We start from the raw sequence: 57341 nt of genomic DNA on the forward strand, positions 1-57341 counted from the left end.
CAGTCCGACGGCAAGCGCAAGGAATGGCTGCTGGTGTGGGCCGGTGACGAGAACATCGCCGACACCCTCGTGCCGAAGGTCCGCGACCTGCCCGGGACGATCGAGGACGGCCTCAGTGGCGTCGTGGACTCGCTGCCCGGCCCGGACTTCCTCGCCGTCATCGACGCGACCCCGGGGTCCCCCGGGTACGGGGAGGTCGTCAACACCATCACCGTCGGGCCGCTCGTGGAGAACGAGCCGCACCACATGCAGTACGTGTGGCACAAGGGCGACACGGTCTACGCGGGTGCGCTGTTCCTCGCCGCGACCTACGCCTTCGACGTCAGCGCACTGCCCGAGGTGAAGCTCAAGGGCATCAGCCTGCCGACGCAGACGCTCGGCGGATCGGTGCCCGACGCGTACTGGGTGCTCAAGGACGGCACCGCCTACGGGACCTACATGGGCGGCCCGGTCGTGCCCGGCCCGTACCGCTACGACGACGGCTCGGTGCACGTCGGGAACGGCTTCGCCGGCAGCCCGGGCGAAGTGGTGCGGTTCGACCAGAACGCCAGGGTGCTCTCGCAGTCCCCGGCCGCGACGCCCGGCGGGGACAACGAGAAGCTGTGCGACAACCTGCCGCGGCTCGGCCAGCCGACCTGCGCCAACCCGCACGGCATCCAGGCCCGCGAGGACCTCGACACCCTGGTCACCTCGGACTACGTGGAGCCGCGCAACATCATCCTCGACCCGGTGAAGGCCCCGTCGCCGTACCTGCGGCGGCCGACCGTGCGGACCTGGGACATCTCCGACCGCAACCACCCGAAGCTGAAGTCGGTGTCCTACCTGCCGGACGGCCCGCGCTCCGACCCCGCCGACCCGCTGCACCAGGAGAGCCGCGGGGTCATGGAGACGACGGTCACCAACCTGCCCGGCCACAAGGGCGCGTTCGCGCAGACCATGCAGGGCGGTGCGGTGTACTACACGCCGGACATCACCGCCGAGGAACCGCAGTGGCGGCAGGTGTTCGACGACGGCGCCGCAGCCGCCGCGTTCGACCCGGCCAACGACCGCAACGGCGGGAGCTCCAACGGCGCCTGGATCCAGACCAGCCCGGACGACCGGTTCCTGTACCGGGCGATCCAGGGTCGCCAGCCCGGCACCTTCGGTCCCGACGACCCCGGCACCACCGGCGGCGTCTACGTGCTGGACATCTCGAAGCTGGTCGAGGCGGGCACCGACGTCCAGTGCTCGATCGACACCCTCGAGGAGGCCGAGCACGGCGGGGACGAGGCGGACTGCCCGACCCTGGCCGGGGCGACGCCGATCAACCCGGGGGTGCCCGGTGCCGGACCGCACTGGGGCGCCTACGACAACTTCGTGCTCGGCGAGGACGGGCTCTACGAGGAGACCCAGCAGCCGCAGCGCCTGGCGGTGTCGAACTACTTCGTCGCTCGGTCCGGTCTGGACGGTGACCACAAGGTCAACATCGTGCGCCTCGGGCCGGACGGGAAGGTCGCGGTGGACGAGGACTTCCGCGACGAGGTCACCGGTGAGGTCGGCGTGAACTTCAACCGGAAGAAGTGGCCGCACGGCGAGTTCGGCAACGCCAAACCGCACTCCGAACTGTTCGTGGTCGCCGACGAGGACCTCAAGGGCTGACCGCGGACCCGCCGCGCGACCGGGACGGTCGCGCGGCGGGCTGGTCCCGCGCCGGTGGCACCGTCCCCGCACGCCCGGTGCCACCGGCGCACCACCTGGACAACCGAGAGGGCGGTGGTGCGCGTGCACTCCCACATCGCAGCGTCCGAAGTGGACATCCTGGGTCTGGTGCTGCGAGTCCTGCTGCTGACCAGCACCGCGCTGGTGGCCGGTGTCGGCCTGTTGCGGCCGGTGGTCGCCGTGGCACCGCGCCTGGCCTGGTCGGCCGCCGCGCTCGCTGCCGCGACCAGCGTCGGCTCCGCCGCGGTCCTCGACGTCGACGTCGTCTTCGCCGTCGCGCACGCGGTCCTCGCGATCGCGGTGCCGCTCACGCTGCGCTGGCGCGCGGTCGCCACCTACCTGGGCTTCGCGCTCGCCCTGCTGCTCATCGCCGAAGCCGCGCTGGGGCACTCCTCGTTCGGGTTCCTGCTGGACACGGTCTTCGCCGCGGTCGCGGTCGTCTGGTTCGGCCTCGCCGCGGGGCAGTGGCGGTCCGGCAGCGGGCTGCGACCCGGACCGGTGGCGCTCACCGCCGCGGTCGCGCTGGCGGGGGCCGGGGTGGCGCAGCTGCTGCTCTCCGGCCTGCTCGACCGCAGGCTGGTGGGCACCGCGCGCGGGGTGACGCTGCTCGTCCTCGTCGTCGCGGCGCTCGCGGTGCTGGTGCTCACCGTCGTGCTCCGCGACGTGCGTCGGCGCTACCGCGTCGGCGCGGTGGGGGTCCTGGTGGCGGTCGTGGCGTGGACGGCGCTGCCGGGCCTCCCGCAACCCGCCGACCTGCCCGTGCCGGGGGTGCCGCGCCTGGCCTCCGCTGCGGGCACGCCGGTGCTGGTCAGCCCGCACCGGCCGGGCCGGAACCTGGTGCACTTCCCGGAGAGCGCGGGGCTGGGCCTGGTGGTGGAGACCGCTGCCGGGCCCGTTCGAGCCGTGCCCCGGCCGGGGGCCACCGGGACGTGGGCGGAGGTCGACCTGCCCGCGGGGCGCAGCGACCTCGTCGTGCGCCGCGGCACCGAGGAGTCGTCGGTCGAGCTCGACGTGGGGGAGCTGCCCGCACTGCCGGACGCCACGGGAGCGGACGGCACCGAGTGCGCCAGCGCCGCGCTGGGTGGGCTCCTCGCCGGATCGCCGGCGGTGCTCGACCGCTGCCCGTCCGCGGCACTGTCCCGTGAGGACGGTGGTGCGCTGCGGCAGCTCGTCGGCTACCTCGCCCGGCTCCCGGTGCCGTCGATCACGGTGGTCGGCGACGACTCGCCGCGCGGACGCGCCGCCACCGAGCTGGTGACCGCCGAGGCCCAGCGGCACGGCGTCGCGGTCCGCGAGGACCGGGACGGTGCGCTCGTCGTGGTGTCCGGCTGGTCGCGCGCGGCCGAGGCGCTCGCCGAGGCCAACCGCGGCACGACCTACCTCTACGGCGTGCACCTGGCGCCGTGGCTGCTGCACGGCCCGGTGGTCAACGAGGTCGCCGGTGCCACGCTCCCGCTCCGGTTCGACCCGCGCGAGCAGCGCTCCCTGGCCTACGGCATGACCCTGGCCGCGCGCTTCGGCGGAGAGCCGCCGTCGACGGCCGGGTTCCAGAACTGGCTCGCCGCTCGCGGCGAGCACGTCGTCGGCGCGGTCTCCCTCTACGCGTCCGCGCAGGTCAACGTCATGCAGATGACCGGTCACCAGCACCGCAGCACCGGCACCTGGATCCCGAACGGGACCATCGTCGCCGTCTCCGGCCCGCTCGGGCCCGGCGACGGCTGATCGGACGTGGCCGGCACCTCTCGGAGTCCGGCCTGGAAGGAGGAACTGATGTCCACGACCATCCGCCGCCTCGCCGCGGTCTGGGCCGCCGTGATCACGGCCTGCCTGTTCACCGGCGGGGTCGCCACCGCCGAGCCGATCTGGCTGCTCCCCGGAGTCGACCTGGGGCCGCTGCTCGAGCCGACGGTGCAGCTGCCGACTGAGCTGCTGGCGCCGATCTTCGACATCCTGAACCCCTGACCGCCCGCGCTGTCGTCCACAGCGGACGGCCGGAGGCCCGTGCGGGGTTCACCGCCCGCTGGAAGAAGCACGAGGAGGAACTGCCATGACCAAGCGGAACACCTACCGCGCCGTCGCCGCCGCGGCGCTCGCCGGCGTCGCGGTGCTCGGCGCCGGACCGGCCGCGCTCGCCGACGCGCCGCGCCAGGACGGCGTCGCCATCGTCGGCGAGCCGGACACCAGCGACCTGCACAACAAGTACACCTTCGCGCCGCTGGGCGTGCCGGTCTTCGGACTGCTCGAATCCGTCGCCAACGTGCCGAAGAGGCTGGGACTGCTCTGACCCCGGTCACCGGGCCCGGCGGTGCCGCCGCGGGCAGGTTCTCGGGGCGACCGCTCGACCGCGGACGTCGCCGGGCCCGGTCCTCCCGGTCGGCTGCCGTGGGGCCCTCGCAGCGGCTGGGGCCGTTGTTCCCGTTCCGCGCGGGGGACGCTGGCCAGGGGAGCGACCCGCCCGTCGAGGAGCGCGGGTCACAGCCAGCCGATGATCGCTCCCGGGGCGATCGCCAGCGCGCCGAACCGGACGAAGCGCCCGATGAACCCGGTGACCACGAACGTGGACAACGGGACCTCCGCCCAGCCCGCGACCACCGCGACCGCCGCGAACGGCGGCAGGCTCGCGACAGCGCTCACCAGCAGCACCGCCCCGGTCCAGACGGGCCGCTGCCGGCAGTTCGCGCGGAACCGCTCCAGCCACTGCCGCCACCGCCCGGTGCGTTCCTCGCTCTTGCGCTGGCACAACCGCGGCAACCGGATCACGCCGCGCGCTGCGGAGTAGTGCAGCAGCTTGCCGCCGATCTGGCCGGTCGCGATCACCAGGGCCAGCAGCCACCACGGGATCTCCGGGCCCGTGAGCACCAAGCCGATCGCGAACAGTTCGACGCTGATCAACGGCAGCACGGCGGACGCCACCGACACCCCGAAGGTGGTCGACAGCAGCCCGATGACGGTCAGCACGTGCGCCCCCAGTGCGATCAGACCAGCTGACGGAGGAACAACAGCTCCGGGCCGCCTGCGCAGGAGGTGGTCACGTGAACTGCAGCTCCAGCGGGCCGGACAGCCGCAGCTCCCGCAACGGGCGCCCGCCGGCGTCCAGCGTGCGTACCGTACCGTCCGGAGCCCACCCCACACTGCGGAAAAAGGTCATCGATGCGGTGTCGGCCTCCGGCACCCACGCGATGCCCCGGGTGGCGCCGGTCGCGGTCAGCCGCTCCGCCATCGCACCCAGCAGGCGCCCGCCGTGTCCCCGTCGCCCCCAGCGCGGTTCCACGAGCAGCGCGCTGACCAGCACCACCTCGGCGGCGTCCGGCGGGACGGAACCGTTGGCCGCGGCGACCTCCTGCTCCGGTGCCGGGCCCGCGGCGCAGAACCCCACCACCCAGGACCCTTCGGTGGCCACCAGCACGGTCGCCGGTCCGTCGCGCAGCGCCTCCCGCCACTCCTGCTCGGCGGCGGCGCTGTCCAACCCCTCCAGCACGTCCGCGGGCAGCAGCTCGGTGTAGGCGGTGCGCCAGGTCGTCAACTGGATGCGCGCGATCTCCGCGGCGTCGGACGGCACCGCTTCCCGCACTTCGGCATCAGCCATGCGGCCAATCTAGAGGTTCACGCGGTGGCGCTGCGTGGTGGTTCGACCACGGGGCTGGGGTGGGTGCTGCGCTGCGGGATCGCCGGGCAGCGGTGCCGGACCGGCGCGCGAGGAGTCGTCGACGGTGCGGCGGCGGTCGTCCGCCGCAGCCGGTGGACCGGGCACACGCGGGCATCGAGCGAACGGTGGGTGCGGTGGTCTTCATGTCGACGCGTGCACGCGGGCGTGGCGCGGAACCTCCTCAGGGCCCGCCCCGCAGCGCGGGGCGGTGCGATCACCGCCCCGGAGCCGGGGCTGCGTCGCGGAATCGTCGGGGGGGGCGAACTGGCATGCGCTGAGCCGCCGGACGTGGTGCGGCAGTGGTGTCACGCGGTGGCAGGGGAGCGTGCGCACGCGCGATCGCATGGTGGGTACCGGCCGTCCTCACGTCGACGCGTGCACGCACGGGTACCGGGCGGATCCGGTCGGTGCCCGGTTGTCAGCCCGCGCTGGCACCATCGGACGGGTGCAGACCATGAGCCGCGACACCGCCCGTCGAGCCGCCCTGGCCGCCCAGGGGTTCACCGACCCCGCGCCGCGCGGTGAGGTGACCAGGCGGCACCTCGTGCGGGTGCTGTCCCGGACCAAGCTGCTGCAGCTGGACTCGGTCAACGTCGCGGTCCGGGCCCACTACATGCCGTTGTTCAGCCGCCTCGGTCGCTACGACCCCGCGCTGGTGGACGCGGCGGCCTGGTCGCACCGCGCGCGGCAGCCCCGGCTCCTGGTCGAGTACTGGGCGCACGAGGCGTCGCTCATCCCGATCGAGGACTGGCCTCTGCTGCGGTGGCGCATGCGGGACCACGGCGGCGCGTGGCGTCGGCGCAGCCGTGAACTCCTGGAACGCTCACCCTCGCTCGTCAACGACGTGCTGGCCGCGGTCAAGGACCTGGGGCCGATCAGCGCCGGCGCGCTGGAGCGCGAGCTCGGCGGTGGTGAGCGCCAGGGCCGCGGCCCGTGGTGGAACCGCTCCGACACCAAGAGGGTGTGCGAGCTGCTGTTCGCGATGGGGGAGCTGACCACCGGCACCCGACGTGGTTTCGAGCGCCTCTACGACCTGCCGGAACGCGTGCTGCCGGCGCACGTGCTCGGTCACGAGCCCGAGGACGACGACGCGGTCCGGGCGCTGGTCGAGCGGTCCGCGCAGGCGCTCGGTGTGGCGACCGAGCCCGATCTGCGGGACTACTACCGGCTCTCCCCGGCGCAGTCGCAGCGGGCGGTGGCCGAACTGGTCGAGCAGGGCGTGCTCGAACCGGTCTCCGTGCACGGCTGGAGGCAACCCGCGTACCGACACGCCGGCGCGCGCATCCCGCGCAAGGTCGTCGGTCGGGCGTTGCTGTGCCCGTTCGACCCGTTGATCTGGGAACGCTCCCGTGCCCAGCGGCTGTTCGACTACCACTACCGCATCGAGATCTACGTGCCGGAACCCAAGCGGCAGTACGGCTACTACGTCTTCCCCTTCCTGCTCAACGGTGAACTGGTCGCCCGGGTGGACCTGAAGGCCGACCGGGCCGCGGGTGTGCTGCGCGTGCCCGGTGCGTTCCTCGAACCGGGACGCGATCTCGGCGAGGTGGTCCCGGAGCTGGCGGGCGCGCTGCGCGACATGGCGTCCTGGCTCGGACTCGACGACGTCGTCGTCGGCGACCGCGGAAACCTCGCCGCACCGCTCCGCGCCGTCGTCCGCTGAGCCGCGAGCTGCCCGCCGCGAGTTCCGTGGCTGCGCGGGGCGGACACGAGCCGCGTGCCGAGCGGCGCTTCCCGCGCTCGGGCAGCCGTGTTCGACCTGCGGCGGTACCTCCCCGCTCGTGCCCGGACGTCCCCCGAGATCGAGGCCTACAGCCACCGCCTCAGGTCGACCACAGCCGGTTCCGCGCGCGGCGACACCTCGCTCGCGGACGACGACGTGTTCCTCGATGGCCGAGATCGGGCGCGACCCGCCGGCACCGCGCCGAGTGTGCGGTGTCGGTGTGCCACCACCGCGACCCTGTGACCTGCAGGAGCGGCCCGGTGCGCGGACGACCGGCCCAGAGCGGGACGAGGCTGCCCGGCTGTCGGCGGCCGCCAACACCCGATCGCTACGGCACCACGCTGTCACACCGGTTGACCTCAGCCACCCGCGTCCCGAGGTCGGTCGTCTGTCATGCTCCAGCGACGGCGGTGCCCGGCCTCGCGCCGCCTGTGGCGCGCAAGCGGACATCCCACGGGGCACCGTCCCGGGTGCGTGGGATCTGGCGGCTCGCACGCGAGCCACCAGCCCCGTGGCCGTCCTCGTCTGTCAGGTCGCGGAGGTCAACACGGCATCTCCCGTTCCCGTCCGGCCGAAGATCCGCAGCTTCGGCTCCTCGGCTGGGGCTTCCTCGGACACCACCAGGTCACTGCTCGCGCTGCCGGTGGAGGAGGTGAGGTCCACCTCCGCGGCGGTGCCGCGGTGGATCGAGACCTGCAGCTCGCCGGAGCCGGTGATCAGCTCGACCTGGCCCGCGGTCGCGTCCGCGATGGTCAAGTCACCGCTGCCGGAGCGGGCCAGCACGTCGGCGGACACCGTGCCGAGCCACACGTTCCCGCTGCCGGTCGCCACCGACGACGGTGCCCCGAGCGAGCTGATCTCGACGTCACCGCTGCCGCTGCGGGCGTGCACACCGCCGGCCATCGTGCCGAGGCGGAGCTGACCCGACCCCGAGCGGACGGTGGCCCGGTCCGAGGCCTGCTCGACCGACGTGGTGCCAGAACCGGCCTGGACGTTGACCCGTCCCGCTGGGCCGGACACGCGGACCTCGCCGGAGCTGGTGTGCACCCCGACCTCGGACTCCCGCGGAGCGCGCACCGTCACCGCCAGCGGGACGTTGCGCAGCGGCGAGGCGGCCGGGGTCCGGATGGCGAGCCGGTTCCCGGCCAGGTCGATCCGCGTCCGGCGGACGGCTTCGGCGACCGGCTCCCGCGGGCCGAGGAAGTCGCTCCCGGTGCGGATCCCGGCCTCGCTGAACTGCTCGCTGACCCAGGTGAGCAGCCCGGCGATCCCGCTGCGCCAGTCCGGGCCCGACGCCGCCGGGTCGTGCCGGACCTCGACGTGGGTGACCGCGGTGTCGGCCAGCTCGACGGTGACCGGGCCGAGGCTGTTGGCGATGTCGATGCTGATCGGTCCAGAGGTGTCGAAGTCCTGGCTGCGCACCAGTTCCGACACCTGCTCCTCGGCGGTCGACCGCTCGTCCACGGTTTCGCCGTCCTCGGGACGGCGAGGTTCGTCCGGTTCCAGGGGGTCGTGGTTCGTCATCGTGCGCCTCCTCAGCCCTGGACCCACCCTCGGATGCGGGAGCCGGGCTCACCGCGCCACCGGCCGCGCGGGCCGCCACCGCCGGGCGGTCCCCACTGCCGGCCGCCGCGCCCGTGCCGTGAGTGGTCCCACGGCCCGCGCGGACGTCCGCCGTGCAGCGCACCCTGCACGGCCTGGGCGACCCAGGTGTTCAGGGACACGCCTTGGCTCGCCGCGGCCTGCTCGGCCTGCGTCTTGATCTCTTCGAGCAAGCGGAGCGTGATGCGGCTGATGTCGCCGCTCTCCCCGCTCGGTGGGGGAGGTGGTGGTTCCTCCGCTTCCTCTTCCGCCGGTGATGTCGAGGTGGTGTCGCTGACCACCACGCGGACGTCGCGGCCGTCCAGCCGGATGTCGACGACCGGGCCGTCGAGCTGGGTCGTCACCTCCGCTGCCAGGTCGGACAGGGCGTTCATGATGGCCAGGCGGGCCGCCGGTTCGATCGCGGCGGACAGCACCGCTGCGGTTTGCCGGGTCTGGTCGTCGCCGGCGGACGCCGCAGAGCTCAGGTCTTGGCGAAGCTGGTCGATGTACGGGTTCAGATCCATGACGCCATGGTGACATCGTGCATGGCGTCACACAATGCCTCGATGGTGTCATCAGGGGTCGTGACGGGTCCGCCGGTTAGGCTCGGTGGCGGCGCCGGGGAGCGCGGTGGCCGAGCGCAGTGAGGAAGGGGTCCGTCCGCGGTGACCGAGATCGTGCGGCCGAAGGTGCAGCTGATCGCCAAGACCGAGTTCTTCCCGCCGGAGGACGTGGACTGGTCCACCGACGCCGACGGGGGTGAGGCGCTGGCCGAGTTCGCCGGCCGGGCGTGCTACCAGTCCTGGCACAAGCCGAACCCCGCGACCGCCACCAACGCCGGCTACCTGCGGCACATCCTGGAGGTCGGCCACCTGTCCGTGCTCGAGCACGGCACGGTGTCGTTCTACTTCTCCGGCATCTCGCGCTCGCTGACCCACGAGCTGATCCGCCACCGGCACTTCTCCTACTCGCAGCTGTCCCAGCGCTACGTGCCGGAGCGCGACGCCGCGGTGGTGGAGCCCGACGCCATCGCCGACGACCCCGAGCTGCACGAGGTGTTCGTCCGGGCCACCGAGGCCAGCGCGAAGGCCTACCACGAGCTGCTGACCGCGCTGGAGCAGAAGTTCGCCGACGAACCGAAGGCGACGCTGCGCCGCAAGCAGGCGCGGCAGGCCGCCCGCTCGGTGCTGCCGAACGCCACCGAGACCCGCATCGTGGTCACCGGCAACTTCCGCGCCTGGCGGCACTTCATCGCGATGCGCGCCTCCGAGCACGCCGACGTCGAGATCCGCGCCCTGGCGGTGGAGTGCCTGCGGCAGCTGCAGGACGCGGCGCCGAACGTGTTCAGCGACTTCGAGATCACCGCGCTGCAGGACGGCACCGAGGTCGCCTCCAGCCCGTACGTCACCGAGGGCTGACCCGCGAGACCACCCACCTCCGGCCGGGGCGGGACCCAAGACGGTCCGGCGAAGTCTCGGTGAGCGTCGTCTTCATCTGATTGGATGAACGGCGAGGTCGGGTCGTCGCGCTTCGTGGTCGCGCGGGAGCAGGGGTGGAGGGACGTCACCGTGGTGGAGCAGGTCGGGCCGGGGACGCAGACCAGGCTGATCGGCGGTCGGTACCAGGTGCTCCAGGAGCTCGGCCGCGGTGGCATGGGCGTCGTCTGGCGGGCCTGGGACCAGGTGATCGGCCGCGAGGTCGCGATCAAGGAACTGCACCTGCCCGACGGCGTGCCGCCGGCCGAGCGGGAGGTCTACGAGGCGCGCGTCCTCCGCGAGGCGCGCACGGCCGGACGGCTCAACGACCCCGCCGTGGTCACCGTGCACGACGTGCTCGCCGAGTCCGGCACCACCTACATCGTGATGGAGCTGGTGCAGGCGGTGACGCTGCAGCAGCACGTCGCCCAGCACGGCCCGCTGAGCCCGGAGCAGGCCGCGGAGCTGGCCCGCCAGGTGCTCTCCGCGCTGGAGAGCGCGCACGCGGCCGGGATCGTGCACCGCGACGTCAAGCCGAGCAACATCATGGTCGCCGACGGCCGCGTCAAGCTGACCGACTTCGGCATCGCGCAGGCCCTGGACGACCCGCGGCTGACCAGCAGCGGCGCGATCGTCGGCTCGCCGTCGTTCATGGCACCGGAACGCCTGCAGGGCTCCGACGCCACCCCGGCCAGCGACCTGTGGTCACTGGGCGCGACGCTGTTCTTCGCCGTCGAGGGCTGGATGCCCTTCGAGCGCCCGACCACGGCCGCCACCCTGAACGCGGTGCTGGGCGAGCCCCCGCAGCTCAGCCGCCCGCACGGCGTCGTCGGGTCGGTGATCACCGGTCTGCTGATCAGCGACCCCCGCGCGCGGTTCACGGCTCGGCAGGTCCGCGCGCTGCTGGACAGCGCCCCCGTCGGCGCCGCCCCCGAGCGGACCACGCCGGTGGGCACCCGCGTCGCGTCCTCCCCGCAGGCGGGGCGCGGGCTGCGACCGTGGCTGGTCGGCCTCAGCGCCACCGCGCTGGTGCTGTTCGTCGTCGGCCTGCTGGTCGGGCGGTTCGTGCTGGCCGACGGCGCTCCGGCCGCCCTGGGGCCGACGCTGGCCTTCGGCTCGGGCGGCGACATCGAGCAGTTCGCGCTCGACGGGGACCGGTGCGGTCACGGCGCGGTCGCGGCCGGTGCCCGGCTCACCGAGGGCGTGTCGTGCTCGAAGCCGCACGACTTCGAGGTGGTGGCGAAGACCAGCCCGTTCCGCGCCAGCGACGAGGTGACCTACCCGGGGCGGGACGCGCTGGCCCGCTACGCCGAGAGCTACTGCTCGCTCCACTTCGACTCGGACGAGGTGATCGTCCCCGGCAAGCACGCGGCGCTGCGCCTGGTCACGCTGGTCCCGTCCGAGCGGGCCTGGGCGGAGGGGGCCGAGGGCTCACCGGACGCGGAAGACCCCCAGACCGTCTACTGCGTCGTGCACAGCGCCAACGGCGACGAGCTGCAGACCTCGGTCACCGGATGAGGCCCGCGCCCGACATGCCGGGGCGAGTCGTGATCACCAGACCGGCCGCCGCGCACTAAGGTGGGCCCATGGGTGTGGCCAGCGATGAACGCCAGCAGTTGTGCGATCTGTTCGAACAGCTCGGTCCGGACGCGCCGACGCTGTGCGAGGGGTGGACGACCAAGGACCTCGCGGTGCACCTGGTGGTGCGCGAACGCCGCCCGGACGCGCTCGCGGGCAAGCTGCTGAAGTCGCTCGCCCAGCGGAGCGCGCGGATCGAGGACGAGCTGCGCGCCCTGCCATGGACCGAGCTGGTGGACCAGGTGCGGCAGGGTCCGCCGAAGTGGAACCCGATGGGGCTCTCGGGCGTGGACGAGGCGGTCAACGCCGCCGAGTTCTACGTGCACCACGAGGACGTCCGGCGCGCCCAGCCGAACTGGCAGCCGCGGCCGTCCGACCCGACGCGGGAAGAGGCGCTGTGGAAGTCCCTGAGCCGGGTCGCGCGCGTGTTCTACGGCCGCAGCCCGGTCGGCGTGGTGCTGCGGCGGCCGGACGGCACCGAGATCGCAGCGAAGAGCGGCCCGCGCACGGTCCGCATCAACGGTGAGCCCAGCGAGCTGGTCCTGCACGCGTTCAGCCGACGTGCCGCGAAGGTCACGTTCGACGGCAACGACGCCGACGTGCTCGCCGTCGAGGACCTGCGCCGCACGTTCTGACGCCGCAGCCCGGAAACTCCGCAGCGTCGAGCCTGCCGGACCGGAAGATGCACGGTCGCCGACGGGCTCGGGTGCGGGGTTTCCGGCGCGCTCGGTGACCTCGGTCCGGGGGCTCTGAGCTGGGACGTCACCAGGTAGCGTCAGGGTATGACCACCTGCCCCACTGCGATTCCGGGCCGACCGTTCGGCCGCGTCCTGACCGCGATGGTCACTCCGTTCGACGAGGACGGGAAGCTCGACCTCACGCTCGCCCAGGAACTGGCCACCTACCTGGTGGACAGCGTCGGGAACGACGGGCTGGTCGTCAACGGCACCACCGGCGAGAGCCCGACGACCACCGACCACGAGAAGGAGCAGCTGCTGCGCGCCGTGGTCGAGGCGGTGGGTGACCGGGCGACCGTCGTGGCCGGTGCGGGCACCAACAACACCGAGCACTCCGTCGAGCTCGCCCGGGCCGCGGAGCGGGCCGGCGCCCACGGCCTGCTGGTGGTCACGCCGTACTACTCGCGGCCGCCGCAGGAAGGCCTGTTCCAGCACTTCTGGACCGTCGCCGACGCCACCGAGCTGCCGGTGATGCTCTACGACATCCCGCCGCGCTCGGTCGTGCCCATCCAGGTCGACACCCTCAAGCGGCTCGCCGAGCACCCGCGGATCAAGGCGGTCAAGGACTCCAAGCACGACCTGCTGGCGGGCAGCGAGGTCATGGCCTCCACCGACCTCGCGTACTACTCGGGCGAGGACCCACTAAACCTGCCGTGGCTGTCGGTCGGCGCGGTCGGCTTCGTCAGCGTGATCGGTCACGTGGTGGGCGACCGGCTGCGGTCCATGCTGGACGCCTACGAGTCCGGGGACGTCGCCGGAGCGAGGGAGATCCACAACGGTCTGCTGCCGGTGTACCGGTCGATGAACTTCGTCGGTGGTGTCATCTTCTCCAAGACCGCGCTGCGGCTGTGCGGGTACGAGACGGGGCAGCCGCGGTTGCCGCTGCCGGCGGCCACCGAGGAGCAGGTTCGATTGATCACCAGCGACCTGTGGGATGCTGGCCTGGTATTGGTCAACCCAGACGCCGCACAGAGGTGACACAGCGTTGAGCGCAAAGGCGACAGCCACCGAGCACCACCCGGTGACGCCGATCTCGTCGGCTCCACCGCCCCCGTTGGCCGAGGGTGGGCTGCGCGTCGTTGCGCTCGGCGGCATCGGCGAGGTCGGCCGGAACATGACCGTCTTCGAGTACGACGGTCGGCTGCTGGTCGTCGACTGCGGCGTGCTGTTCCCCGAGGACGACGCACCGGGTGTGGACCTGATCCTGCCGGACTTCGGCGCGATCGAGGACCGCCTCGACGACATCGAGGCGCTGGTGCTCACGCACGGTCACGAGGACCACATCGGCGCGGTGCCGTTCCTGCTGCGCCTGCGACCGGACCTGCCGGTGGTGGGGTCGAAGTTCACCCTCGCGCTGCTGGCGGCGAAGTGCCGCGAGCACCGGCTGAACCCGCAGCTCATCGAGGTCGCCGAGGGGCAGCGCAGCCAGCACGGCGTGTTCGACCTGGAGTTCTTCGCGGTCAACCACTCCATCCCGGACGCGCTGGCGGTCGCCATCCGCACCCCGGCCGGGGTCGCGCTGCACACCGGTGACATCAAGCTGGACCAGCTGCCGCTGGACGGTCGGCTGACCGACCTGGCCGGGTTCTCCCGGCTCGGTGACGAGGGCGTGGACCTGTTCCTGGTCGACTCCACCAACGCCGAGGTGCCCGGGTTCGTCACCCCGGAGCGCGAGATCGGGCCGGTGCTGGACCGGGTGATCGGCAAGGCGACGCAGCGGGTGATCGTGGCCTGCTTCGCCAGCCACGTGCACCGGGTGCAGCAGGTCCTGGAGGTCGCCGAGGCGCACGGCCGCAAGGTGTGCTTCGTCGGGCGGTCGATGGTGCGCAACATGGGCATCGCGGCGGAGCTGGGCATGCTGCAGGTGCCCGACGGGCTGCTGGTCGACCTCGACGAGGCCTTGGAGATGCCCGAGCACGAGGTGGCGTTCGTGTCGACGGGCTCGCAGGGCGAGCCGCTGTCCGCGCTGTCCCGGATGGCGCGCGGCGAGCACAAGCAGATCCGCATCCGCGCCGGGGACACGGTGGTGCTGGCCAGCTCGCTGATCCCCGGCAACGAGACCGCGGTGTTCGGCGTGGTCAACGGCCTGGTGCGGCTGGGGGCGCAGGTGGTGCACCAGGGGCACGCGAAGGTGCACGTGTCCGGGCACGCCTCGGCCGGCGAGCTGCTGTACCTCTACAACGCGGTGCGCCCGAGCAACGTCATGCCGGTGCACGGCGAGTGGCGGCACCTGCGCGCGAACGCCGAGCTCGCGCGGCTGACCGGGGTGCCCGCGGACCGCGTGGTGATCGCCGAGGACGGCGTCGTCGTCGACCTGCTGGACGGGATCGCCAGCATCGCCGGGCGCGTGGAGGTCGGCCACGTCTACGTCGACGGGCTGTCCGTCGGCGACGTGGGGGAGTCGACGCTGTCCGACCGGCTGGTGCTGGGCGAAGGCGGGTTCATCTCGATCACGGTCGCGGTGGAGGCCGCGACGGGCCGCGCGGTGTCCTCGCCGACGATCTCCGGGCGCGGCTTCTCCGACGACCCGAAGGCGCTGGACGACGTGGTGCCGCTGGTGGAGATGGAGCTGGCCCGCACCGAGGCGGAGGGCATCACCGACACCCACCGGATCGCGCAGGCGGTGCGCCGGGTGGTCGGCCGCTGGGTGGCCGAGACCTACCGCCGTCGGCCCATGATCGTGCCCAACGTGCTCCCGGTCGGCTCCTGACGAGCGTCGGGTGGTACGACGGCCGGAACCCGGTCGCGTCGATCGCTCCGCGGAGCGCGAGCCGCCACCGGGTGGTCTGCGGGGAACGGTGCGAGGACACCGCAGGCCGCGCCGACGATCGCTGCCGGTGTGGGTGACGGCGGAGCTCATCTGACGTGGGGCCGATGCGGCCGCGGAGGAACCGCCGAAGCCGAGAGCGGGTCTTCAGGTGCGTCCTTCCGCTCGAGCCATCGGTGCCGCGACCGCGATGGCCGTCGTGCTGGGTTCCCGGCCTTCGCCGGCAGCTGCGCGGGGACCAACCTGCTGATCGGCGACGACACCAGTGCGGTGCTGCGTCAGCGGTTCCGACGTCGTGAGTGCACGAGCCGGTCAGAGCCGGTCTACGCACTCACGAGGCGGCGCTGGCCTGCTGGAGTCGTCATCCTGCGGTGGGTAGGTGCGGCACCACGATCTCGAGTGCGTGCCGTGCTAGGCCGCAGGGGTCGTTGTCCGGGTCGTGCCGACTGGCCATCGATGCCAGGACTTGGTCGTCCTTCGTGGCGAGGAAGATGTCGCAGTCGCCGAGTTCGCCGGGGTCGTTGCGGTTCGCGCGCACTGCTGGGTGGCCGGCGATGGTCAGTTCCTGGAAGTCGGTGTACTGCGTCGTGTTGTCCAGGTAGGACGAGAGGGAGCGGTCGGGGAGTGTGCGCAGGCCCAGGCTGTCACGGCCGTCCTGGGACCTCCACGCGCACGCGCGTCGGGTCGGGTCGGATTCGTCCTGGCCTTCGGGGTCGAACCCGAGGCTCGTGGCGGCTTCGGCGGGGAGGAGGTCGCACGGCGCGAGCGCTGCGGCGTCCCTCGGGTCGGTGATCTGGGGTCCTGAGGGAGCTTGGGCGGTGTGCGGTGTCTGCTCTCCGCCGGGATCCGGCGACTGGCTTCCGCATGCCGCCAAGAGGGAGGTCACGACCAGGCTCGCGCCGACGACGGCACTGCGTTTCACCACGTCACTCCTCGTGTTCGAAGAAGGCGTTCCCGACTGCTGCGGAGTTGGCACTGGGGACGCGTCGGCGAAGGTCACTGGCAGCGTCCGAGACCTCGAAGGCCCGTGGGCGCTCCACAGGTGGTCGGTGGAGCGCCCACGGGCCCGGTGGCTCACACGTGTGCAGCCGGCCTGGTCAAGATCTTGACCATCTCGTCGATGGTGGCGACGAGCTTGCGGGTGTCGGCGGGGGCGAGGGTGTACCACTCGCGCCCGTCGCGGCCGGGCTTGCGCTGCGCCTGGTAGCAGCCCGCTTCGGTGGCGAAGAACTGCAGGTTGAACGGCAGCGTGTGCATCCGGCGCACCTTCTGGTCGTACGCGCGGACGGTGAACACGCCTTCCAGGGTGCGCTTGGCCGAGAGCGCCTGTGCCAGCGCCTTGGCGTCGTTGCCGCGGATCCCGTTCGCGGCCAGCGCGGAGCCCAGGTTGGTCTCGCCCGAGCTCATGCGCTTGCCCGCCCGGTCGAGCTGCTCGTACGGCACGGACACCGACGGACCGCTGGCGGCGGTGACGCGACCGATCAGGTTCACCGCGTTGCCCGCCGGCCCACCGTGGTCGTGGCGCCGGATGCGGATCTCCCGCAGTTGGTCCTGCGGTTCCCCGTCGGGCTGGTAGGCCTGGATCGTGTCGCGCCCGTGCTCCACCAGGACGGCGTTGAAGCTCTCGCCGTCTCGGGAGTGGACCGCCAGCCCGACCGCCAACGGCGGCCGGGCCAGCAGGTGGATGGCGTCCTCGAGGAACGGGTGCAGCTCGTCGCCGTCGAGCAGACCTTGCTGCCGCAGTTCCTGCTGCCCGCGCTCCGCTGCTGCGCGCCGGTCCTGGTCGGTCGCTTCGACCGGCAGCCAGCCGACCCGCAGCAGCGGGTGCAGCTGCAGGTCGAACCGGGTGCAGAGGTAGCTCGCCGCGGTGGGGGACAGACTGAGTTCACGCCCCGCCACGATCACCGTCCCCCGTTGGACCAGTCACCGAAGACCGGGGGCGCGACCTTCTCCATGTCGTTGGTGAAGACGTCGTCGTCCTCGGTCAACCAGCCGGGACGCTGGTGCTCCTGGTCCTCCTCGCCCTGCTTGCCGCGGCCGGCGGCACCCGCGCCGCCCATGCCGCCCGCAGCACCGCGACCAGCGGCACCCGCAGCGCCGGAACCGCTGGCACCAGTACCGGAGCCCACGCCACCACCGAGGCCGCCGGCACCCGCGCGACCACCGGCACCGAGCTGCCCGCCGGGACCGCCCGCGCGGCCCGCGGCACCCATGCCGCCGCGAGCACCGCCGGGGCCGCCGTTCGGCGACGGAGCCCACCGGCCGTTGTAGGGGTTCTGCCGCTCCCACGCGCCGGTCTGCGGGTTCTGCCGGTACAGCGTCCCGTCCGGTCCGCGCACGACACCGGGCGGGAGCCCCTGGTTCTGCCCGGGGAACGCCGGAGTGGCCCACACCGGGTTGGTCGCGGCCGGTGGAGCGGACGGAGCCGGCGGCGGGGTGTACGACGGGGTCGGCGCCGAAGCCCACGACGACGAGGTCGTAGCCGGCGTCGACGGCGTCCCGGTGCTGCCCGTGTACCCGGACGGGGTGCCCGTCGAGGTGGGCGTGCTCGGGTACGGCGTCGACTCCTTCGGCTGCGGAGGCGGCGGCTGGTCAGCCGGCTGGAACTCCGGCATTCGAGCGATGTTGGCTTCGGTCTGCGCCTTGTACCGCTCCATGGCCTGGTTGGCCTGCTGGTTGGTGTCGATGAACGCCTGCTGGCGCTCTTCGTAGTCGCTCATCCACCCCGTGATCGGGTTGGAGTCCAGACCCCATTCCTCGACCCATCCCTTCTGAGGCGGGTCGAGGATGGCTTCCTGTCCGCTGGGCAGGGTGTCGCCCTTCGCCGGCAGCGACTGGAACGCTTCGCGCTGGCAGGTGGCCTGTTCCTGCAGCGCGGCCTTCACACCGCGCGAGGTGTTGGCCGCAGCTTCGACGATCGGCGTGATCTCGGCGATCGAGGAGTTCGCGGCGTCGGCAGCCCGACCTTCGTGAGCGGCCTCAGCGGCACGGAGCGCGTCCTCGAGCTCGTGCACCATGTCGTCGAAGGAGGTTGCGACACCCTCCCACTTCGCCACGCCCTCGTCGGTGGGGGGCGGGAGACTGACGGCGTCGGCAGACCCGCCCATCTGTTCGCGATATGTCTTGGCGCTACTCGCGTAGCACATGTCAAGCATGTCGATCTGTCCCCCAAATTCCGATCACTTCGCGGCGGGCAGAGTGGGCACCGACGCTTCGAGGGCCTTCTGTGCCAGATCGCAAGGGTCGGTCTGGCCGTCGGAGATCATGGCCGTTTGGGACGCCAGGACCTGTCCGTCCTTGGTACCGAGGAAGATGTTGCAGAAGCCGTCCTTCATGCGGTCGCCTTCGTTGGCGCGGACGGCGGGGTGGCCGGCGATCTCGAGCTCCTGGAAGTCCACGTACATGGACTTGTGGTCGTAGTACTCCTGCAGTGAGCGGTCGCTGAGGGGAGTCAGCATCACGCTGGTGCCGTCTTCGGTGCGCCAGTCGCAGCCAGGCGGGGCCTCGGCGTCGATCATGTTCTCCACGAGCTCGCCCTCTGGTTTGAGGCCGATCGCGGTAGCGCCTTCAGCCGGGAGCAGGTTGCAGACGTCCACCGCCGCCGCGTCCTTGGGAGCGTCGATCTTCGGGCCGCTCGCCTGGGTCTCGGTGGGGGCGTTCGGTGGTTGGGTGGCATCGCCCGGCGAGGCCCCTCCCGAGCAAGCTGCCACGAGGCCGGTCAGCACCAGGCCGGTTCCGATGATCGCACTCCGCTTCAACATGTTCGTCTTCATATCAGCTGCTCAAGCCTGGGCGTTGATTCGATTCACAGCCACTGCAGATGCTTCGTCCAAATCGCGGTACTCGCGGAGCGTCTCGTTGTAAGCGTTGATCTTCTCTTCGAGCTTCTTCATGAGCTCCTGGGAGACCACGCGCAGCGAACCGTGTTCGCCGGTCGCGCGTTCCTGGATGGCCATGCGAGCCTGGTTCGTGTAGTTGTCGTTGGCCGTCAACTCCCCAGGCTTGACCTGCGCAGCTTGTCGAACCAGCCTCTCCGCTCGATTGCGGAGCTCCTCGAGCTTCTTGATGGCGCTCTCCAGCGCACCAGGATCTACCCGGTACCCTGCCATGACTGCTTCCCCCCTTGTCGTGACACCGCGAGTGATGCCGAACCATTCTCGGTGATCACCGCGCGTGACTACAGCAGGTTCCGATCAGCTGACACTATGGCGCTGATCACCCTAGCGCGGCTCCCATCGGGTCTCGGGGTTCACCTGGATGTCGCAGTGTGTTTGTGGTGACAGCTTCTGCCGCCCCCCAATCACCGCGCCCGGTGAGCCGCAGAGACCTCGCCGACGCGTAGCGATCGACCTTCGAGCGACGGATCAACGTGGTCACTGCCGCCGGACCGAACGCAGGCCGTCCGGCGACGACGCGGAACCGGAAGCACGACCAAGTGAGCGCGAGGAAGCTTTCCTAGGCACCGGTTCGCGCTGGACGACGGCCAGGAGGCGTCGCGACCTTCATCGGACCGAGGGGTGCCGCCTCAGCTGCCGACACCCCCCGGCCGGGGAACGAAGCGGGGCCGCTCATCGCGGGTGCGGTCGCTGCAGGGCTCGCGGTCGTCCTCGGCGGTGGGTTCTGCTGTGTGCTCGGACCCGATGCCGTGGAGGGCGATGAGGACACGGTGCCTGTCAGGAGCCTCGCCCATCTGGATTCGCCGCGCTGAGGTGGCACGGTGCCGTGCTCAGGCTCGGCCCGGTCGTCCTCAGTGCCCGATGCAGTCACCTCGCGACGGGGAGAGCGGGAACGACCGCTTCTAGTGCCTGCTGCGCGAGGCTGCACGGGTCCTTGGTCTTGTCGAAGAAGTCCACCTGTGAACTCAGGACCTGGTCGTCCTTCGTGGCGAGGAAGATGGCGCAACCGCCCGTCTTCTTCGGGTCGTTCCGGTTCGCGCGGACGGCCGGGTGGCCTGCGATGGTCAGCTCGGCGAAGTCCGCGAACTGCGAGCGGTTGTCCAGGTAGGAGGAAAGGGAGCGGTTCGGGATCGCCGACAGGCCGAGGCGGTCGCGGTCGTCCGGCGAGCTCCACGAGCAGATCCGGTTGGAAGAGTCTTCCACCTCACGCCCCGCGGGCTTGACCCCGAGGTTCGTCGCGGCATCTGCTGAGAGGAAGTCGCAGGGCTGGATGGCGGTGGCGTCCTTCGGGTCGTTGACCTGCGGACCGGACGACGCTCGAGTGGTCTGTGGCGCCCCCTCGTCGGAATCCGGTGCTTGGTTCCCGCATGCCGCTAGCACGGCGGTCAGGGTTGCGCCGAGAACGGCACTGCGCTTCACCACGTCACTCCTCGATCAACAAGAGCTCGTACGCCTGCGTTGGTCGACGCCGGCAGCCGCGTCCAAACGCGCCGTACTCCCTGAGCGTGGTCGGCGACCACAAGTTGCGTGATGCCGACCCATTCTCTGTGATCACCGCGCGTGGTCCCGGCAATCCGATCTGCTAGCACCATGGTGCTGATCACGAGCGCGGCTTCTGTGAAGCTGGGTACACCGGGATGTCGCGATGCGTCAGGAACTGAGGTCTGCCGTGCCGCTCAGCCAGCGTGTCCGGCGATGCGCAGCACCTCACCGCCGCTGGCGACCATGATGATCTGGCGTTCGGAAGTCGATCACTTCGCGGCGGGCAGCGTCGGGACCGAGGCTTCGAGGGCCTTCTGTGCCAGATCGCAAGGGTCGGTCTGGCCGTCGGAGATCATGGCCGTTTGGGACGCCAGGACCTGTCCGTCCTTGGTGCCGAGGAAGATGTTGCAGAAGCCGTCCTTCATGCGGTCGCCTTCGTTGGCGCGGACGGCGGGGTGGCCGGCGATCTCGAGCTCCTGGAAGTCGACGTACATGGACTTGTGGTCGTGGTACTCCTGCAGCGAGCGGTCGCTGAGCGGAGTCAGCACCACGCTGGTGCCATCGCCATCGCGCCACGTGCACCCGTCGGGCGCGTCCGGGTCGATCATGTTCTCGGTGAGATCGCCTTCGGGCTTGAGTCCCGACGCGGTCGCCGCCTCGGCCGGGAGCAGGCTGCACACATCCACCGCGGCAGCGTCCTTGGGAGTGGCGATGTGGGGACCGCTCGCCGTGGTTTCCGCAGCACCGTTCGGTGCCGGTGAGTCACTGCTCGGGGCGGGCTTCCCGGCACACCCCACCAGCAAGCCCGTCAAGACCAGGCCGGTTCCGACGATCGCACTCCGCTTGACCATGTTCGTCCTCACATCAGCTGCTCATGACCGGCCGTTGGTCCGATCGACGTCGTGACGTCAGGTGCACCGCTCGTCTGGGGTGCGGTACGACCGGTGGCATTCAGGTAGCCCGGATCCTCGATGAAGCTGGCGTGGTCACTCCGCGGCAGGAAGCCGAGGAACGGCTGCCTCCAGGGCCCGCTGGGCGAGACCGCACGCGTCCTTCGACTTGTCGGAGACCCGCACCAGGGACGACAGGACCTGGTCGTCCTTCGTGGCGAGGAAGATCGAGCAGGTTCCCAGTTGCTTCGGGTCGTTCCGGTTGGCCCGGACGGCTGGGTGGCCCGCGATCGTCAGCTCGGCGAAGTCCGCGAACTGCGCGCGGTTGTCCAGGTAGGACGCGAGGGTGCGGTTGGGGATCGCGGTGAGGGCCAGCCGGTCTGTCTCGTCAGGCGAGTACCACCCGCAGGAGTTCTCGTCGGACCCCGAGACCGACCCGCTCCCGGGGTCGAGGCCGAGGCTCGACGCGTCCTCGGGCGGGAGCAGGTCGCAAGGCGGGACCGTTGCGGCGTCCTTGGGGGCGTTGATCGTCGGGCCGGACTCGGCTCGGGGCTGCGTCTCGCCACCGTCGGGTGGCTGGCTCCCGCACGCCGCCACGAGGGAGGCCAGGACCAGGCTCGCGCCGAGAACGGCGCCGCGTTCCACCACGTCACTCCTCGCGGTCGTCGAAGCGTCCATGCGGGTCGGCCCGGGCGGTGCTCGCGGCCCGCGACTTCCGCCGTCACGCGGCCCCCGGCATTGCCGACCCATTCTCTGGGATCACCGCGCGTGACGGCGGCAGGATCGATCGACTCGCCCTATGGCGCTGATCACGTGCGTCGGGTCGGCCGCCGCTCAGCCTCCGTGCTCGGTGAGCTGTTGGGTGGCGATCACGGAGAGCAGGTCCAGCTTCCCGGCGCTGTCGGTGCCGACCGCGGGGGTGAACCAGAGCAGCCGCTGGCGGCCGTCTTCGCTGAGCAGGCTGAGGCAGTTCACCTCGAGCAGACCGAGGGTCGGGTGGACGATGCGTTTGCGGTCGTTGCGGCGGACGGCCACCTCGTGCTCGGCCCAGAGCTCGGCGAACTCGGGTGAGCGGTCGAGCAGGTCGGCGATCATGGAGCTCGCCTCTGAGTCCCCGGGCGTCCCGGCGCGCGGCCGCGGCCCGCAGGTCGGCGGTGAAGGCGCGGGAGTGCTCGGCGTGGTCCTCCTCGGGGTAGATCCGCCGCGCCTCCGGATCGGTGAACCACCGGTGGAGGAAGCTCGCCTCCCGGCCCTGGTGGTGGGACTGGTCGCCGAGCAGGGCGACGGCGAGCGGGTTCTGCACGAGGGTGGCGTGCAGGTCGGTGATGACCTGGGCGGGCGCCGAGGCCAGCCGGGTGAGCAGGTCGAGCATGCCGGGGTGGACGTGCGAGCAGAGCCCGCCCTGCGCCGGGACGGGACGGCCCGCGAGGTGGTGGAGGTGGTCGCGCTCGTCGGCGGTGAGCCGCAGCGCCCGCGCGAGGGCCGCGAGCACCTGCTCGGACGGTTGCGAGCCGGCGCCCCGCTCCAGCTCGTTGTAGTGGTCCACCGAGGCGCCCGCGAGCTGGGCCACCTCGTCGCGGCGCAGCCCGGGCACGCGGCGGCGCGGCCCGGGGACGAGCCCGACGTCCTCGGGACGGACCCGCTCGCGCCGGGAGCGGAGGAACGCGCCCAGCTCGGTGTGCTTCGCTGATGCCACGACGACCAGTCCGGAGGAAGGCGGGGAGCCTGCACAGGGGATGACATCCCCTGGCGAGCGCCGCGAGCGCCGCGCACCGTGGGGTCATGACAGACACGGACACCACCAGGGCGATCGGACGGGTCGCCGTCGTCACCGGGGGCTCGCGCGGCATCGGCCGGGCCGTGGCCCACCGGCTCGGCTCCGGCGGTGCGGCCGTCGTCGTCGGCTACGTCGCCGGTGCCGCGGCTGCCGAGGAGGCGGTTTCCGCGATCACCGCCGCCGGCGGCCGGGCGATCGCGGTCCAGGCCGACATCACCGACGAGGACGCCGTCGCAGCGTTGTTCGACCAGGCCGAGGAGACCTTCGGGGGTGTGGACGTCGTCGTGAACGCGGCGGGCCGCATGGCGCTGTCCCCCATCGCCGACCTGGACCTGGCCGTCCTCGACCAGTTGCACCGGACCAACGTCCGCGGGACGTTCGTCGTCGCCCAGCAGGCCGCCCGGCGGCTGCGCGCGGGAGGGTCCTTCGTGGGCTTCTCCAGTTCCGTCGTCGGCACCCAGTTCCCCGAGTACGGCGCGTACGCCGCCAGCAAGGGCGCCGTCGAGGCGATGACCATGGTGCTGGCGCGCGAGCTGCGCGGACGCGACGTCACCGTGAACACCGTCGCCCCGGGCCCGACCGCCACCGACCTCTTCCTCGAGGGCAAGACCGAGGAGCAGGTCGAGGCGCTGGCCATGGCGCCACCGCTGCAGCGCCTGGGCACCCCGGAGGACATCGCCGAGGTCGTCGCGTTCCTGACCAGCCCCGAGGGGCACTGGGTCAACGGCCAGGTGCTGCGCGCCAACGGCGGGATGATCTGACACCCGGGGGTGGCTGCGGCTGAGGACATCGGCGGTGCTCCACTGAGCCGCGACCCGTGTCCTCCCCGGTGAAGCGTTTCGCGTCGCAAGCGGAACTCGGCCGTGGGGTGGAGATCATCTCGTTCAGATCGTCGAGGCGTTGCGGACGTCCCTGCTTCCGAGACCGCGCGGTCCCGGCGAGCAGCAGATGCTCTGTGACCTCGGTGGTCGGTCCGACCGGAAAGCAGAGACAGGTTCGCCGACGAAGTCGACCGGGTTGGTTGCTCTCCCGGTGTGAACGCTCGTCACGAGGTGATCACGTACAGCCGGCCCGGGTTCCCGGTTCTGCTGAGATGTCAGAACTGCCCTAGCAGAACAGGGTGTTCGGCGGATCTCACGGTGATCGAGAACGACGGGGAACTCCATGCTGTGCTATCGCAGCGTCTTCCAGGTCGAGCGGGGAAACACCGATGTTCTAGCCCTCGTCAAGGAGCAGCTGCATTCGTGGCTGCGGAGCAAGCACTACGACAGTGACGCACTGAAACCGGATGTTCCGGTGGCTCTGGGGCCGAATGCGGATGGCGTGATGCTCGAGGCCTCGGGCAAGGACGGTTCGAGTGCACTCCGGGTACGTGTGACGGAGGAGCAGCCCAGGAACGGAACCTGGACCAGTCAGCTGACTGCGCACGTGCCGGGCAACGGCGCCCCGGCGATGGTGTGGGTCGACATCCTCAATCCCGAGGTGCAGGCTCCGAAGAACGCCGACAAGCCGGGTCGGCGGAGGCGGTGGACGGCAACTCCGCGACTGGTGCGAGACCTGCTGACGGTGCTACCCGCCGCGGACGGTGCTGCGCGGCTGGACGCCCGGCCGCGGCGGATGACGGGTGAGGACGCTGAGGAACTCGTCGACATCGTCCGAGACCCCACCCGCCGAGGCCCCGTCTATGTCGCGGGTAGCGATGGATCATTGCCGTTGAACCCTTGGTTCGACCTGGCTAGCGACCTGCTCGAGGAGACCGTCGGCCTTGGTGCTGGTTATGTGCTGGATCCGGAAGCTACCGAGCTGTTCGCACGCGCAGTCGGCAAGAGCCACGAAGTCAGGCCGGGGACCATGCGGACCTTCCTGCCGGGTGCCGAGCCAGGTGACACCACTGACGCTCTGCGACACCGGGTGCTCAGCAGTCGCCGCATAGAGACGGACGAGCGAGCGAAGCTGCGCAAGATCCTCGGTTGGCGGGCGCGCGACATCGTGATCGATCAGCGATTGCCCACGATCGCGGTTCGGTTGGACCGGCAGTTCGAAACGAAGCTCAACCAGCTGCTGGTCGAAGGTGAGACTCCGCAGACGGCTGTTGCTCAGCGGGTCGGTAGGGCCCGCCGGACGACCGCGAACCGTGACGTGGCGATGGTCCGGTTCTTGCGTGAGGAGCTCGACGAGTCCACGCTCACCGTGGACCGGCTGCGCGAGCTCGTCGCCTTGGCCCAGCGCGGCCAGCAGGAGCAAGTCAAGAGGTTCGCTCTGTTGGCACGGCTCGAGGAGTTGCAGGAGAGCAACGCTGAGCTGCAGCGATCACTCCACGAGGTGCAGGAACAGCTCACAGGAGTGACGTTGGACCTCGCTGTGGCCAACACTGATCTGGCCAAGGAGAAAGCCACCACCAGGCACCTCCGTGGCCTGCTGAAGGCGGAGCGCCGATACGAAGACGCCTTGTCGAACCCCGATCAGGCGGAGTACGAGCTTCCGCCCTTCTTCGACGATCTGCTGGAGAAGATGGAGGATTTGGAACACGTCGAGTTCTCGGGAGACGCCGGACCTGCGCGGGAACTTGATGCACATGACGGCGCAGTCGTGTGGGCAGGCAAGACGTGGGAGGCGTTGCTCGCTCTGGAGGACTACGCGCGAGCTTCTGCGGACGGCCGTTGTCACCGCGGGGTCGACGACTACCTGCGTCACCTGCCGGACGGCTGCCGTGGTTTCTCCGTCAACAAACACGCGCGGGATGAGAGCAACGACGTCCGCAACAACCCTCGCCTCGCACGGCTCAGGACGTTCCCGGTGCCTACCGAGGTCGCTCCCGAAGGCGAGGTCTTCATGGGAGCCCACTTCAAGATCGCGCAATCCGGGATGATCAGTCCCCGGATGCACTACTACGACGCAACCAGCATCAATGGGAAGATCTACGTCGGGTACATCGGTGCTCACCTGCGCAGCAGGATGACCAACTGACGACGAGAGGGCCGGCCTCCGCGGAGACCGGCCCCCTTCGGCGATGTGCGTCAGTGCCAGGTGGCGCGGAGGGCTTCCTGGAGGACCTGCGGCTGCTCGGGTCGCTTGGCCATGGTGCTCACGCCCTCCGGGGTCGGCTGGGGGAGGGGTTCGCACGTGGTGTCCGGACCACGCCCCGGCTTGCGCTCGGGCAGCGCGCCGGTGAGCAGGTAGTCCGCGATCTGGTCGTCCAGGCAGGCGTTGCCGCTCAGCGAACCCGAGTGGGTCGTGCCGCCCGGGAGGCTGATCAGGCTCGCGCCGGGGAAGCGGTCACGGGCTTCCAGGGCGCCGGCGAACGGGGTGGCCGCGTCGAGCTCCTCGCTGATCAGCAGCGCGCTCTCGACTCCGCTGCCGTCGACCTCGACCGGCTTGCCCGGCTTCGCCGGCCAGTACAGGCACGGGGCGTTGTACCAGGCGTTGGCCCAGGTCTCGAACGGCGCCTCGCGGTGGGTCTCCCAGTTGTCCCGGCGCCAGGTCGGCCAGCTCTGCGGCCACTGGACGTCGGTGCACTGCACCGCCAGGTAGACGGCGAAGCCGTTGTCGTCGCCCGGGGTGTTGGACGCGTCGTAGAGCTCCTTCAGCGTCTGCCAGTCGCCGTTGTGCACCCAGTTGGCGAACGCCTTGGCCGTGCTGTCCCACACCGCCTGCGAGTAGCCGGCGGTGAGGAACAGGTCCGTCCACTCGTCGGGGCCGATGACCCCGCCCGCCGGTTGCCGGTCGAGCTCGGCCTGCTGGTCGTAGAACAGCTTCTCGACGGCCTCGCCGGTGGTGCCCAGGTGGTAGGTGTCGTCGTGCTCGGCGACCCAGTCGAAGAAGATGCCGATGTTGCGGTCGAAGGCCACGTCCTGGTTCAGGTTGACCTGGTACCAGACGTCTTCGGCGTTGACCACGCCGTCCATCACCACCCGGCGCAGCCGCTCCGGGTGCAGGGTGCCGTAGACCTGGCCGAGGTAGGTGCCGTAGGAGAAGCCGTAGTAGTTGATCTGCTCGGCGCCCAGCGCCTCGCGGATGCTGTCCATGTCCTCGACGACATCGGTGGTCTTGATGTGGTCGAGCAGCTCGCCGTTGGTGCCGCAGGCACGCGCGTAGCCCTCGGACCGGTCGAGCCAGGTCTGCTCGAGCTCCGGCGTGTCGGGCACGTAGTGCGGGCGGTCGTAGGAGAAGTAGTCCGGGTCGCAGGAGAGCGCGGGCTCGCTGGCCCCGACACCCCGCGGGTCGAAGCCGATCCAGTCGTAGGCCGCCCCGGCGCCCTTCGGGACGTACGCGCCGAGCGTGGACAGGGCCAGCCCCGACCCGCCCGGCCCGCCCGGGTTGACCAGCATGACGCCCTGGTACTCGTCCTCGGGCACGGTGTGCTTGACCCGGGACACCGCGAGCGAGATCTGCTCACCGTCCGGGTCGGAGTGGTCCAGCGGGACCTGCACCGTCCCGCACTCCGCCCCGGCCTTCTGCAGGTTCTCGTCGGAGCACGGACCCCACTCGATCGGTGGCGGCTCGAAACCCGGTGCCGCCGCGTTCGCGGCCACCGGCGCCATGCTCGTGAGGAGCCCGACCGCCATCGCAGCGGTGACGACTTTGCGCACGTTTGCCCCCGTCCGTCCGGTGTGTCCACCCTCTTGCGGTGAGCACTGTGGACAGTAAACGCGATGGGACGGGCCTGAGCCTCGTGATTGGCGAGAAATGGTCTGGGCGGGCGACTTCCGCTCGGCCACTCGGCGTCACCCGACTGCGGAGCGGATGGCTCGACCGCGCTCCGGTCCCATGGCCCCGGCGGTCGGTTCTGGTCCGGCGGTGACCCCGCGCTCACCCCGCGGGAGCAGCATCACCTGCCGGTCGGGGGACGCGAGCCGGTGACGGCGACTGCTGGTGGTCGCGTGGCCGCACGTTCACAAGCCACGTGAGACCGGGGTCGACCAGCGGGATCACCGGGGTGGAGCGCTCGCGTCCTCGCGGGCTGATCTGATCAACCGTTCAGCAGAAGCGGTTCCAGGGCGATCTTCCCTAGCGTGGTCTCGCGGGGTCGTCGTTTTGGGGGTGGCATGAGTTCTTCTCCGATGGTCGCGGTGCGGGGCAAGACCGGCGAGCTGACGGCGTTGTGCCAGGTGTCGCGGGAGGAGGCCCAAGCGGTTCGCATCTGCGTGGACCTCCACAGCGGAGGGTCGAAAGTGCTGGAGACCCTGATCGCGGCTGTCGAGCACCTCCACCACTACGGGCAGAAGCCGTTGCTGGACGTGACCCGGCTCCCCGGTACCGATCGACTCCGCAACATGCCCGGAGGCCCGCTCGACCCGGTGGTGGAGGTCATGACGAGTCCGACCGTGTTCGACCCGGACCCGGAGTTGCCGTTCACGCCGGTCGTGCCATTGGGCCTGGACGATGGTGAGCTGCGCAGGTACGCTTTGCTGCGCGAATCGCACGACGTCACGTTCGGCGTCCGGGTGGCCGCCGACTGCCCGGTGGATGAGGCGGTCCGAGAACTCATCAGCGTGCTGGCCCGCCTCAACGTCGATGCGTCGGAAGTCGAGTTGCTGGTCGATGTGGGCTACGTGCCCCGGCGCGAGGTGGCGTGGGAGGTCTACGAGCCGTTGGTCGCTGAGCTCGGGCAGCGCTTCAGCTTCATGTCGATCACAGTGCTCGGCGGGTCCATCCCACCTCAGCGCACTGGGATCCGTGCAGGTGTGCGCACGCGCCGCGAACTCCAGCTGTGGGAGCGGCTGCAGGCGGTCACGCCCACCCTCCGCTACGGGGACTACGGCGTCGTGAGTCCCGGTCGACCTGCGGACAGGAAGCAGGGTGGTGGGATCAAGCCCAATCCCTACCTCTTCTACACCGGTCGAGGGTGCACCCGGTACGCGTGGCGTGAGTTGGAACGAGGAGCGAACAGGCAACCGGTCGCGGACGAAGACCTCGGCGCCCGCTTCCGGGAGGTGGCGCAGGAACTGGTCGACTCGCCGGAGTACGCGCAGCGCGCGGCAGACTCGTGGGGCGATCGGCAGCTGTGGCACTGCGCGCGCGGGAAGTGGGTGGCGGAGGAACCGCAGGAGTGGATCGCCTACGGCACGTCGCACCACATCGCGCACCTGGCGACCGGGGTCGACTTCGACCGCTCGTGATCAAGGGCGCCAGGGGCTGGGCTTGTCCGTGACCGGGCGGGTGGGGTCGAGGTGGTGCGGGGTGCCGAGTTCGCCCTCGCGCAGCGGGACCAGGCCGTCGGTGATCGCCCGCATGATGCGGTCGCGGGCCCGGGTCGCGTCGCCGACCCGGTCGAGGGAGAGGTCGCTGAGGTCCACCGGCGTGCCGAAGCGCACCCGCAGCCTCGGGCGGCGGCGCACCGCGCGCAGCCACGAGGAGAACAGCACCCACAGGTCGCGGGCGCTCTCCACGCGGACCATGCCGTAGCACATCGCCTCGTGGGCACCCCACTGGCTGATCGGCACCACGGTGGCGCCGGAGGCCAGTGCCATCCGGGCCGCGCCGGTCTTGCCGCGCTCCGGCCACATGTCCGGTTCGAGGGTGATGCGGCCCTCCGGGTACACCAGGACCGGCCGGTGGTCGCTGGTCAGGGCCGTGACGACCCGGCCCATGGCCTCGCCCGCCGTGCTCTTGCCGCGGTCGGCGCGGATGTGGCGGCAGCGGCGCAGCACCCCGCCCAGCACCGGGGTGTCGAACAGGCCGCCCGTGGCCAGGAAGCGGGGCGCCAGCCGGCGCGTGCGGCAGGCCGCGATCAGCACCAGGGCGTCGAGGTTGCCGATGTGGTTGGCGGCCAGCAGCAGCGGCTTGCCGCGCAGCTCGTCCGGCACGTCACCCTCGACCTCCAGCCGGCCGGTGGCGCCGATGATCGCGCGGTCCACGCGCATGAGCACGCGCCACAGCAGCGGCGCGTCGCGGAACAGAGTCTCGCGGTCCGTTCGGCGTGTCGGCTCGTGCGGTCCGGTCGGGAGGGCAACCATGATGGTCGAATATCTCACGCCCGGTACCCCGAACGGGGGCGGAACGCCCGAGAAAGCGTCCGAGCCGCGACCCCAGTGGCTGTTGTGACGGGAGAGGCGGGTGCGGATACCGTGTGGGGCATGGCGAGCCGGACATCGAACGGGGGGCGTGGGTCGGCGCGCAGCAAGAGCGCCACGAAGAGCAACGGCTCCGCGTCGCGCAGTGGTGGTTCCCGGAGCGGGTCCCGCTCGAGCTCGCGCAGCGGCGGCGGGAGCACTGCCAAGCGCGGCTCGACGCACGCCCCGCGGCGGCAACCGGCCAAGCGGCGCACCGGGTCGCGCGGCGGCGGGCTCGCCCGCGGTGTCGGCAGCGTGGTGCGCGCGATGGGCAAGACGCGGGAGCTCGACCCCGCGCACCGGCGGGACGGGCTCGCGCTGGTCTTCCTGGCCTTCGCCGTGATCGCGGCGGCGGGCATCTGGTGGGGGGCCGGTGGCCCGGTGGGCCACGGGCTCGACGTGGCGCTGCGCTCGGTCATCGGCAGCGCCGCGTGGGTCCTGCCGATCGTGCTGCTGGTCGCCGCGGTGGTGCTGATGCGCACCGAGAGCACCGCCGAGGCCCGCCCGCGGGTGGTGATCGGCACGATGCTGCTGATCTTCACCACGCTCGGCGTCCTGCACATCGTGCACGGCGCACCGCTGGAGCCGGAGCAGTGGCCGAACGCCGGTGGTGCGCTCGGTTTCGTCGCCGGTGGGCCGCTCGAGTACGGCCTCACCGGGTGGGTCGCCCTCCCGGTGCTGGTGCTGGTCGGCCTGTTCGGGCTGCTGGTGCTCACCGGCACGTCGGTGCGCGACATCGGGGAGTGGCTGCGCGGCGTCGGCTACGAGGAGGACGTGGCCGAGGAGCTGGCGAAGACCCGGTCGACGAGGTCCCGGTCGAAGGCGGAGCCGAGCGAGGAGGGGGAGACCGAGGTCAAGCTGCGCCGCCCGTCGCGCCGCCGCCAGGCGGCGATGGCCGACCCGCAGCTGTCCCTCGACGACGTGCCTGAGGAACCGGCGCCCGCCAAGCCCGCGGCCGCGGTCCCGGCGAAGGCGCCCGCCCCGGAGAAGCCGAAGAAGAACGACCGGCCGCAGATCAGCCGCAGCGTCGAGGGCGACTACCAGCTGCCGCCGCTGGACGTGCTCACCGACGGGGAACCGCCGAAGAGCCGCAGCCGGGCCAACGACGCGATGATCGAGGCGATCACCGCGGTGCTGGAGCAGTTCAACATCGACGCCCAGGTCACCGGTTTCACCCGCGGGCCGACGGTCACCCGCTACGAGGTCGAGCTCGGGCCCGGCGTGAAGGTCGAGAAGATCACCGCGCTGACCAAGAACATCGCCTACGCCGCGGCCACCGACAACGTGCGGCTGCTGGCGCCCATCCCCGGCAAGTCCGCGGTGGGCATCGAGGTGCCCAACACCGACCGGGAGATGGTGCGGCTCGGCGACGTGCTGCGCTCCGAGGAGGCGGCCAAGGACAGCCACCCGCTGGTGATGGGCCTGGGCAAGGACATCGAAGGCCACATGGTCACCGCGAACCTGGCCAAGATGCCGCACCTGCTGGTGGCCGGCTCCACCGGCTCCGGCAAGTCCAGCTTCGTCAACTCCATGCTGGTGTCGCTGCTGGCGCGGGCGACGCCGCAAGAGGTCAGGATGATCCTGATCGACCCGAAGATGGTGGAGCTGACGCCCTACGAGGGCATCCCGCACCTGATCACGCCCATCATCACCCAGCCGAAGAAGGCCGCCGCCGCGCTGGCCTGGCTGGTGGAGGAGATGGAGCAGCGCTACCAGGACATGCAGGCCAACCGGGTGCGGCACATCGACGACTTCAACCGGAAGGTCAAGTCCGGCGAGATCACCACCCCGCCCGGCAGCGAGCGGGAGTACCGCCCCTACCCGTACATCCTGGCCATCGTCGACGAGCTGGCCGACCTGATGATGACCGCGCCGCGCGACGTCGAGGACGCCATCGTGCGCATCACGCAGAAGGCGCGCGCCGCCGGCATCCACCTGGTGCTGGCCACCCAGCGGCCGTCGGTGGACGTGGTGACCGGCCTGATCAAGACCAACGTGCCGTCCCGGCTGGCCTTCGCCACCTCGTCGCTGACCGACTCGCGGGTCATCCTCGACCAGCCCGGTGCGGAGAAGCTGATCGGCATGGGCGACGCGCTGTACCTGCCGATGGGGGCCTCGCGGCCGACCCGGGTGCAGGGCTCGTTCGTCTCCGACGAGGAGATCCAGCGCATCGTCGCGTTCACCAAGGAACAGGCCGAACCGGAGTACACCGACGGCGTCACCGCGGCCAAGGCCGGTGAGAAGAAGGAGATCGACTCCGACATCGGTGACGACCTGGACCTGGTGCTGCAGGCCGCCGAACTCGTGGTGACCAGCCAGTTCGGCTCCACCTCGATGCTGCAGCGCAAGCTGCGGGTCGGGTTCGCCAAGGCCGGTCGGTTGATGGACCTGCTCGAATCCCGCGGTGTGGTCGGGCCGTCGGAGGGCTCGAAGGCGCGCGAGGTGCTGGTCAAGCCCGACGAGCTGGAGAACGCGCTGTACTCGATCCGCGGTGGCCCGCCCCCGGACGACGAGTGAAACCGTGAGCGGCGGTGGTTCCGGCCACCGCCGCTCACGTTCTTCACACCTTTTCCGCGCTCTTCACAGTCGATTCGCATTGCTCCGTTTGCGAATCGGAAATTGCGCTGAACGGAATGCTGGAACCGGTCGAAATCCAGGATCGCTGAGATAGTCTCCGGCGCGCTGACGGTCTTTGTCCGCCTGCGAAAGTCGTGAGGTCCACGCATGCTCCTCCGGAAGTTGCGCGCTGCCTTCCTGGTCCCGTTGTCGGTGCTGTCGCTGGTCGGTTCCCAGCACGTCGCCACCGGGGACGCCGTTCCGTCTGATGTGGACAGAGGGGAGCTGTTGCGGGTCGGGGGCAGCAGCTACCCCCGGCTGGTGCGCCTGCAGCACTCCGGCGAGGCCAACGGCCGGGTCCTGGTCAGCATGACCACCTACGCCGACCAGACCGGGTTCGCGGTCGTGTACGAGAGCCGGGACGACGGCGCCACCTTCCAGCCCCTGGCCGAGATCCGCGACCCGGAGGGCGCGAACGAGAAGGGCATGTGCTGCTCGACGCTGTACGAGCTGCCGCAGCGGGTCGGCGACATGCCCGCCGGGACGCTGCTGTGGGCGGGGACCGCCGGGGTCGGTGACGACGCGGAGGTGCGGCGCAGCAGCATCCGGCTGTGGCGCAGCAACGACCACGGCCGCACCTGGGAGTTCCTGTCCACCATCGTGCGGGCGCCGCAGGGCCCGGGCGTCTGGGAACCCGAGTTCACCGTCTCCGAGCAGGGCGACCTGGTGGTGTTCTACTCCGACGACGGCGACCCGGAGCACGACCAGAAGCTGGTGCAGGTGCGGTCCCGCGACGGCCGGACCTGGACGGACCTGCGGGACACCGTCAAGAACGACGAGTTCACCGTCCGGCCCGGGATGGCGGGCGTGCGCACGCTCCCGGACGGCACCTACGTGATGGTCTACGAGGTCTGCAACTACGACCCGGTGCACATCTGCACGATCTGGATGCGCACGTCGCAGGACGGCTGGGACTTCGGCGACCCCTACGACCTGGGCACCGAGATCCTGTCCGAGACCGGTGGGCAACCCCTGGGCACGCCGACCATCGCCTGGGCGCCGGGACCGGGCCCGAACGGGCGGCTGCTGCTGGCCTACCAGATGCTGGCCAACGACAACGGCGGGTGGGCGCCGGGCAACGGGCGCACGCTGATGGTCAACGACGACCCGTCCGACCTGGCGCACGGCTGGCGGGAGATCCCGGCACCGGTGCAGATCAGCTACAACCAGGGCAGCGTGTGCCGGAACTTCAGCCCGACGCTGCTGCCGACCCGCGACGGGAAGTCGGTCATCCACGTGACCACGGACTTCGAGAAGTACATCGGCGGCCCTTGCGAGGCCTACCACGCCACGGGCCCGATCGACGGCGCGGGCACGTCCGCGCCGCCGGAGGTCCACCCGGTGGACCCGCGCCCCGGACGCTGAGGACGGGCCCCTGCCGCCGGCCGGTGGCAGGGGCCCGCCCGGTCAGCGGCGCAGCGTCGCGTGCGTGCGGTCCAGCTCGGAGACGGCGCGGACGCCGAGCAGCTGGAGGGTGCGCACCACCTCGCTGCGCAGGATGTCCACCGCCCGCTGCACGCCGCGTTCGCCGCCGGCCATCAGGCCGTACAGGTAGGCGCGGCCGACCAGGCAGGAGTCGGCGCCCAGGGCGATGGCCGCGACGACGTCCGCACCGCTGGTGATGCCGGTGTCCAGCAGGACCTCGGCCCGGTCGCCGACCGCTTCGCGCACCGCCGGGAGCAGCTCGAGCATGGTGGGCGCCCGGTCCAGCTGGCGGCCACCGTGGTTGGACAGGACCACGCCGTCGGCGCCCAGCTCGACCACGCGGCGGGCGTCGTCCGGGTTCTGGATGCCCTTGACCACCAGCGGCCCCTGCCAGAGCTCGCGCAACCACTCCAGGTCGGCGTAGTTCAGCGACGGGTCGAACATCGTGTTGATCAGGTCGTGCGCGGTGCTGGACCAGTGGTGGAAGGACGCGAACGTCAGCGGCTCGGTGGTGAGCAGGTTGAACCACCACGACGGGTGCATCGCGCCGTCGAGGACGGTCCGCAGCGTCAGCTCCGGCGGGATGGTCAGGCCGTTGCGGGCGTCGCGCAGCCGCGCGCCGCCGACGGGCGTGTCCACCGTGAGGACCAGCGCCTCGTAGCCCGCGTCCTGCGCGCGCTGCACCAGCGACCGGCTGGCCTCGCGGTCCTTCCACAGGTAGAGCTGGAACCACTTGCGGGCGCCCGGCGCTTCGGCGGCCAGGTCCTCGATCGACGTGGTGCCCATCGTGGACAGTGCGTAGGGGATGCCGGCGCGCTCGGCGACGCGGGCCACCGCCGCTTCGCCCGCGGTGTGCATCATGCGCGTGAAACCGGTGGGGGCGAAGGAGAACGGCAGGGCCGACGGCCTGCCGAGCACCGTGGTGGTGGTGTCCACGGTGGACACGTCGCGCAGCACGGAGGGGTGGAACTCGACGTTCCGGAACGCCTGGCGAGCGCGGCGCAGGCTGATCTCCGCCTCGGCGGCGCCGTCGGTGTAGTCGAACACGGCGCGGGGCGTGCGCCGGCGGGCGATGGCCCGCAGGTCGGCGATGGAGTGCGCGGCGGACAGCCGGCGCTCGGTGGGGTTGAACTGTGGTGGCTTGACCCGCAGGAGCGGACGCAGTTCGGACCAGCGCGGAAGTTGCCGCTTGACCATTCGAGCTCCCTTCGTCGCCCGGCGACACTACTCCCGCGCACGAGCCCCCGGCCTCGACGCGCAGGCCGGGGGAGCGGACCTCGGGACCGCGGGGCGCGCCCGGGCCGGGCACGCCCCGGGACCGTCAGCCGGCCGCGGTGAGCTGCACGAGCCGGCCCGCGGCGTTGACGAGCTGGAACTTCAGCACGCCGCCGTCCGAGGGCAGCAGCTGGATCTGCGCGTGCTCGACGGCTTCGGCGGTGGAGCCGGTCAGCCCGCCGAACTCCCGCACCGCGAAGTAGTAGACGTTCGCGGTGCCCTTGCACGCCACGTCGTCACCGCAGACCGAGTACATGTCGTCGCGGAAGTTGTCGTCGATGGCCTTGCGCCCGGCCTCGGTGAACCGGTCCTGCTTCGTGTAGTTGCGGTAGCCGAAGTCGTGCCGGTCGCAGCTGGTGCGGAACTGGTAGCCCAGTGGCTCGTCCGGCGACATCGAGCAGCCGTCCGAGGACCAGTCCAGCTGGTCGGCGTGCGGCCGCTCGGCCCGGGTCTGGGTGAAGGCGTCGAGGGAGAGCTCGAAGAGGTACTCGTCGGTGGTGGCCCGCAGCTCGGCCGGGCTGAGGTCGGCGTGCGCGGTGCCGGTGGTCAGCAGCAGCGCTCCGGTGGCGACGGCGGAGGTGAACAGGCCGCGGCGTGCGTGGGATCGGTGCACAGCAGGACTCCTCGGATCCGGTGTGATCACTCCCCGTGTTATAGCCGGAACGCGTGGTGCGGGTGGTGTGGTTGAGCCGGCAAGCACGAGAACGGCGGACGCCGTGGCCCACCGTTCGGGCGGTGTCGCTGCTCGGGACGCGACCGGCGCGCACCGGTCAGGTGAGGTCGAGCAGCATCCGGGTGTTGCCGAGGGTGTTGGGTTTGATGTTGGCCAGGTCCAGGAACTCCGCCACGCCCGCGTCGACCGAGCGGCGCATCTCCTCGTAGACCTCCGGGCTGACCGGCGCGCCGTCGATGGTGCGGAAGCCGTGGCGGCCGAAGAACTCGGTCTCGAAGGTCAGCACGAACAGCCGGGCCAGGCCCAGCTCGCGGGCCAGCTCGACCAGCCGCCGGACCAGGCGGTGGCCGATGCCGTGGCCGCGCACCGTCGGGTCGACCGCGACGGTGCGGATCTCGGCGAGGTCCTCCCACAGCACGTGCAGGGCGCCGCAGCCCACGACGCGGGGCGGCCGGTCCGGCTCGGACAGCTCGGCGACCCAGAACTCCTGGACGTCCTCGTAGAGCGTGACGAGGTTCTTGGCCAGCAGCACCTCGCCGGCGTAGGTGTCGACCAGGGCCTTGATCGACGGGACGTCCGCGACCCGCGCTCGCCGAATCGCTATCGCCGATGGTGCATAGTCATTCATGCGGGCATCCTAGCGCCGCCCACCGGCGGAGCCCGCATCACGCGCCGAGGTGCAGCAGCATCCGCGTGTTGCCGAGGGTGTTCGGCTTGACGTGCGCGAGGTCGAGGAACTGCGCCACCCCCTCGTCCGGCGAGCGCCGGATCTCCTCGTAGACCTCCGGTGGCACCGGGGTGTCCTCGATCGGCACGAAGCCGTGGCGGCCGAAGAACCCGGTCTCGAAGGTCAGCACGAAGATCCGGGCCAGGCCCAGCTCGGTGGCCGTCTCGATCAGCTTCTCGACGATCGCGTGCCCGATGCCGCGCCCCTTGGCCATCGGGTCCACCGCCACGGTGCGGATCTCGGCCAGGTCCTGCCAGAGCACGTGCAGGGCGCCGCAGCCGACGACCTGCCCGTCCGCCTCCGCGACCCAGAACTCCTGGACGTCCTCGTAGAGCGTGACGAGGTCCTTGCCCAGCACCACCTTCCCCGCGTAGTGGTCGATCAGCGCCTTGATGCCGCGGACGTCGCGCACCCTGGCCGGGCGGATCTCCATCCGATCACTCACATTAGGTGAGCCTAACCAAAATCACCCCGAGTGCGGTCTCCGGCGGCCGTGGTGTTGACCACCACCGCAGCCGCCGTGCCGCACACCGACCCCCGTGCGCAGCGCGGACGGGGTCGGGCTCAGGAAGGGTCGCGGTGGCCGGACGTTAGGCTCAGGGCATGCCAGCCGAGCAGAAGCACCGCCGAGTCGCCATGGTCACGCTCGGTTGCGCCCGCAACGAAGTCGACTCCGAAGAACTCGCCGGGACCCTGCACGACCGCGGGTGGGACCTCGTCGACGCCGAGGACGCAGCCGACGTGGTGGTCGTCAACACCTGCGGCTTCGTCGAGTCGGCCAAGAAGGACTCCGTCGACACCCTGCTCGCCGCCTCCGACACCGGCGCGAAGGTCGTCGCCGTGGGGTGCATGGCCGAGCGCTACGGCGCCGAGCTCGCCGAGCACCTGCCGGAGGCGGCCGCGGTGCTCGGCTTCGACCACTACGGCCAGCTCGCCGAGCGCCTCGACGACGTCCTCGCGGGCAAGACCATCCCCGCGCACCAGCCGCGGGACCGCCGGAAGATGCTGCCGATCACCCCCGTCGCCCGTCCCGCCGCGGCCGCCGAGGTGTCGGTGCCCGGGCACGGCTGGGTGCCCGCCGCGCGGTCGGTGGCGCGCCGCCGGCTCGACGACTCGCCCGTCGCCGCGCTGAAGCTGGCCTCCGGTTGCGACCGGCGCTGCTCGTTCTGCGCCATCCCCTCCTTCCGCGGCTCCTTCCTGTCCCGGAAGCCGGAGGAGGTGCTGGGCGAGGCGGTGTGGCTGGCCGAGCACGGCGCCAAGGAGCTGTTCCTGGTCAGCGAGAACTCCACCTCCTACGGCAAGGACCTCGCCGACCCGCGCGCCCTGGAGACGCTGCTGCCGCGGCTGGCCGAGGTCGAGGGTGTCGAGCGCGTCCGCGTCTCCTACCTCCAGCCCGCCGAGACCCGGCCCGGTCTGGTGCGCACCATCGCCACCACCCCGGGCGTCGCGCCCTACTTCGACCTGTCGTTCCAGCACTCCAGCGAGCCGGTGCTGCGGCGGATGCGCCGGTTCGGCTCCACCGAGTCCTTCCTGCAGCTGATCGAGCAGATCCGCGAGCTGGCGCCCGAGGCGGGCATCCGCAGCAACTTCATCGTCGGGTTCCCCGGGGAGACCGAGGAGGACTTCGCCGAGCTGCAGGACTTCCTGACCCGCGCTCGGCTGGACGCCGTCGGCGTCTTCGGCTACTCCGACGAGGACGGCACCGAGGCGGCCGGGTTCGCCGACAAGGTGGACCCGGACACCGTCGACGAGCGCGTCGAGGAGCTGTCCGACCTGGTCGACGAGCTGATCGCGCAGCGTGCCGAGGACCGCGTCGGCACCGAGGTGCGGGTCCTGGTGGAGCGGGTCGACGACGGGGAGGTCGTCGGCCGTGCCGACCACCAGGGGCCGGAGGTGGACGGGGAGTGCATCGTCGCTGATCCTGGAGAGGTCGGCGTGGGTGACGTGCTGCACTGCCGGGTCGAGGCGAGCGAGGGCGTGGACCTCGTCGTGCGGCCGGTGGACGGCACACCCGCGGAAGACCGGTCCGGGGAGCAGCCATGACGGCCGATGGCGCGGCGTCCGATCCGCAGGCGGTGCGGTCCGAGCCGGTACCCCTGGTCAACATCGCCAACATCCTGACCGTGTCCCGGCTGGCGCTGGTGCCGGTGTTCCTGGTCGCGCTGTTCTGGGACGGCGGGCACGACGGGGTGTGGCGCTGGGTGGCGACCGGGGTGTTCGTGGTCGCCTCGATCACCGACCGCATCGACGGTGACCTGGCGCGCCGCCGCGGCCTGGTCACCGACTTCGGCAAGGTCGCCGACCCGATCGCGGACAAGGCGCTCACCGGTGCCGCGCTGATCGGCCTGAGCGTGCTCGGCGACCTCGGCTGGTGGGTCACCTGGGTGATCCTCGGCCGTGAGCTGGCCATCACGCTGCTGCGGTTCTGGGTCATCCGGCACGGGGTGATCGCGGCCAGCTACGGCGGGAAGGTCAAGACGCTGCTGCAGGCGGTCGCGATCGGCCTCTACCTGCTGCCGCTGGGCGCCTGGGCCGAGCTGCCGCGGTGGATCGTGATGGGCGCGGCGGTCGTCGCGACCGTCGGCACCGGGGTCGACTACGTGGTCCGCGTGCTGCGGTTGCGCGCCGCGGCCCGCAACGGGGCAGGGTCATGATCCTCGGGCGGATCGACCTGCCGTTCTCGCAGGTGGCGGGACTGCTCGACACCCTGCGCAGGCGCGGCGAGACGGTCGCCACCGCCGAGTCGCTGACCGCCGGTCTGGTGGCCGCGGCGCTGACCGACGTGCCCGGCGCCAGCGACGTGGTGCGCGGCGGCCTGGTCGTCTACGCCACCGACCTCAAGGCCGAGCTGGCCGGGGTCGACCGGGACCTGCTCGCCGAGCGCGGGGCGGTGGACCCGCGGGTCGCGGAGATGCTCGCCGACGGGGCGCGCGCCCGGTGCCGGGCGGACTGGGGAGTCGGGCTGACCGGGGTGGCCGGGCCGGACCCGCAGGACGGCGTGGCGCCCGGCACGGTGCACCTCGGCTTCGCCGGCCCGAGCGGCGCGACGGTGCACTCGGTGCGCTTGCCGGGCGATCGGCACGCGGTGCGGGCTGCGGCCGTTCGGGTGGCGCTGGAACACTTCGCAGACCTGCTGCGTTGACGCTCCAGGGGTACCGTGCGCTGCCGCAACGCGGTGTCCTCCCGGACTGGGCCGGTCGGTCTCCGGACGTTCGCCCTCGGCGGACTTGTCCACGATCGTTCTCGTTCGGGCCGTCGGGTGAGTAACGTAGGGAGCGTTCACGCGTGCTACACGCGGTAGGCGATGAAGGAAGGGAGGCGCGCGATGACCGTATTGTTGCGGGAGGCGGTCGGTGAACGGCTGCGCCGCGCCCGGACCGCACAGTCTCGGACCTTGCGGGATGTTTCGCGCGCTGCCCGGGTCAGCCTCGGATACCTCTCCGAGGTCGAGCGGGGCCGCAAGGAGGCGTCCAGCGAGCTGCTCGCCTCGATCTGCGACGCCCTCGACCTGCCGCTGCCAGAGCTGCTGGTGACCGTGGCCGGCGATCTGGACAACACGATGGTGGTGCCTTCCGGCGTCGACCGGGCCGCTGAGATGGAGGGCGACCAGCTGGTGCCCAGCCTGATCGGCGCGGAGCTGACCGAGACCGAGCTGGCGCAGCAGCAGTTGTCCGAACCCAGTGCCGACGCGGAGCCGCGCGCCTGCGCGGAGCGCCTCCAGCCGGTGCTCAGCCAGCGCATCAGCGCCCCGGTCCGCAAGCCGGGTGGCGTCGTGGTGGCCGCCTAGCGGCCGCGCCGAGCCGGCCCGCGCGGGGACGGCCCGTGGGCGGGGAGCAGATACAGACACCGAGTCGTGGGTGCTGGGGCCGGGTGGGAGCCCGGTTCCAGCACCCACGACCGTTTTCGGGCACCCGGTGCGCGGGTCGCGAGGGGCAACTGGTTCGATCTTGGGGAGTGACTCCGGGTGAACCCGGAGATTGACCGTGTTTGGTGGAAGCGGACACGACTACCTGACACGATGGAACCAGCCGACACGCGCGGTGCGACGTGTCGGCTGTGGGGCAGCCGAGCAGCAGAAGAAGGCAGGCGGAGGAGATGGCCAATCCGTTCGTGAAGGCGTGGAAGTACTTCATGGCGGCGTTCTCGTCGAAGGTCGACGAGCACGCCGATCCCAAGGTGCAGATCCAGCAGGCCATCGAGGAAGCCCAGCGGCAACACCAGGCTCTCTCCCAGCAGGCTGCCCAGGTGATCGGCAACCAGCGGCAGCTGGAGATGAAGCTGAACCGCCAGCTCGGCGAGGTCGAGAAGCTGCAGGCCTCCGCCAAGCAGGCCCTGGTGATGGCGGACCAGGCGCGGGCCAACGGTGACGAGGCCAGCGCGCAGAAGTACGAGGAGACGGCCACCCAGCTGGCCAGCCAGCTGGTCACCGCGGAGCAGGGCGTCGAGGACCTCAAGACGCTGCACGACCAGTCGCTGCAGGCTGCCGAGCAGGCCAAGCAGGCGGTCGAGCGCAACGCCCAGGTCCTGCAGCAGAAGATCGCCGAGCGGACGAAGCTGCTCAGCCAGCTCGAGCAGGCCAAGATGCAGGAGCAGGTCGCGAACTCGATGCGCCAGATGACCGAGGTCGCGGCGCCGGGCAACACGCCGTCCCTGGACGAGGTGCGCGACAAGATCGAGCGCCGCTACACCACCGCCCTCGGCCAGGCCGAGCTGGCGCAGAACAGCGTGCAGGGCCGCATGATGGAGGTCGAGCAGGCGTCCATCGACGCCGCCGGTGCCAGCCGGCTCGCGCAGCTGCGGGCCTCGATGGGGACCGAGCAGCAGCAGGTCGCGAGTGGCCAGCAGCAGCAGATCGCTGGTGGGGCGCAGACCCCGGCCGAGCCCGCCAGCAACCCGCAGCAGCAGCAGAACCCGCAGGCCGGGCAGGCCTGAGCGAGCCCAGGGTGAGGTCGTCCCGCAAGCAGGAGCTGACGCAGCTGGGCGAGGCCGCTCTCGAACAACTGCGTGGCCCGGTGCTGACCGAGGTGCGTCGGAAGATCGCCCGGTGGCGGGACCCGCGGGCGCGGGCGATCCGGCAGCGCAGGCGGGCCAAGCGGACCGCGACGGGCGGTGCGGCGACCGCCGGTGTGTTCGGCGCCGGGGCGGTGACCTCCGCGTCGGTGCCGCAGCTGTGGGCGTGGGCCGACTCGGCCGGTGTGTTCCTGCAGGACGTGACGACGTTCGGACTCGGTGGCCTCGCCGTGCTCGGCGGGGCCACCGCCGTGCGGGCCGGGGTGAAGTACCGGCGGCTCAAGCGGACACCGCTGCCGGAGGCGCCGCCGGAACCGGTCCCGCTGCCGCCGTCCAGCTCGGCCGCGCGGGCACCGATGCAGCGGCTGCGCGACGCCGAGGCCACCCTGTACCGCGCGCTGGAGCAGCTGAAGGCGGTGGGCGCGGGCAGCGCCGCCGCGGACGCGCGCGTGACCGCGGACAGCACGGCCGCGGAGCTGCGGCGCGGCGCGGACCGGCTGGTCGCCGTGGAGGCGGCGATCCCGCACGCCCCGGCGGCGGACAAGGCCGCGTTGCGCGCGGACGTCGAGCGGCTCCGGGCGGAGCTGGACGAGGGTGTCGACGGGTACGGCGCGCTGGTGGCGGCTGCGGGTCGGGCCGTCGCGGCCAGCGGGGCGCCGGAGCAGAAGCACCTGTTGCAGGACGCGACAGACCGGTTGGCCGGGTTGGCGGACGGGCTGCGGGAGCTGCTCGGACCGGAGGGGCGTCGTTAGCCTCCCGCATCCTCCCGCGACACCGCATCACTGCAGGTAGTGGTGGTTCTCCTGGTGCGCGTCTTGATTGTGCGATGCGAAATAGTAATCTTTCCTCATCATCACAGGCCGTGATTTGAGACCCGCCTGATCGGGTGGTTGGGGGAACGACGTGGCGTTGTGGACCGTGCACGGCAACGGTCGACGCCCGGTGCCCGATGCGGTCGTCGCCTCCGAGGAGCGGTTGAGCTGGCCGCTGACCATCGGCTTCGGTGCGCAGCACCTGCTGGCGATGTTCGGCACCACGACGCTGGTCCCGCTGCTCACCGGCTTCCCCGCGAGCACCACCCTGCTGCTGTCCGGCCTGGGGACCATGCTGTTCCTGCTGGTCACCCGCAACCGCGTGCCCAGCTACCTGGGTGCTTCGGTGGCCTTCGTGGTGCCGCTGAACGCCGCGGCGAACGAGGCCGGCGCGAGCCCGGCCGCGCTGCTCGGCGGCATCGTGGTGGTCGGCGTCGTGGTGTTCAGCGTCGGCGTGGCGGTCAAGGCGCTGGGCGTGCGCCTGCTGGAGTCGGCGATGCCGCCGGTGGTGACCGGGGCGATCATCCTGATGATCGGGTTGAGCCTCGCCCCGCAGTCGGTGTCCTCCTTCGACCAGCAGCGGGTGCCCGCCGCGCTGACCCTGGTCACGGTCGTGCTGCTGGTCGTGGTCAGCCGGGGCATGGCGGCGCGGGTCGCGGTGCTGGTCGGCGTGCTCGTCGGCTGGTGCTACGCGGCGCTGACCGGTCAGCTCGTGCCGGAGCGCCTCGCGGAGCTCGCCGACGCGCCCTGGATCGGCCTGCCACAGCTCATCGCGCCCCAGCTGCACGTCGCGGTGATGCCGTTCGTGCTGCCGCTGGTGATCGTGCTGGTCGCCGAGCACGTGGCGCACCTCAAGGCGGTGGCGGCGATGAGCGGCCGCGACCTCGACCCGCACGTGGGCGACGCGCTGATCGGCGGCGGGCTGGCGACCACGCTGTCCGGCGCGGCGGGCGGGTCGTCGTTGAGCAGCTACGCGCCCAACGTCGGGGTGATGGCGGCGACGCGGGTGTACTCCACGGCGGCGTGCATGGTCGCTGCGGTGGTCGCGGTGGTGCTGTCGTTCTCGCCGAAGCTGACGGCCCTGCTCAACACCATCCCGATGGGGGTGCTCGGCGGGGCGACGCTGGTGCTGTTCGGGATGCTGGCGCTGGTGGGCGTGCGGATCTGGCTGGACGCCCGCACGGACTTCACCGACCCGGTCAACCTGGTGGTGCTGGGCACCGCGGTGATCGCCGGGGTGGGCGACCTGACGCTGCACGTCGGCGACCTGCGGGTGACCGGCATCGTGTGGGGCTCGGTGGGCATCGTCCTGGTCTACCCGCTGCTGCGCTACATCGCCGACGTCCGAGACGGCCGCCGCGAACCCTGACGCCGCCCCCTCCGACTGACGCCGGGGCCACGCCGGACCTCCTCCGCTCGCGGTCCACGGCGCGCCTTCACTGGAGACCAGACGTCCGACTTCCCCCGGAACCGCGCCCGCCCGGCGGGTGGTGGCGCTGGGGCGCGGGGTCAGGGTTGGCAGCGGGGGCAGTGGTAGGTGACGCGGGCTTCGACGTCCTCGCCCTGGTCGGTGCGGCGGATCCGGGTGCCGCAGCGCAGGCACGTCCGGCGGCCGTACACCCAGTGCTCGGAGCCGCGGCGCGTGCTGCCCGTCGTGGACTGCTCCGGGCGCCAGGCGTTGCGCAGCAGCAGGTCCCGGCACAACCGCACCGCGCGGGCCGCGTCCACCTCGGACACCGGCGTCCACGGCGACCGCCCCAGCAGGAAGCACACCTCGACCCGGTACATGTTGCCGACGCCGGCCATCACCCGCTGGTCCAGCAGCGCGAGGCCGATCTCCCGCTCCGGCTCGGCGGTGAGCCGCCGCAGCGCCTCCGCCTCGTGCTCCTCGCCCCAGTCCGGGTCGAGCAGGTCGGGACCGAGGTGGCCGACCACCTCCGACTCCGCCGAGGTCGGCAGCCACCGCAGGTCGTGCAGGTTGAACCCGACCGCGACGCGCTGGTCCGTCGCCAGCACCGCCCGGGCCTGGTGCCCCGGGCGCCGCCACCGCGCGCCGGGGGAGTAGAGGTGCCAGGAGCCGTCCATGCGCAGGTGGTTGTGCAGGGTGTGGCCGTCGTCGAAGCGGACCAGCAGGTGCTTGCCGGCGGGCCGCACCTCCCGCACCCGGCGTCCGGCCAGGTCCAGCGCGGACAGCCGGGGGTGGCGCAGTTCGCCGCGGGTCAGCACCTGCCCGGCCAGCGCCTCGTGCAGCCGGTGGCAGGTGAGGAAGACCGTGTCGCCTTCGGGCACGGTCCGATCATCCCTCGCCCGCGAGCCCGGTGCCGGGGCCGAGCCGGCTCAGGCCTCCTCGTCGACCAGCTCCTCGTCCTCCTCCGCGCGGCGCTGCCGTCCGGCGCGCAGCGTGCGGGCGAGGATCAGGTTGAACGCCAGCGCCACCTCCCGCGCGCCGGGCGTGCCCCACTGGTGGATCGGCATGCACGCCCCCTGGGCCTGCTGCACGGCCAGGCGGTCGGGCAGCGCGACGGGCAGCACCAGCGGGCCGAAGATCTCGCGCAGCTCCTCGATGCGGAACTGGTGCTCGTGCGACCGCGGCCGGACCCGGTTCACGATGACGCCGAGCGGCTGGAGGTCGGGGTTGGTGGACTCCCGCTCGGCCTGCACGGCCTCGAAGGCGCGCTGCACGCCGGACACCGCGAAGATCGTCGGCTCGGTCACCAGCAGGGCGCGGTCGGCCGCGACCAGCGCCGACCGGGTCAGCCGGCCGAGCGAGGGCGGGCAGTCCAGCAGGACCAGCTGGTAGGGCAGCTCGCCCTCGGAGATCAGGCTGTCCAGTTCGGACAGCGCGGTGGTCAGCCGGGACAGGTGCTTCTCGTCGTGGTCGCCGTTGTGGCTCTCGGCGTCCTCGGAGCCGACCAGGACGTCGACCTCCTCGCCCCACGAGCTGCCGGTCACGGACTGCCGCAGCACCTCCGGGCTCGGGTCGGCGAGCACGTCGCTGAGCCCCTTGGTGGTCTGCTCAGGTTCCAGGCACGAGGTCGCGTTGCACTGCGGGTCGAGGTCGACGACCAGGGTCCGGACGCCGCGACGCATGGCGGCCGAGGCGAGACCGAGCACCACGGTCGTCTTGCCCACGCCGCCCTTGAGGCTCAGCACTGCCACGGTCTGCACGCCCGTAGCCTACGGAATTCGGGGCCATCTCAGAACGCATCCCGGGACATCCATCGCTCGAGCCCCTCGCGCGCCGCACCGGCACAGCGGCACCAGCCGTCGCGCGCGGACCGCGCCGAGGTGATCGCCACGTCCGGTGAGAGGCCGTTCCGACCGGCCATTACGCTGCTAGCCATGAGATCCGACGCCGTCCACCAGGTGCTGGAAGCCGAGCTCGCCGACGCCCGACGGCGGCGCGGTGGGGAACCGCCGCGCGTGCTCGACGTCGGCGGGGGCAGCGGTGTGTGGGCGGTGCCGCTGGCCTCCGCGGGCTGCGCGGTGACGGTGGTGGACCCCAGCCCGAACGCGCTGGCCACGCTCCAGCGGCGGGCGGACGACGCCGGGGCGGCCGACCGGATCACCCCGCTGCAGGGCGACACCGACGCGTTGGCGGCGCTGAGCCCGGAGGGCGGCGCGGACCTGGTGCTCGCGCACGGCCTGCTGGAGGTCGTCGACGACGTCGCCGCCGCGGTCTCCGCGCTCGTCGCGGCCACGGCGCCGGGCGGTGCGGTGTCGGTCCTGGTCGCCAACCGCTACGCGGCGGTCATCGGGCGGGCGCTGGCCGGGCGGGTCTCCGACGCGCTGCGGCTGGTCCAGGACCCCGACGGCCGGCTCGACGCCGCCTCGGACACGCTCCAGCGGCGCTTCGACGCCGAGGAGCTCGAACGCGTGCTCACCGCGGGCGGTCTCGAGGTCGAGCTGGTCCAGGGGCAGGCGGTGCTCAGCGACCTGGTGCCCGGTTCGGTGCTGGACAACAACCCGCGGGCGGCCGAGGAGATGGCGGAGCTGGAGCGGCTCGCGGCCGTGCGGCCGCCGCTCCGCGACATCGCCACCCGCCTGCACGCGATCGCCCGCGCCTGACCACGCACCACCCGGGGTGACCGGCGCTCCACCGGGTCGGGGATGCACCCGCTCCACGATCGGGTGAAGTGGGGCTGCGGTCCTCGCAGAACGGCACGCGACCGGCGATCACTGCCCCGAGGGGATGATGTCGGAAACCTCGCACGGCGACCTGTCAGGACCGGGTAGTCCTCGCGTCGCGGGAACCGTATCCTCGGAGGTGACGCCCCCAAGCGTTCGCCGGTCCCCAACCAGGGTGAGTCGTTCATCCCGGTCTCCGGCGCCACTGAGACCCCTGTGCCGGAGGAGGAGTCATGCCACTCTCCGAGCACGAGCAGCGACAGCTCGAACAGATCGAGCGCGCGCTCTACGCCGAGGACCCCAAGTTCGTCTCCACCGTGCGCGGAGGACGCCTGCACCGCCCGTCCCGACGCAGGCGGATGCAAGGCATCGCCGTCTTCGCGCTGGGGTTGGCCTTGCTGGTCGTCGGTGCGGTGATCCCGGCCTTGCGTCCGGCGGAGATCCCCGTGTTGAGCGTGGTCGGCTTCCTCGTGATGTTCGGTGGAGCAGTGATGGTCCTGACCGCGCTGCGCGGCGGCGATGACATGGACCCCGCGCCGGAGGACGGCAGCGGCGGGCGGTCGCCCAAGCGGGGCCCGAACCGCAGCGCCGGACGGGGCTCCTTCACCCAGCGCATGGAAGAGCGCTTCCGCAAGCGCTTCGAGCAGTAGACGACCTCTCTCGACGATCGCCGCCAGGTGGGCACCTGGCGGCGATCGTCGTGCGCGCCCGCGGTCGCCGACAGCGTCGGTCGAGTGCGGAGCGCCTGCGCCCGGGGGCTGCCGTGCGCCGGCTGGCGCGGCGCCCGCCTGGCCGCCGGCCTAGCGGAACGAGGACAGGACCGAGCGCGGGAACAGGCGGGAGCGCAGGTCCAGGGGGGCGGCGCGGCGCAGGCTGTCCAGCACCCCGTGCAGCACCTCCGGCAGCGAGCCCTCCGGCTCGGTCCCCGGCGGGGCGTACCACTCGCGCTCCACCGCGGTCACCAGCTTCCGCATGGCCTTCGCCCCGGACTCGTCCAGACCGTGGTGCTCGAGCAGCCGGGTGGCGACCTGCCGGGCCGTGTCCGTCGGCGCCGGGCGCGCCCCGCGGTCCCGGAACTCGTCGAGCACCTCCCGCCAGGCCAGCCCGGCCGCGCCCGCGGCTCCGCCGGCGACCGCGCGCAACCGCTGCCGCCGCCGCACCTCCCGCACCACGCCGGGAACCGCCAGCACCACGAGCGCGACGACCAGCACGCCCAGGACCACCGGCCACGGGTCGCCCTGCTCGGTTTCGCGCGGGTCCACGGGCGCGGCACCGGTGGTGTCCTCGTCCGGGCGCTCGTGCCCCGGCGTCGGTCCCGCGGTCGACGGCGTGCTCGGCTCGTCCTGCCCGGGCACCGGGGCCGGCAGCTGGGCCGGGCTCAGCTCGTCGTCCAGGTACTGCGGCAGCGCGGTCCGGCCGTCGCCCAGCGGCGTCGGGTCGAAGGTCTGCCAGCCCCAGCCGGGGAAGTAGGCCTCCACCCAGGCGTGCGCGTCCTCCGTGGTGATCACCCGCTCGTCGCCGTCCCGGTAGCCCGCGGTGAACCCGATGGCCACCCGGGACGGGATGCCGACGGTGCGCAGCAGCGCCGCCATGGACGAGGCGTACTGCTCGCAGAACCCGCGCTTGCCCCGGAACAGGAACTCCGTCAGGGCGTCCCCGCCGCCGCCCGGGGCGGTCCGCAGGTCGTAGCGGAACCCGTTGCTGGGGTCGGTGAAGTACCGGTTGAGCGCCACCGCCTTGTCGAAGGCGGTGGGGGAGTCCGCGGTCAGCCGCCGGGCCAGGTCGGCGACCTGCGGCGGGATGCCGGTGGTGTCGAGGTACTCCGGCGCCACCCGCAGCGGGCCGTGCGCCTCGCGCAGCTGCTCCGGGGTCGGCTTCGGCAGCACCAGCTGCTCGACGTAGGGGCGGCTCTCCTGGTTGGTCTGGGTGAACACGATCCCGGCGGCCGGGTCGTAGCGCCAGTTCACGCCCATCCCGGACAGGAAGCGCGGCACGCCGAACACCGGCAGCCACGGGTCCCGGTAGCCGACGGGCTCGACCTCGACCCGCTGGGCGTCGCCCTCGGCGATGTCGGTGCCCTCGGGCAGCGGCAGCTCGGCGTTGGCCTCGACGCCCTGCGTCAGGCCCTCCAGCTCCCACCCGCGCTCCGGGTTGAACCTCCGCAGCGTCAGCGCGCGCAGGTAGGTCGGTTCCCGCAGGCCGCGGACGCGGAACAGCTCCACCTCCTGGCCCCGGTCGAGCTGGCCGCGCAGCGAGGTGAACGGCTGCAACCCGATCCCCTCGGTGCCGCCGAACTGCTCGGGCACCGAGCCGGGCAGGCGCCCCTCCGTGCCGACCCCGGTGAACACCGCACCGGTGAGCAGCGCGATCACCCCGGCCGTCCCGACCACCGACGCGGTCGCGGGGCCGAACAGCGCGCGCGTCACCTGCGCGCGGTCCTCGCGGCTGCGCCACCGGCGGTGCTGGCCGCCCGTGGCCAGCACCAGGGCGAAGCCCGCGCCGCCCGCGACGAAGGTCCACCACGGCAGCATGGCGTCGGCCAGCGACGCCGGGATGGCGAACACGCACAGCAGCAGCAACCCGCTGACCGCGGGGCTGCGCAGCCCCACCACGATGAGGTCGACGACCACCACGACCACGCCCAGCCCCAGGCACACCAGGGCCTGCAGCGGCGGTTCGGCGGGCACCGGCGGGACACCGGTGCGCACCACCTCGGCGGCACCGGTCAGCAGCCGGCCCAGCTCGCGGACCGCGGCCGGACCGGGCAGCAGGCCGAGCACCGCGCTCTCGGTGAACTGGACGGTGAGCATGACCAGCACCCCGGCCAGCTGGGCGGTGGCGGTGGCGCTCGCCGGCCAGCGCACCCGGCGCCCCAGCACCCCGATCGCCACGACGGCGGCGGTGGTGAGCAGGGCGGGGAACACCCACCGGCCGTCGGCCAGCACGCCGGCGAACGCCGTGGACGCGCACAGCACCGAGAGCGCGGCGGCCGCCGTCGCCACCAGCGAGGTGTCGACGGCCGCCGTCATCCGGTGCTCGGTCACGACAGCACCTCCGACTCCGGTGCGGTGGTCTCCCGGCACAGCTGCTGCCAGACGGCGCCGATCGAGGCGTGCGGGCCGTCGGCGACGACCGCGGTCCAGCCCGCGGCCCGCAGCCGCCGCGCGGTCAGGTGCGGGTCGTAGCCGACGCCCTCGCCGTTCCAAGCGCGGACGTCGAGCAGCACCGCGAGGCTCCGCGTCTCCGGCGGCCGCATCTTGGTCAGCTCGTCCACCGCCGCCGCAGTGGTCTCACCGAGCACGGCGATGAGCTCCTGGCCGGCGCCGGGGTCGCGGCTGAACACCAGGTCGCGCTGCGGCGACGGGCGCACCCCGGCCAGCGCGTCCAGCACCGCGTCGTCGTAGCCGTCGGCGGAGGACTCCGCCCCGCTGGCCAGCTGCGCGCAGTCCTCGGTGGTGACCTGCACCTGCTGGCCGTGCTGGTGCAGGTGCAGGCAGATGCTGGCCACCGCGGAGACCGCCCACTCCAGGCTGCTGCGCGCACCGCTGCCGCGGTGCGCCGCCGAGCGCCGGTCGAGCAGCACGGTGACCCCCGCGTGCCAGGGCCGTTCCTCGACGCGCACCATCAGCTCGTCGCGGCGCGCGGTGGACTTCCAGTGCACCCGGCGGATGTCGTCGCCGTGCCGGTACTGGCGCACCACCGCGTCGTCCTCGCCGTGCCCGGCGCGCAGCCGCGTCGCGCCGTCCTCGCCGGTGCCCAGCCCGGACCCGGCGGGCAGCCCGGTGAGCGGCACGTGGTGCGGCACCGCGACGAGCCTGCTGCGACCGGCGAGCTCCCGCTCGAACTCGGCCAGCCCGAAGGGGTCGTGGACGTGGGTGCGCAGCGGTCCGATGTGGTGGATGCCGCGCAGCGCCGGGGACACCGGGTACGCCAGGACCGTGCCGCCGTGCTTGGGCACCGAGTCCAACCGGGACCGGTGGCGCCCGCCGAGCGCGTGGGGCGTGCCGTCCTCCAGCAGCAGCCCGCCGAGGGGCAGGCGGCCGGTGGCGGTGACGTGCAGCCGGACGGTCGCCTCACCGCCGACCGGGACGCGGGGCGGCACCACCTCGCGCCGGGCGGCGACGCCGAACCGGGTGCGGCTGGTCAGCAGCAGCGCCAGCAGCGGCAGCGCGATGACGAAGGCCGCGACCCGCAGCAGGTCGCGCTCGTCCAGCACCAGCGCGCAGATGCCAGCGGCCACGCCCGCCGCCAACAGGCAGCGCCCGCGGATGGTCAGGCCGGACAGCATCCTTACCCGCGTTCACGCTCGGTGTCGCCGCGCGGTACCGGGGTCCGGTCGAGCAGCTGGCGGACCAGGTCGGTGGTCGAGCGCCGCGCGGCGCGGGCCTCACTGGTCAGCACCAGCCGGTGCGCCAGCACCGGGATCGCGACCGCCTGGACGTCGTCGGGGATGGTGAACCCGCGCCCGGCGAGCGCGGCCTGCGCGCGGGCGGCCCGCACCAGCTGCAGCGTCGACCGGGGCGAGGCGCCCAGGCGCAGCTCGGTCAGCTGGCGGGTGCCTGCCACCAGGTCCACCGCGTAGCGGCGGACCTCGGTGGAGACGTGCACCTGGCGCACGGCTTGCACCAGGCCGTGGACCTCGGCCGCGTCGGCCACCGGGCGCAGGTCCGCCAGCGGGTCGTGGCCCGCGTGCTCGTCGACCATCGCCAGCTCCGCCTTGGGGTCCGGGTAGCCGATCGAGACCCGGGTGGTGAACCGGTCGCGCTGCGCCTCCGGCAGCGCGTAGGTGCCCTCCATCTCGACCGGGTTCTGGGTGGCGATGACCATGAACGGCGAGCTCAGCGGGTAGGTGTCGCCGTCGACGGTGACCTGCCGCTCCTCCATGCACTCCAGCAGCGCGGACTGCGTCTTGGGCGAGGCGCGGTTGATCTCGTCGCCGACCACGACGTTGGCGAACACCGGGCCGGGGCGGAACTCGAAGCTCTCGGTGCGCCGGTTGTACACCGACACCCCGGTGATGTCGCTGGGCAGCAGGTCGGGGGTGAACTGGATGCGGCTGACCGTGCAGTCGATCGAGCGGGCCAGCGCCTTGGCCAGCGAGGTCTTGCCGACCCCGGGCACGTCCTCGACCAGCAGGTGCCCCTCGGCGAGCAGGGTGACCAGCGCCAGCCGCACCACCTCGGGCTTGCCCACCAGCACCTGCTCGACGTTCGCCGCGATGCGCTGGATGGTGGCGTGCAGCTGGTCCACGCCGGGCGTCTCCGGCGCGTCACCGGTACCGGTCGTCGGGGCACCGGACAACTCGGCTCTGGGCGTCACGCCACCTCCTGCTCGTCGCGGCGCCCGGGTCCGCCCGAGCGGGGTTCCGCTGCCACACCCGCGGAGCGCCCGCACCGGCGGTGAGCGCGCGGGTGTCGCTCACGACGCCTCCGGTGCTCTGCGGGCAACCCGCGCCCGGTCGTCGGCCGTCGGCCGGCCCGGGCTGCGTGCAGGTGCAGTGTGCCAAACCGGGGACTCCCGGCGGGACACCCGCACCGATCCCCCCACTCCTCCCCACGGGTCGCGCCGCGGCCGGGGTCGGGCTGGGCGGGCACTGAGCATAACCGCGTACCCGAAGGGGTTGATCACGGTTCGCGACGGTTCCTCCCCCCACTTCGACCCCACCCGCTGTGACCTGCGAAAACGCTGCCGGGAAGTGCGGGTGGGGCAGGGCGTTCCGTGTTGACGGTGGGATGAAGTGGGGTAGTGTGGGGGAAGGTGGGGCAAACGGGGGTCCTGCTGCTCCTGCCGGCCACGTGACCGGTGGGAGTCCGGCCCGGGTGGCAGGCCCGGGTCCTCGTCGGGGTCGCAGCGCAGCTGCGGCGAGGTCCGGGGCCGCGGGGACGGGCGGCTCGGCGGGCGGGGAGGTGGACCGGGATGTTCCTCGGCACCCATCACCCGAAGCTCGACGACAAGGGGCGCTTGACGCTGCCGGCGAAGTACCGGGACGCACTGGCAGGGGGGCTGATGGTCACCAAGGGACAGGACCACTGCCTCTACGTGTTCCCGCGCGACGAGTTCGAGCAGATGGCGCGCAAGGTCGCCGAGGCCCCGTTCACCAACGAGGCGGTCCGCGCCTACCAGCGCTACCTGTTCGCCGGGACCGACGAGCAGGAGCCCGACGGGCAGGGCCGGATCAAGATCGCGACGGAGCTGCGGCGCTACGCCGGGCTGACCAAGGAGTGCGTGGTCATCGGCGCGATCAACCGGCTCGAGATCTGGCAGGCGGAGAGGTGGCAGAGCTACCTCGAGGAGCACGAGGAGGGCTATGCGCAGGCGCGTGAGGAGGTGTTGCCGGGCGTCTTCTGACCGGTGCGGGCGTTGACGGCGGGACTTCGGGCCTCGTGAGGCCTCGGTCCGCTCGGCTTTCGCAGGCCTGGTGCATCTTCCCCGGCACCAGGACGCGACGGGCGGGCGGGGACCTGACGGGATCCGGACGTCCACACGAGACACTGGGACACCAGACCATGTCCACGCCGGACCCCGGCACCGCCGAGCCCCGGAGCGGGCCGGCAATACCGACATCGCCACGCGCGGGCCTGCGGGCCCGCGCGTGCCGGTTGGCGGAGCTCGACGGGACGGCACGCGGGAGGGAGGGGCCGCCGTGGCCGAACAGCGGTATGACGAGGGCGGGTCCGCCCGCGACAAGCACGTTCCGGTGCTGCTGGACCGGACGCTGGAGCTGCTGGAGCCGGCGCTGTCCCGCGAGGGTGCGGTGGTCGTCGACGCCACGCTCGGCATGGGCGGGCACGCCGAGGCGATGCTGGCCGCGCACCCGGGGCTGACGCTGGTCGGCCTGGACCGCGACCCGGACGCCCTGCGGTTGGCGGGGGAGCGGCTCGCGCCCCACGCCTCGCGGACCCACCTGGTGCACGCGGTGTACGACCAGTGGGCCGAGGTGCTGGCCGACCTCGGGCTGTCCGAGGTGGACGCCGCGCTGTTCGACCTCGGGGTCTCCTCGCTGCAGCTGGACGAGGCCGAGCGCGGGTTCGCCTACGCCCAGGACGCCCCGCTGGACATGCGGATGGACCCCAGCGCGCCGCGCACCGCGGCGGACGTGCTCAACACCTACTCCGCGGAGGAGCTCGCGCGGGTGCTGCGCACCTACGGCGAGGAGCGGTTCGCGAACAAGATCGCCGGCGCCATCGTCCGGGAGCGGCAGAAGGAGCCGTTCGCCACCAGCGCGCGGCTGGTGCAGCTGCTCTACGACACGGTGCCCGCGGCCAGCCGGCGCACCGGGGGCCACCCGGCCAAGCGCACCTTCCAGGCGCTGCGCATCGAGGTCAACGCCGAGCTCGACGTGCTGGAGCGGGCGCTGCCCGCGGCGCTGGACTCGCTGGCGGTCGGCGGCCGGATCGTGGTGATGTCGTACCACTCGCTGGAGGACCGGATGGTCAAGCGCACCCTCGCGGAGCGGGTGAAGTCGCGCACCCCGGTCGACCTGCCGGTGGAACTGCCCGGGCACGGGCCGGAGTTCCGCCTGCTCACCCGAGGCGCCGAGGTCGCCGGGGAGCAGGAGGTCGAGGACAACCCGAGAGCTGCGTCGGTGCGGTTGCGCGCCGCGGAGCGGATCGGCAGGGGGACGACGTGAGCGGCGGGGGACGCGAGCGCCGCGCGGCCGGCAGCCCGGCGAGGGGTGCCGGCGGGCGCGTGCTGCGCGGGGCACCGGCGCGGGCGTCCGCAGACGAACAGGAGGCGGCATGACAGCACCTGCACGCGCCGGGAAGTCCGCATCGCGCTCCGACAAGCGCGCGCAACAGGCCGCCGGGAAGGGCACGACCGGGGGCGGCACGCGGTCCGGGACCAAGGCGGACAAGCCGCGGGCGCGGTCCGCTGCGGCGGAACGCGCCTACGCGCGCCGCGAGGAGCGGCGGGAGCGGTCGACGCGGGAACCGTCGGTGCGGCGGCCGCGCCAGGTCCGCAGCGGCGCGGAGGACCGGCGGCCCACCTCGGCGAAGCCGAAGACCCGCGCCAAGCAGCTGCAGGAGAAGGTGGCGCTCGCGCGGCTGCCGCTGGTGGTCGTGGTGATGACGGTGCTGGCCGTCGGGCTCGCCGCGACGCTGTGGCTGTCCATCGCCGCGGTCAGCGGCAGCTACCAGCTGCAGCACGGTGAGGCCGAGATCGCCAGCCTCAACGAGCGCCGCGAGCAGCTGCTGCGCGAGGTGAGCACGCTGGACTCGCCACCGGTGATCCAGCGGCGCGCGGTGGAAGAGCTCGGCATGGTTCCCGGGCCGACCCCGGCGCACCTGGTCATGCAGCCGGACGGCACCGTGCTCGTGGTCGGCGATCCGGAGAAGGCGACGGCACCGCCGCCCCCGCCGCCCCCGCCGGCCCCGCCCGCGGAGCAGCCGCCCGCGGAGCAGCCGCAGGACCAGCTCGCGCAGCAGGGCCCGCCGCCGGCGCAGGCGGGTGAGCGGCCACCGGCCGCTGCGGGAGGACGTTGATGGCCCGGAGGTCGACCAGGCTCATCCGCGGCCGCACCGCGCGCACCAACGTCGCCGGCAGCAACCGGCGGCTGCGCGTGGGGCGGCTGCTGATGGTGCTCGCCTTGGTGCTCACCAGCGTGAAGCTGGTGCAGGTCCAGGGGTTCCAGGCCAGCGCGCTGTCCGAGAAGGCGTTGCAGCAGCGGCTGGACCGCTCGGTCATCCCGGCCGAGCGCGGGTCCATCGTGGACCGCAACGGCAACGTGCTCGCCTTCAGCAGCGAGGCGCGGCAGCTCTACGCGAACCCGCGCCTGCTCGACCGGGAGTTCGCGGAGCAGCACGCCAAGGACCCCAGCAAGCCCACGCCCGCGGAGTACAAGCAGGAGATCGCGCGCTTCATCGCGCAGGAGCTGCCGGGGGTGATCACCGAGCAGGAGGTGCTCGACGCGCTGTTCCGCGACGTCGGGTTCACCTACTTCGGCCCCAAGATCGACCCGGGCAAGGCGCGGGAGATCACCGAGCGGTACCCGCAGATCGGCTCGGAGTACCAGGCCACCCGCGAGTACCCCGGCGGGAACCTGGCCGCGAACATCATCGGCGCGGCGAACTGGCGCAAGGACGAGGTGCCGGGCAAGCTGCGCGGCCAGATCGGCCTGGAGTTCTCGTTGGACTCGGTGCTGGCCGGCAAGGACGGCCAGCAGGTCTCCGACACCGCGCTGGACGGGGACCTGGTCATCCCCGGCACGCGCGAGCTGCAACCGGCCGTCCCGGGCTCCGACGTGGAGCTGACCATCGACTCCGACGTGCAGTTCATGCTGCAGCGCGAGCTCGCCGACTACGCGCGCGAGGCGAAGGCGAAGAACGCCAGCGCCGTGGTGCTGGACGCCAAGACCGGTGAGGTCTACGCGCTGGCCAACGACAAGACCTTCGACCCGAACGGCTCCTGGGCCGAGAACACCGGGAACCCGGCGGTGACCACCCCGTACGAACCGGGTTCGGTGGCCAAGCTGATCACCGCCGCCGGGGCGATCGAGGACGGTGTCGTCAAGCCCGACACGGTGCTGCAGGTGCCGGGCAGCATCAAGGTCGCCGACCGCACGGTGGGCGACGCGTGGTCGCACGGCACGGTGCCGATGACGTTCACCGGGGTGCTGGGCAAGTCCTCCAACGTCGGCACCCTCATGGTGGCGCAGCAGCTCGGCGAGCAGCGGTGGTACGACTTCGCCCGCAGCTTCGGGCTGGGCCAGCGCACGGGCGTCGGGCTCCCCGGGGAGAGCGCGGGTGTGCTGCCGCCGCCCGACGAGTGGTCCGGTTCGTCGTTCGGCAACCTGCCCATCGGCCAGGGCTTCTCGCTGACCGTGCTGCAGATGGCCAGCATGTACCAGGCGATCGCCAACGACGGGGTGCGGGTGCCGCCGCGGATCATCTCCGCGGAGATCGGCCCGGACGGCAAGCGGGTGGAGCGTCCCCGTCCGGGGGGCGTGCGGGTGGTCAGCCCGGAGACCGCGCGCACCGTCAAGGACATGCTGCGGTCGGTGGTGCAGGACGCCCCGCAGCCGAACCGCGGCACCGGTTCGGCCGCGGCGCTGGCCGGTTACCAGGTCTCGGGCAAGACCGGCACGGCCCAGCAGTACGACCCGGCGTGCAAGTGCTACAGCAACTCGAAGCACTGGATCACCTTCGCGGGCATCGTCCCGGCGGACAGCCCCCGCTTCGTGATCGGCCTGATGCTGGACCGCCCGGCCTACGGGACCCAGCAGGGCTCGTCCGCGGCGCCGCTGTTCCACAACATCGCGTCCTTCCTCACCCAGCGCTACCAGCTGCAGATGTCCCGGGAACCCGCCCCGTTCCAGGTCCTCCAGCTCCCGGCCCCCTGAGCCGGTGGGCGGTGTTGCGGCACCGCCTCCC

General features: G+C 72.1%; 52 protein-coding genes and 1 pseudogene (1 of these 53 running past the window's edge). 28 read left to right on the forward strand and 25 right to left on the reverse strand.

The genetic code is table 11. From position 1 onward, the window contains the following. The 4 genes from HNR68_RS09610 to HNR68_RS09625 all read left to right on the forward strand — a co-directional run. Positions 1–1638 carry the 3' portion of a hypothetical protein gene (locus HNR68_RS09610; RefSeq protein WP_380573979.1) on the forward strand. The gene continues 186 nt to the left of window position 1, outside the view, so only the last 1638 of its 1824 coding nucleotides appear in the window; the start codon falls outside the window, past its left edge; it ends in the stop codon at positions 1636–1638. A 168-nt stretch (positions 1639–1806) separates the two neighbouring features. Beyond that, positions 1807–3420 (forward strand): hypothetical protein, encoded by a 1614-nt coding sequence (locus HNR68_RS09615; RefSeq protein WP_343050032.1) that lies wholly within the window; start codon positions 1807–1809, stop codon positions 3418–3420. Between the two features lie 48 nt (positions 3421–3468). Continuing rightward, positions 3469–3660: a hypothetical protein gene (locus HNR68_RS09620; protein ID WP_179716367.1), complete on the forward strand. Its 192-nt coding sequence runs from the start codon at positions 3469–3471 to the stop codon at positions 3658–3660. An 85-nt stretch (positions 3661–3745) separates the two neighbouring features. Beyond that, positions 3746–3982, forward strand: a complete 237-nt coding sequence (locus HNR68_RS09625) for a hypothetical protein (protein WP_179719658.1) — start codon at positions 3746–3748, stop codon at positions 3980–3982. 188 nt (positions 3983–4170) lie between these two features. Here HNR68_RS09625 and HNR68_RS09630 read toward each other — a convergent pair whose 3' ends face one another. Then, positions 4171–4656 carry a VTT domain-containing protein gene (locus tag HNR68_RS09630; RefSeq protein WP_179719660.1) on the reverse strand — a complete coding sequence of 162 codons (486 nt, stop codon included), beginning with the start codon at positions 4654–4656 and terminating at the stop codon, positions 4171–4173. 70 nt (positions 4657–4726) lie between these two features. After that, positions 4727–5284 carry a GNAT family N-acetyltransferase gene (locus HNR68_RS09635; protein ID WP_179719662.1) on the reverse strand — a complete coding sequence of 186 codons (558 nt, stop codon included), beginning with the start codon at positions 5282–5284 and terminating at the stop codon, positions 4727–4729. Between the two features lie 505 nt (positions 5285–5789). Here HNR68_RS09635 and HNR68_RS09640 point away from each other — a divergent pair. Next, on the forward strand, positions 5790–7007 hold the full coding sequence (locus tag HNR68_RS09640) for a winged helix-turn-helix domain-containing protein (RefSeq protein ID WP_343050033.1): 1218 nt from the start codon (positions 5790–5792) through the stop codon (positions 7005–7007). 588 nt (positions 7008–7595) lie between these two features. On the opposite strand, the gene HNR68_RS09645 is transcribed toward HNR68_RS09640, so the two are convergent. Both HNR68_RS09645 and HNR68_RS09650 read right to left on the reverse strand, forming a co-directional pair. After that, positions 7596–8591, reverse strand: a complete 996-nt coding sequence (locus tag HNR68_RS09645) for a DUF4097 family beta strand repeat-containing protein (RefSeq protein WP_179719664.1) — start codon at positions 8589–8591, stop codon at positions 7596–7598. Between the two features lie 11 nt (positions 8592–8602). After that, a complete protein-coding gene (locus HNR68_RS09650; protein WP_179719666.1) occupies positions 8603–9175 on the reverse strand; it encodes a toxin-antitoxin system HicB family antitoxin in 573 nt (190 codons plus the stop codon). 141 nt (positions 9176–9316) lie between these two features. Here HNR68_RS09650 and thyX point away from each other — a divergent pair, with 141 nt between their 5' ends. The 5 genes from thyX (at position 9317) to HNR68_RS09675 (ending at position 15151) form a co-directional block, all read left to right on the forward strand. Continuing rightward, complete coding sequence (gene thyX / locus HNR68_RS09655) at positions 9317–10069, forward strand: FAD-dependent thymidylate synthase (RefSeq protein ID WP_179719668.1); 753 nt, start codon at positions 9317–9319, stop codon at positions 10067–10069. Between the two features lie 84 nt (positions 10070–10153). Next, positions 10154–11644, forward strand: a complete 1491-nt coding sequence (locus HNR68_RS09660) for a serine/threonine-protein kinase (protein WP_218888244.1) — start codon at positions 10154–10156, stop codon at positions 11642–11644. 68 nt (positions 11645–11712) lie between these two features. Continuing rightward, positions 11713–12339 carry a TIGR03085 family metal-binding protein gene (locus HNR68_RS09665; protein WP_179719670.1) on the forward strand — a complete coding sequence of 209 codons (627 nt, stop codon included), beginning with the start codon at positions 11713–11715 and terminating at the stop codon, positions 12337–12339. A 147-nt stretch (positions 12340–12486) separates the two neighbouring features. Further along, on the forward strand, positions 12487–13419 hold the full coding sequence (gene dapA / locus HNR68_RS09670; protein ID WP_179719672.1) for a 4-hydroxy-tetrahydrodipicolinate synthase: 933 nt from the start codon (positions 12487–12489) through the stop codon (positions 13417–13419). Positions 13420–13426: 7 nt separating this feature from the next. Continuing rightward, positions 13427–15151, forward strand: a complete 1725-nt coding sequence (locus HNR68_RS09675; RefSeq protein ID WP_179719674.1) for a ribonuclease J — start codon at positions 13427–13429, stop codon at positions 15149–15151. 418 nt (positions 15152–15569) lie between these two features. On the opposite strand, the gene HNR68_RS09680 is transcribed toward HNR68_RS09675, so the two are convergent. The 10 genes and pseudogenes from HNR68_RS09680 to HNR68_RS26720 all read right to left on the reverse strand — a co-directional run. Further along, positions 15570–16130 carry a DUF3558 family protein gene (locus tag HNR68_RS09680; protein WP_179719677.1) on the reverse strand — a complete coding sequence of 187 codons (561 nt, stop codon included), beginning with the start codon at positions 16128–16130 and terminating at the stop codon, positions 15570–15572. Positions 16131–16282: 152 nt separating this feature from the next. After that, positions 16283–17107, reverse strand: coding sequence for an ESX secretion-associated protein EspG (locus HNR68_RS09685; RefSeq protein ID WP_179719679.1), 825 nt, complete (start codon positions 17105–17107; stop codon positions 16283–16285). A gap of 2 nt (positions 17108–17109) precedes the next feature. Beyond that, positions 17110–18264 (reverse strand): hypothetical protein, encoded by a 1155-nt coding sequence (locus HNR68_RS09690; RefSeq protein ID WP_218888245.1) that lies wholly within the window; start codon positions 18262–18264, stop codon positions 17110–17112. Positions 18265–18387: 123 nt separating this feature from the next. Further along, a complete protein-coding gene (locus tag HNR68_RS09695) occupies positions 18388–18981 on the reverse strand; it encodes a DUF3558 domain-containing protein (protein ID WP_179719681.1) in 594 nt (197 codons plus the stop codon). 9 nt (positions 18982–18990) lie between these two features. After that, positions 18991–19317 (reverse strand): hypothetical protein, encoded by a 327-nt coding sequence (locus HNR68_RS09700; RefSeq protein WP_179719683.1) that lies wholly within the window; start codon positions 19315–19317, stop codon positions 18991–18993. A gap of 654 nt (positions 19318–19971) precedes the next feature. After that, positions 19972–20526, reverse strand: coding sequence for a DUF3558 domain-containing protein (locus HNR68_RS09705; RefSeq protein WP_218888246.1), 555 nt, complete (start codon positions 20524–20526; stop codon positions 19972–19974). A gap of 329 nt (positions 20527–20855) precedes the next feature. Beyond that, the gene (locus tag HNR68_RS09710; RefSeq protein ID WP_179719687.1) at positions 20856–21437 is read right to left on the reverse strand and encodes a DUF3558 domain-containing protein; all 582 of its coding nucleotides are present in this window, start codon (positions 21435–21437) and stop codon (positions 20856–20858) included. Positions 21438–21572: 135 nt separating this feature from the next. Further along, a complete protein-coding gene (locus tag HNR68_RS09715) occupies positions 21573–22121 on the reverse strand; it encodes a DUF3558 family protein (RefSeq protein ID WP_179719689.1) in 549 nt (182 codons plus the stop codon). Between the two features lie 189 nt (positions 22122–22310). Continuing rightward, positions 22311–22571, reverse strand: a complete 261-nt coding sequence (locus HNR68_RS26715) for an MmyB family transcriptional regulator (RefSeq protein WP_246330418.1) — start codon at positions 22569–22571, stop codon at positions 22311–22313. Between the two features lie 46 nt (positions 22572–22617). After that, positions 22618–23172: pseudogene (locus HNR68_RS26720) on the reverse strand (MmyB family transcriptional regulator); the annotation flags it as partial. 86 nt (positions 23173–23258) lie between these two features. Here HNR68_RS26720 and HNR68_RS09725 point away from each other — a divergent pair. Further along, entirely contained in the window at positions 23259–24014 is a 756-nt protein-coding gene (locus tag HNR68_RS09725; RefSeq protein ID WP_179719691.1) for an SDR family oxidoreductase, read from the forward strand. A 403-nt stretch (positions 24015–24417) separates the two neighbouring features. Beyond that, positions 24418–26220 (forward strand): coiled-coil domain-containing protein, encoded by a 1803-nt coding sequence (locus tag HNR68_RS09730; RefSeq protein WP_179719693.1) that lies wholly within the window; start codon positions 24418–24420, stop codon positions 26218–26220. Between the two features lie 50 nt (positions 26221–26270). On the opposite strand, the gene HNR68_RS09735 is transcribed toward HNR68_RS09730, so the two are convergent. Beyond that, on the reverse strand, positions 26271–27842 hold the full coding sequence (locus tag HNR68_RS09735; protein ID WP_380573963.1) for an alpha/beta hydrolase: 1572 nt from the start codon (positions 27840–27842) through the stop codon (positions 26271–26273). Positions 27843–28265: 423 nt separating this feature from the next. On the opposite strand from HNR68_RS09735, the gene HNR68_RS09740 reads away from it, so the two are divergent. Continuing rightward, positions 28266–29372 carry a beta family protein gene (locus HNR68_RS09740; protein WP_179719695.1) on the forward strand — a complete coding sequence of 369 codons (1107 nt, stop codon included), beginning with the start codon at positions 28266–28268 and terminating at the stop codon, positions 29370–29372. Here HNR68_RS09740 and HNR68_RS09745 read toward each other — a convergent pair whose 3' ends face one another. After that, positions 29373–30209, reverse strand: coding sequence for a lysophospholipid acyltransferase family protein (locus HNR68_RS09745; RefSeq protein WP_179719697.1), 837 nt, complete (start codon positions 30207–30209; stop codon positions 29373–29375). It lies immediately after the preceding gene. A gap of 120 nt (positions 30210–30329) precedes the next feature. Here HNR68_RS09745 and HNR68_RS09750 point away from each other — a divergent pair, with 120 nt between their 5' ends. Next, complete coding sequence (locus HNR68_RS09750; RefSeq protein WP_179719700.1) at positions 30330–32822, forward strand: FtsK/SpoIIIE family DNA translocase; 2493 nt, start codon at positions 30330–30332, stop codon at positions 32820–32822. Positions 32823–33029: 207 nt separating this feature from the next. Then, complete coding sequence (locus tag HNR68_RS09755) at positions 33030–34286, forward strand: sialidase family protein (RefSeq protein ID WP_179719702.1); 1257 nt, start codon at positions 33030–33032, stop codon at positions 34284–34286. 42 nt (positions 34287–34328) lie between these two features. On the opposite strand, the gene HNR68_RS09760 is transcribed toward HNR68_RS09755, so the two are convergent. The 4 genes from HNR68_RS09760 to HNR68_RS09775 form a co-directional block, all read right to left on the reverse strand. Then, entirely contained in the window at positions 34329–35543 is a 1215-nt protein-coding gene (locus tag HNR68_RS09760; protein WP_179719704.1) for an alpha-hydroxy acid oxidase, read from the reverse strand. 124 nt (positions 35544–35667) lie between these two features. After that, entirely contained in the window at positions 35668–36234 is a 567-nt protein-coding gene (locus HNR68_RS09765; RefSeq protein ID WP_343050035.1) for a phospholipase, read from the reverse strand. Positions 36235–36391: 157 nt separating this feature from the next. Then, positions 36392–36922: an amino-acid N-acetyltransferase gene (locus HNR68_RS09770; RefSeq protein WP_179719706.1), complete on the reverse strand. Its 531-nt coding sequence runs from the start codon at positions 36920–36922 to the stop codon at positions 36392–36394. 37 nt (positions 36923–36959) lie between these two features. Next, a complete protein-coding gene (locus HNR68_RS09775; protein ID WP_179724852.1) occupies positions 36960–37454 on the reverse strand; it encodes an amino-acid N-acetyltransferase in 495 nt (164 codons plus the stop codon). Positions 37455–37624: 170 nt separating this feature from the next. Here HNR68_RS09775 and rimO point away from each other — a divergent pair, with 170 nt between their 5' ends. From rimO to HNR68_RS09815, 7 genes are all read left to right on the forward strand, one after another. Then, entirely contained in the window at positions 37625–39064 is a 1440-nt protein-coding gene (rimO, locus tag HNR68_RS09780; RefSeq protein WP_179719708.1) for a 30S ribosomal protein S12 methylthiotransferase RimO, read from the forward strand. After that, positions 39061–39675, forward strand: a complete 615-nt coding sequence (gene pgsA / locus HNR68_RS09785) for a CDP-diacylglycerol--glycerol-3-phosphate 3-phosphatidyltransferase (protein ID WP_179719710.1) — start codon at positions 39061–39063, stop codon at positions 39673–39675. Before rimO ends, pgsA begins: the two co-directional genes overlap by 4 nt. Further along, complete coding sequence (locus tag HNR68_RS09790) at positions 39672–40163, forward strand: CinA family protein (RefSeq protein WP_179719712.1); 492 nt, start codon at positions 39672–39674, stop codon at positions 40161–40163. Before pgsA ends, HNR68_RS09790 begins: the two co-directional genes overlap by 4 nt. Positions 40164–40346: 183 nt before the next feature. Next, the gene (locus tag HNR68_RS26725; protein WP_246330419.1) at positions 40347–40808 is read left to right on the forward strand and encodes a helix-turn-helix domain-containing protein; all 462 of its coding nucleotides are present in this window, start codon (positions 40347–40349) and stop codon (positions 40806–40808) included. A 308-nt stretch (positions 40809–41116) separates the two neighbouring features. Beyond that, positions 41117–41953 carry a PspA/IM30 family protein gene (locus tag HNR68_RS09805; protein ID WP_179719716.1) on the forward strand — a complete coding sequence of 279 codons (837 nt, stop codon included), beginning with the start codon at positions 41117–41119 and terminating at the stop codon, positions 41951–41953. Positions 41954–41964: 11 nt separating this feature from the next. Further along, positions 41965–42783 (forward strand): phage shock envelope stress response protein PspM, encoded by an 819-nt coding sequence (gene pspM / locus HNR68_RS09810; protein WP_179719719.1) that lies wholly within the window; start codon positions 41965–41967, stop codon positions 42781–42783. A gap of 151 nt (positions 42784–42934) precedes the next feature. Beyond that, positions 42935–44212: a solute carrier family 23 protein gene (locus tag HNR68_RS09815; RefSeq protein ID WP_179719721.1), complete on the forward strand. Its 1278-nt coding sequence runs from the start codon at positions 42935–42937 to the stop codon at positions 44210–44212. Between the two features lie 140 nt (positions 44213–44352). Here the strand turns inward: HNR68_RS09815 and HNR68_RS09820 are convergent, their stop codons facing one another. After that, positions 44353–45132 carry a DNA-formamidopyrimidine glycosylase family protein gene (locus HNR68_RS09820; protein ID WP_179719722.1) on the reverse strand — a complete coding sequence of 260 codons (780 nt, stop codon included), beginning with the start codon at positions 45130–45132 and terminating at the stop codon, positions 44353–44355. 48 nt (positions 45133–45180) lie between these two features. After that, positions 45181–46011, reverse strand: coding sequence for an AAA family ATPase (locus HNR68_RS09825; RefSeq protein WP_179719724.1), 831 nt, complete (start codon positions 46009–46011; stop codon positions 45181–45183). A gap of 174 nt (positions 46012–46185) precedes the next feature. Here HNR68_RS09825 and HNR68_RS09830 point away from each other — a divergent pair, with 174 nt between their 5' ends. Together HNR68_RS09830 and HNR68_RS09835 are read left to right on the forward strand one after the other, a co-directional pair. Further along, positions 46186–46911 (forward strand): class I SAM-dependent methyltransferase, encoded by a 726-nt coding sequence (locus HNR68_RS09830; protein ID WP_179719726.1) that lies wholly within the window; start codon positions 46186–46188, stop codon positions 46909–46911. A gap of 293 nt (positions 46912–47204) precedes the next feature. Then, a complete protein-coding gene (locus HNR68_RS09835; RefSeq protein ID WP_179719728.1) occupies positions 47205–47621 on the forward strand; it encodes a DUF3040 domain-containing protein in 417 nt (138 codons plus the stop codon). A gap of 150 nt (positions 47622–47771) precedes the next feature. Here the strand turns inward: HNR68_RS09835 and HNR68_RS09840 are convergent, their stop codons facing one another. The 3 genes from HNR68_RS09840 to HNR68_RS09850 are packed head-to-tail and all read right to left on the reverse strand — an operon-like array spanning position 47772 to position 52272. After that, entirely contained in the window at positions 47772–50015 is a 2244-nt protein-coding gene (locus tag HNR68_RS09840; RefSeq protein WP_343050036.1) for a transglutaminase TgpA family protein, read from the reverse strand. After that, the gene (locus HNR68_RS09845) at positions 50012–51259 is read right to left on the reverse strand and encodes a DUF58 domain-containing protein (RefSeq protein WP_179719730.1); all 1248 of its coding nucleotides are present in this window, start codon (positions 51257–51259) and stop codon (positions 50012–50014) included. The genes HNR68_RS09840 and HNR68_RS09845 overlap by 4 nt, the downstream gene beginning before the upstream one ends. Positions 51260–51261: 2 nt before the next feature. Next, positions 51262–52272: an AAA family ATPase gene (locus HNR68_RS09850; protein WP_218888903.1), complete on the reverse strand. Its 1011-nt coding sequence runs from the start codon at positions 52270–52272 to the stop codon at positions 51262–51264. 615 nt (positions 52273–52887) lie between these two features. Between HNR68_RS09850 and mraZ the strand changes: the two genes are divergently transcribed. The 4 genes from mraZ to HNR68_RS09870 all read left to right on the forward strand — a co-directional run bounded on the left by mraZ (position 52888) and on the right by HNR68_RS09870 (position 57310). Continuing rightward, positions 52888–53319 carry a division/cell wall cluster transcriptional repressor MraZ gene (mraZ, locus tag HNR68_RS09855; RefSeq protein ID WP_179719734.1) on the forward strand — a complete coding sequence of 144 codons (432 nt, stop codon included), beginning with the start codon at positions 52888–52890 and terminating at the stop codon, positions 53317–53319. A gap of 295 nt (positions 53320–53614) precedes the next feature. Beyond that, the gene (gene rsmH, locus HNR68_RS09860; protein WP_179719736.1) at positions 53615–54601 is read left to right on the forward strand and encodes a 16S rRNA (cytosine(1402)-N(4))-methyltransferase RsmH; all 987 of its coding nucleotides are present in this window, start codon (positions 53615–53617) and stop codon (positions 54599–54601) included. Positions 54602–54710: 109 nt separating this feature from the next. Beyond that, a complete protein-coding gene (gene ftsL, locus HNR68_RS09865; protein WP_179719738.1) occupies positions 54711–55454 on the forward strand; it encodes a cell division protein FtsL in 744 nt (247 codons plus the stop codon). Then, the gene (locus tag HNR68_RS09870) at positions 55454–57310 is read left to right on the forward strand and encodes a peptidoglycan D,D-transpeptidase FtsI family protein (RefSeq protein ID WP_179719740.1); all 1857 of its coding nucleotides are present in this window, start codon (positions 55454–55456) and stop codon (positions 57308–57310) included. Before ftsL ends, HNR68_RS09870 begins: the two co-directional genes overlap by 1 nt. Positions 57311–57341: the final 31 nt, after the last annotated feature.

Origin of the sequence: Saccharopolyspora hordei (assembly GCF_013410345.1) — a bacterium.
In the GTDB taxonomy this organism is placed as follows: Bacteria; Actinomycetota; Actinomycetes; order Mycobacteriales; family Pseudonocardiaceae; genus Saccharopolyspora; species Saccharopolyspora hordei.

Coding starts and splice junctions, on each gene's coding strand:
- ftsL (WP_179719738.1), top strand. CDS start 54,711: ATGACAGCACCTGCACGCGCCGGGAAGTCCGCATCGCGCTCCGACAAG.
- HNR68_RS09750 (WP_179719700.1), top strand. CDS start 30,330: ATGGCGAGCCGGACATCGAACGGGGGGCGTGGGTCGGCGCGCAGCAAG.
- HNR68_RS09665 (WP_179719670.1), top strand. CDS start 11,713: ATGGGTGTGGCCAGCGATGAACGCCAGCAGTTGTGCGATCTGTTCGAA.
- HNR68_RS09625 (WP_179719658.1), top strand. CDS start 3,746: ATGACCAAGCGGAACACCTACCGCGCCGTCGCCGCCGCGGCGCTCGCC.
- HNR68_RS09830 (WP_179719726.1), top strand. CDS start 46,186: ATGAGATCCGACGCCGTCCACCAGGTGCTGGAAGCCGAGCTCGCCGAC.
- HNR68_RS09805 (WP_179719716.1), top strand. CDS start 41,117: ATGGCCAATCCGTTCGTGAAGGCGTGGAAGTACTTCATGGCGGCGTTC.
- HNR68_RS09710 (WP_179719687.1), bottom strand. CDS start 21,437: ATGGTCAAGCGGAGTGCGATCGTCGGAACCGGCCTGGTCTTGACGGGC.
- HNR68_RS26715 (WP_246330418.1), bottom strand. CDS start 22,571: ATGATCGCCGACCTGCTCGACCGCTCACCCGAGTTCGCCGAGCTCTGG.
- HNR68_RS09725 (WP_179719691.1), top strand. CDS start 23,259: ATGACAGACACGGACACCACCAGGGCGATCGGACGGGTCGCCGTCGTC.
- HNR68_RS09845 (WP_179719730.1), bottom strand. CDS start 51,259: ATGCTGTCCGGCCTGACCATCCGCGGGCGCTGCCTGTTGGCGGCGGGC.
- HNR68_RS09620 (WP_179716367.1), top strand. CDS start 3,469: ATGTCCACGACCATCCGCCGCCTCGCCGCGGTCTGGGCCGCCGTGATC.
- HNR68_RS09760 (WP_179719704.1), bottom strand. CDS start 35,543: ATGGTCAAGCGGCAACTTCCGCGCTGGTCCGAACTGCGTCCGCTCCTG.
- HNR68_RS09650 (WP_179719666.1), bottom strand. CDS start 9,175: ATGGATCTGAACCCGTACATCGACCAGCTTCGCCAAGACCTGAGCTCT.
- HNR68_RS09700 (WP_179719683.1), bottom strand. CDS start 19,317: ATGGCAGGGTACCGGGTAGATCCTGGTGCGCTGGAGAGCGCCATCAAG.
- mraZ (WP_179719734.1), top strand. CDS start 52,888: ATGTTCCTCGGCACCCATCACCCGAAGCTCGACGACAAGGGGCGCTTG.
- HNR68_RS09870 (WP_179719740.1), top strand. CDS start 55,454: ATGGCCCGGAGGTCGACCAGGCTCATCCGCGGCCGCACCGCGCGCACC.
- HNR68_RS09745 (WP_179719697.1), bottom strand. CDS start 30,209: ATGGTTGCCCTCCCGACCGGACCGCACGAGCCGACACGCCGAACGGAC.
- dapA (WP_179719672.1), top strand. CDS start 12,487: ATGACCACCTGCCCCACTGCGATTCCGGGCCGACCGTTCGGCCGCGTC.
- rimO (WP_179719708.1), top strand. CDS start 37,625: ATGCCAGCCGAGCAGAAGCACCGCCGAGTCGCCATGGTCACGCTCGGT.
- HNR68_RS09770 (WP_179719706.1), bottom strand. CDS start 36,922: ATGAATGACTATGCACCATCGGCGATAGCGATTCGGCGAGCGCGGGTC.
- HNR68_RS09775 (WP_179724852.1), bottom strand. CDS start 37,454: ATGGAGATCCGCCCGGCCAGGGTGCGCGACGTCCGCGGCATCAAGGCG.
- HNR68_RS09730 (WP_179719693.1), top strand. CDS start 24,418: ATGCTGTGCTATCGCAGCGTCTTCCAGGTCGAGCGGGGAAACACCGAT.
- HNR68_RS09835 (WP_179719728.1), top strand. CDS start 47,205: ATGCCACTCTCCGAGCACGAGCAGCGACAGCTCGAACAGATCGAGCGC.
- HNR68_RS09645 (WP_179719664.1), bottom strand. CDS start 8,591: ATGACGAACCACGACCCCCTGGAACCGGACGAACCTCGCCGTCCCGAG.
- HNR68_RS26725 (WP_246330419.1), top strand. CDS start 40,347: ATGACCGTATTGTTGCGGGAGGCGGTCGGTGAACGGCTGCGCCGCGCC.
- HNR68_RS09635 (WP_179719662.1), bottom strand. CDS start 5,284: ATGGCTGATGCCGAAGTGCGGGAAGCGGTGCCGTCCGACGCCGCGGAG.
- HNR68_RS09695 (WP_179719681.1), bottom strand. CDS start 18,981: ATGAAGACGAACATGTTGAAGCGGAGTGCGATCATCGGAACCGGCCTG.
- HNR68_RS09790 (WP_179719712.1), top strand. CDS start 39,672: ATGATCCTCGGGCGGATCGACCTGCCGTTCTCGCAGGTGGCGGGACTG.
- HNR68_RS09755 (WP_179719702.1), top strand. CDS start 33,030: ATGCTCCTCCGGAAGTTGCGCGCTGCCTTCCTGGTCCCGTTGTCGGTG.
- pgsA (WP_179719710.1), top strand. CDS start 39,061: ATGACGGCCGATGGCGCGGCGTCCGATCCGCAGGCGGTGCGGTCCGAG.
- HNR68_RS09660 (WP_218888244.1), top strand. CDS start 10,154: ATGAACGGCGAGGTCGGGTCGTCGCGCTTCGTGGTCGCGCGGGAGCAG.